The sequence below is a fragment of the Pseudomonas parafulva genome (assembly GCF_002021815.1).
GTDB lineage: Bacteria > Pseudomonadota > Gammaproteobacteria > Pseudomonadales > Pseudomonadaceae > Aquipseudomonas > Aquipseudomonas parafulva_B.
The window spans coordinates 2616162-2673417 of sequence record NZ_CP019952.1 but is presented as its reverse complement, the minus strand read 5'-3'; the positions used below and the strand labels follow the sequence as shown (position 1 = coordinate 2673417).

51 protein-coding genes (2 of these 51 only partly in view) are annotated in these 57256 nt (G+C 62.0%); 32 read left to right on the top strand and 19 right to left on the bottom strand.

What is annotated here, in order from left to right:
* Positions 1 to 242: the final stretch of a hybrid sensor histidine kinase/response regulator gene (locus B2J77_RS11940; protein ID WP_078478729.1), read on the top strand. The gene continues 1792 nt to the left of window position 1, outside the view; the window shows 242 of its 2034 coding nt (coding positions 1793-2034); its start codon lies off the left edge, out of view; it ends in the stop codon at positions 240 to 242.
* Between the two features lie 54 nt (positions 243 to 296).
* Here B2J77_RS11940 and B2J77_RS11935 read toward each other — a convergent pair whose 3' ends face one another.
* From B2J77_RS11935 to B2J77_RS11925, 3 genes are all read right to left on the bottom strand, one after another.
* Positions 297 to 1502, bottom strand: a complete 1206-nt coding sequence (locus tag B2J77_RS11935; RefSeq protein ID WP_058637270.1) for a zinc-dependent alcohol dehydrogenase — start codon at positions 1500 to 1502, stop codon at positions 297 to 299.
* A 102-nt stretch (positions 1503 to 1604) separates the two neighbouring features.
* Positions 1605 to 2777: a PAS domain-containing sensor histidine kinase gene (locus B2J77_RS11930; protein ID WP_058637269.1), complete on the bottom strand. Its 1173-nt coding sequence runs from the start codon at positions 2775 to 2777 to the stop codon at positions 1605 to 1607.
* Positions 2774 to 3583 (bottom strand): alpha/beta fold hydrolase, encoded by an 810-nt coding sequence (locus B2J77_RS11925; protein WP_058637268.1) that lies wholly within the window; start codon positions 3581 to 3583, stop codon positions 2774 to 2776. Before B2J77_RS11925 ends, B2J77_RS11930 begins: the two co-directional genes overlap by 4 nt.
* A 226-nt stretch (positions 3584 to 3809) precedes the next feature.
* Here B2J77_RS11925 and B2J77_RS11920 point away from each other — a divergent pair, with 226 nt between their 5' ends.
* From B2J77_RS11920 to B2J77_RS11910, 4 genes are all read left to right on the top strand, one after another.
* On the top strand, positions 3810 to 5408 hold the full coding sequence (locus tag B2J77_RS11920) for a hybrid sensor histidine kinase/response regulator (protein ID WP_058637267.1): 1599 nt from the start codon (positions 3810 to 3812) through the stop codon (positions 5406 to 5408).
* 84 nt (positions 5409 to 5492) lie between these two features.
* The gene (locus B2J77_RS11915; RefSeq protein WP_058637266.1) at positions 5493 to 5747 is read left to right on the top strand and encodes a hypothetical protein; all 255 of its coding nucleotides are present in this window, start codon (positions 5493 to 5495) and stop codon (positions 5745 to 5747) included.
* 172 nt (positions 5748 to 5919) lie between these two features.
* A complete protein-coding gene (locus B2J77_RS21925; RefSeq protein ID WP_153302509.1) occupies positions 5920 to 6387 on the top strand; it encodes an alginate lyase family protein in 468 nt (155 codons plus the stop codon).
* 74 nt (positions 6388 to 6461) lie between these two features.
* Entirely contained in the window at positions 6462 to 7094 is a 633-nt protein-coding gene (locus tag B2J77_RS11910; protein ID WP_323368211.1) for a hypothetical protein, read from the top strand.
* 438 nt (positions 7095 to 7532) lie between these two features.
* Here the strand turns inward: B2J77_RS11910 and B2J77_RS11905 are convergent, their stop codons facing one another.
* Together B2J77_RS11905 and B2J77_RS11900 are read right to left on the bottom strand one after the other, a co-directional pair.
* Complete coding sequence (locus B2J77_RS11905) at positions 7533 to 7940, bottom strand: response regulator (protein ID WP_058637264.1); 408 nt, start codon at positions 7938 to 7940, stop codon at positions 7533 to 7535.
* Between the two features lie 161 nt (positions 7941 to 8101).
* Positions 8102 to 8797 carry a type 1 glutamine amidotransferase domain-containing protein gene (locus tag B2J77_RS11900; RefSeq protein ID WP_058637263.1) on the bottom strand — a complete coding sequence of 232 codons (696 nt, stop codon included), beginning with the start codon at positions 8795 to 8797 and terminating at the stop codon, positions 8102 to 8104.
* A 229-nt stretch (positions 8798 to 9026) separates the two neighbouring features.
* On the opposite strand from B2J77_RS11900, the gene pstS reads away from it, so the two are divergent.
* From pstS to nahK, 9 genes are all read left to right on the top strand, one after another.
* Positions 9027 to 10058, top strand: a complete 1032-nt coding sequence (gene pstS / locus B2J77_RS11890; protein WP_078478727.1) for a phosphate ABC transporter substrate-binding protein PstS — start codon at positions 9027 to 9029, stop codon at positions 10056 to 10058.
* Between the two features lie 65 nt (positions 10059 to 10123).
* On the top strand, positions 10124 to 11089 hold the full coding sequence (gene pstC / locus B2J77_RS11885; RefSeq protein ID WP_078478726.1) for a phosphate ABC transporter permease subunit PstC: 966 nt from the start codon (positions 10124 to 10126) through the stop codon (positions 11087 to 11089).
* Entirely contained in the window at positions 11089 to 11982 is an 894-nt protein-coding gene (gene pstA, locus B2J77_RS11880) for a phosphate ABC transporter permease PstA (RefSeq protein ID WP_058605232.1), read from the top strand. Before pstC ends, pstA begins: the two co-directional genes overlap by 1 nt.
* 72 nt (positions 11983 to 12054) lie before the next feature.
* Positions 12055 to 12816 carry a phosphate ABC transporter ATP-binding protein PstB gene (gene pstB / locus B2J77_RS11875; protein ID WP_042139286.1) on the top strand — a complete coding sequence of 254 codons (762 nt, stop codon included), beginning with the start codon at positions 12055 to 12057 and terminating at the stop codon, positions 12814 to 12816.
* Between the two features lie 88 nt (positions 12817 to 12904).
* Complete coding sequence (locus tag B2J77_RS11870; protein WP_058637260.1) at positions 12905 to 13597, top strand: hypothetical protein; 693 nt, start codon at positions 12905 to 12907, stop codon at positions 13595 to 13597.
* Entirely contained in the window at positions 13594 to 14193 is a 600-nt protein-coding gene (locus tag B2J77_RS11865) for a hypothetical protein (protein WP_058637259.1), read from the top strand. The genes B2J77_RS11870 and B2J77_RS11865 overlap by 4 nt, the downstream gene beginning before the upstream one ends.
* Positions 14194 to 14452: 259 nt before the next feature.
* Entirely contained in the window at positions 14453 to 15643 is a 1191-nt protein-coding gene (locus tag B2J77_RS11860) for a porin (protein ID WP_078478724.1), read from the top strand.
* A 174-nt stretch (positions 15644 to 15817) separates the two neighbouring features.
* Positions 15818 to 16981, top strand: a complete 1164-nt coding sequence (gene nosP / locus B2J77_RS11855) for a nitric oxide-sensing protein NosP (protein WP_078478723.1) — start codon at positions 15818 to 15820, stop codon at positions 16979 to 16981.
* A complete protein-coding gene (gene nahK / locus B2J77_RS11850) occupies positions 16911 to 19565 on the top strand; it encodes a hybrid sensor histidine kinase/response regulator NahK/ErcS' (protein WP_078478722.1) in 2655 nt (884 codons plus the stop codon). Before nosP ends, nahK begins: the two co-directional genes overlap by 71 nt.
* Here the strand turns inward: nahK and B2J77_RS11845 are convergent.
* The 6 genes from B2J77_RS11845 to B2J77_RS11820 all read right to left on the bottom strand — a co-directional run bounded on the left by B2J77_RS11845 (position 19554) and on the right by B2J77_RS11820 (position 24682).
* Positions 19554 to 20216 carry a response regulator gene (locus tag B2J77_RS11845; RefSeq protein ID WP_078478721.1) on the bottom strand — a complete coding sequence of 221 codons (663 nt, stop codon included), beginning with the start codon at positions 20214 to 20216 and terminating at the stop codon, positions 19554 to 19556. The two genes, nahK and B2J77_RS11845, sit on opposite strands and share 12 nt — an antisense overlap.
* Before the next feature lie 56 nt (positions 20217 to 20272).
* Positions 20273 to 20833, bottom strand: coding sequence for a PQQ-dependent catabolism-associated CXXCW motif protein (locus B2J77_RS11840; protein WP_058637254.1), 561 nt, complete (start codon positions 20831 to 20833; stop codon positions 20273 to 20275).
* Between the two features lie 108 nt (positions 20834 to 20941).
* The gene (locus B2J77_RS11835; RefSeq protein WP_078478720.1) at positions 20942 to 21733 is read right to left on the bottom strand and encodes an ABC transporter permease; all 792 of its coding nucleotides are present in this window, start codon (positions 21731 to 21733) and stop codon (positions 20942 to 20944) included.
* Entirely contained in the window at positions 21733 to 22473 is a 741-nt protein-coding gene (locus tag B2J77_RS11830; protein WP_058637252.1) for an ABC transporter ATP-binding protein, read from the bottom strand. The genes B2J77_RS11835 and B2J77_RS11830 overlap by 1 nt, the downstream gene beginning before the upstream one ends.
* Positions 22470 to 23459 (bottom strand): YVTN family beta-propeller repeat protein, encoded by a 990-nt coding sequence (locus B2J77_RS11825; protein ID WP_058637251.1) that lies wholly within the window; start codon positions 23457 to 23459, stop codon positions 22470 to 22472. The genes B2J77_RS11830 and B2J77_RS11825 overlap by 4 nt, the downstream gene beginning before the upstream one ends.
* A 29-nt stretch (positions 23460 to 23488) precedes the next feature.
* Positions 23489 to 24682, bottom strand: coding sequence for an ABC transporter substrate-binding protein (locus B2J77_RS11820; RefSeq protein WP_058637250.1), 1194 nt, complete (start codon positions 24680 to 24682; stop codon positions 23489 to 23491).
* Positions 24683 to 24829: 147 nt separating this feature from the next.
* On the opposite strand from B2J77_RS11820, the gene B2J77_RS11815 reads away from it, so the two are divergent.
* Positions 24830 to 26113 (top strand): histidine kinase, encoded by a 1284-nt coding sequence (locus B2J77_RS11815; protein ID WP_058637249.1) that lies wholly within the window; start codon positions 24830 to 24832, stop codon positions 26111 to 26113.
* Positions 26110 to 26748 carry a response regulator transcription factor gene (locus B2J77_RS11810; RefSeq protein WP_078478719.1) on the top strand — a complete coding sequence of 213 codons (639 nt, stop codon included), beginning with the start codon at positions 26110 to 26112 and terminating at the stop codon, positions 26746 to 26748. The genes B2J77_RS11815 and B2J77_RS11810 overlap by 4 nt, the downstream gene beginning before the upstream one ends.
* 14 nt (positions 26749 to 26762) lie before the next feature.
* Here B2J77_RS11810 and B2J77_RS11805 read toward each other — a convergent pair whose 3' ends face one another.
* Both B2J77_RS11805 and exaA read right to left on the bottom strand, forming a co-directional pair.
* A complete protein-coding gene (locus B2J77_RS11805; RefSeq protein ID WP_078478718.1) occupies positions 26763 to 27422 on the bottom strand; it encodes a pentapeptide repeat-containing protein in 660 nt (219 codons plus the stop codon).
* A 62-nt stretch (positions 27423 to 27484) separates the two neighbouring features.
* The gene (exaA, locus tag B2J77_RS11800; RefSeq protein ID WP_078478717.1) at positions 27485 to 29380 is read right to left on the bottom strand and encodes a quinoprotein ethanol dehydrogenase; all 1896 of its coding nucleotides are present in this window, start codon (positions 29378 to 29380) and stop codon (positions 27485 to 27487) included.
* Between the two features lie 251 nt (positions 29381 to 29631).
* Between exaA and pedF the strand changes: the two genes are divergently transcribed.
* The 11 genes from pedF (at position 29632) to B2J77_RS21510 (ending at position 40154) form a co-directional block, all read left to right on the top strand.
* Positions 29632 to 30093 carry a cytochrome c-550 PedF gene (gene pedF / locus B2J77_RS11795; protein WP_058605249.1) on the top strand — a complete coding sequence of 154 codons (462 nt, stop codon included), beginning with the start codon at positions 29632 to 29634 and terminating at the stop codon, positions 30091 to 30093.
* Positions 30090 to 30983, top strand: coding sequence for a substrate-binding periplasmic protein (locus B2J77_RS11790; RefSeq protein WP_153302507.1), 894 nt, complete (start codon positions 30090 to 30092; stop codon positions 30981 to 30983). Before pedF ends, B2J77_RS11790 begins: the two co-directional genes overlap by 4 nt.
* A 9-nt stretch (positions 30984 to 30992) precedes the next feature.
* Complete coding sequence (locus B2J77_RS11785) at positions 30993 to 31757, top strand: quinoprotein dehydrogenase-associated SoxYZ-like carrier (protein WP_058637245.1); 765 nt, start codon at positions 30993 to 30995, stop codon at positions 31755 to 31757.
* A 40-nt stretch (positions 31758 to 31797) separates the two neighbouring features.
* Positions 31798 to 32730, top strand: coding sequence for a quinoprotein relay system zinc metallohydrolase 1 (locus B2J77_RS11780; RefSeq protein WP_078478715.1), 933 nt, complete (start codon positions 31798 to 31800; stop codon positions 32728 to 32730).
* Between the two features lie 141 nt (positions 32731 to 32871).
* Positions 32872 to 34662 (top strand): PQQ-dependent alcohol dehydrogenase PedH, encoded by a 1791-nt coding sequence (gene pedH / locus B2J77_RS11775; protein ID WP_078478714.1) that lies wholly within the window; start codon positions 32872 to 32874, stop codon positions 34660 to 34662.
* A 118-nt stretch (positions 34663 to 34780) separates the two neighbouring features.
* A complete protein-coding gene (locus B2J77_RS11770; RefSeq protein ID WP_058637424.1) occupies positions 34781 to 36301 on the top strand; it encodes an aldehyde dehydrogenase family protein in 1521 nt (506 codons plus the stop codon).
* Positions 36302 to 36420: 119 nt separating this feature from the next.
* Positions 36421 to 36492, top strand: a complete 72-nt coding sequence (gene pqqA / locus B2J77_RS11765; protein ID WP_003253598.1) for a pyrroloquinoline quinone precursor peptide PqqA — start codon at positions 36421 to 36423, stop codon at positions 36490 to 36492.
* Between the two features lie 63 nt (positions 36493 to 36555).
* Positions 36556 to 36828 carry a pyrroloquinoline quinone biosynthesis peptide chaperone PqqD gene (pqqD, locus tag B2J77_RS11760; RefSeq protein ID WP_058637242.1) on the top strand — a complete coding sequence of 91 codons (273 nt, stop codon included), beginning with the start codon at positions 36556 to 36558 and terminating at the stop codon, positions 36826 to 36828.
* 88 nt (positions 36829 to 36916) lie between these two features.
* Positions 36917 to 38080, top strand: a complete 1164-nt coding sequence (ercA, locus tag B2J77_RS11755; protein WP_078478712.1) for an alcohol dehydrogenase-like regulatory protein ErcA — start codon at positions 36917 to 36919, stop codon at positions 38078 to 38080.
* Positions 38064 to 39791 (top strand): NahK/ErcS family hybrid sensor histidine kinase/response regulator, encoded by a 1728-nt coding sequence (locus tag B2J77_RS11750; protein WP_078478711.1) that lies wholly within the window; start codon positions 38064 to 38066, stop codon positions 39789 to 39791. Before ercA ends, B2J77_RS11750 begins: the two co-directional genes overlap by 17 nt.
* 222 nt (positions 39792 to 40013) lie before the next feature.
* Positions 40014 to 40154: a hypothetical protein gene (locus tag B2J77_RS21510; RefSeq protein WP_167340226.1), complete on the top strand. Its 141-nt coding sequence runs from the start codon at positions 40014 to 40016 to the stop codon at positions 40152 to 40154.
* A 39-nt stretch (positions 40155 to 40193) separates the two neighbouring features.
* Here the strand turns inward: B2J77_RS21510 and B2J77_RS11740 are convergent, their stop codons facing one another.
* Entirely contained in the window at positions 40194 to 41051 is an 858-nt protein-coding gene (locus B2J77_RS11740) for an SDR family oxidoreductase (protein ID WP_078478710.1), read from the bottom strand.
* 157 nt (positions 41052 to 41208) lie between these two features.
* Entirely contained in the window at positions 41209 to 42543 is a 1335-nt protein-coding gene (gene nhaA / locus B2J77_RS11735; protein WP_058637239.1) for a Na+/H+ antiporter NhaA, read from the bottom strand.
* A gap of 223 nt (positions 42544 to 42766) precedes the next feature.
* On the opposite strand from nhaA, the gene B2J77_RS11730 reads away from it, so the two are divergent.
* On the top strand, positions 42767 to 47101 hold the full coding sequence (locus B2J77_RS11730) for an NEL-type E3 ubiquitin ligase domain-containing protein (RefSeq protein ID WP_178091257.1): 4335 nt from the start codon (positions 42767 to 42769) through the stop codon (positions 47099 to 47101).
* A 51-nt stretch (positions 47102 to 47152) separates the two neighbouring features.
* On the opposite strand, the gene B2J77_RS11720 is transcribed toward B2J77_RS11730, so the two are convergent.
* On the bottom strand, positions 47153 to 49471 hold the full coding sequence (locus B2J77_RS11720; RefSeq protein ID WP_228385142.1) for a TonB-dependent siderophore receptor: 2319 nt from the start codon (positions 49469 to 49471) through the stop codon (positions 47153 to 47155).
* Between the two features lie 890 nt (positions 49472 to 50361).
* Between B2J77_RS11720 and B2J77_RS11715 the strand changes: the two genes are divergently transcribed.
* The 4 genes from B2J77_RS11715 (at position 50362) to B2J77_RS21505 (ending at position 54595) form a co-directional block, all read left to right on the top strand.
* A complete protein-coding gene (locus tag B2J77_RS11715; protein ID WP_078478708.1) occupies positions 50362 to 50544 on the top strand; it encodes a hypothetical protein in 183 nt (60 codons plus the stop codon).
* 314 nt (positions 50545 to 50858) lie between these two features.
* Positions 50859 to 53213 (top strand): FdhF/YdeP family oxidoreductase, encoded by a 2355-nt coding sequence (locus B2J77_RS11710; protein WP_078478707.1) that lies wholly within the window; start codon positions 50859 to 50861, stop codon positions 53211 to 53213.
* 90 nt (positions 53214 to 53303) lie between these two features.
* Positions 53304 to 54419: a catalase family protein gene (locus tag B2J77_RS11705; RefSeq protein ID WP_078478706.1), complete on the top strand. Its 1116-nt coding sequence runs from the start codon at positions 53304 to 53306 to the stop codon at positions 54417 to 54419.
* A 17-nt stretch (positions 54420 to 54436) separates the two neighbouring features.
* Complete coding sequence (locus tag B2J77_RS21505) at positions 54437 to 54595, top strand: hypothetical protein (protein ID WP_165919269.1); 159 nt, start codon at positions 54437 to 54439, stop codon at positions 54593 to 54595.
* A 93-nt stretch (positions 54596 to 54688) separates the two neighbouring features.
* Here B2J77_RS21505 and B2J77_RS11700 read toward each other — a convergent pair whose 3' ends face one another.
* The 3 genes from B2J77_RS11700 to B2J77_RS11690 form a co-directional block, all read right to left on the bottom strand.
* Positions 54689 to 55609 carry an amidohydrolase family protein gene (locus B2J77_RS11700; RefSeq protein ID WP_058639371.1) on the bottom strand — a complete coding sequence of 307 codons (921 nt, stop codon included), beginning with the start codon at positions 55607 to 55609 and terminating at the stop codon, positions 54689 to 54691.
* Between the two features lie 99 nt (positions 55610 to 55708).
* Positions 55709 to 57037, bottom strand: a complete 1329-nt coding sequence (locus B2J77_RS11695) for an MFS transporter (RefSeq protein ID WP_078478705.1) — start codon at positions 57035 to 57037, stop codon at positions 55709 to 55711.
* A 73-nt stretch (positions 57038 to 57110) separates the two neighbouring features.
* On the bottom strand, positions 57111 to 57256 hold the final stretch of the coding sequence (locus B2J77_RS11690; RefSeq protein WP_058639369.1) for a hydroxyacid dehydrogenase. The gene runs 832 nt beyond the window's last position; 146 of the gene's 978 nt are visible here — the last part of the coding sequence; its start codon lies off the right edge, out of view; the stop codon is at positions 57111 to 57113.

Here is a 57256-nt window from a genome sequence, read left to right as displayed (position 1 = left end):
GCTCGGACACTCGAATCGATCTGTTGATCACCGATGTCGGGCTGCCTGGCGGGCTGGACGGCAGGAAGATGGTGGACGTTGCCAGGGGAACACGGCCGCGGCTACCGGTGTTGTTTATCACGGGATACGCACCGCCCGCGCCTGGGCAGCAGAGCTGGCCTGCCCACGGCGGCATGGTGCTGAGCAAGCCATTCGATCAACAGACGCTGGTCAAGGCCCTGATCACCCTGATGCACCCTTGAGGTCTGGCCTGGCCCACTGGCAGTGGGCCAGGCCCTGACAAGGCTCGGTGCCGCTTAGATCGCTACTTCAGGCGCCAATGTACCCGCTGCCGCACCGGGAACCAGAATCACCTTGCGGCAATCATCCTTTTTCTGATCGAACATCTTGTAGCCCATCGCCGCTTCCTCGAGCGCCAACCGATGCGTCACGATCAATTCAGGTTGCAGCCGACCGGCCTCGATGTGCTCGAGCAGTTCTGGCAAGAACTTCTGCACATGGGTCTGGCCCATCTTGAAGGTCAGGCCCTTGTCGAATGCGTCGCCGAAGAGAAAACCATGAATGAACCCGGCATACACACCAGGGACGCTGACCACGCCGCCGCGCCGCACGGCAGCAATGCATTGACGCAACGCCTTGCCACTGCTGCCTTCGATCTTGAGGGCTGTCATGACGGTTTCGGTGGTGCTGCCCTTGGCCTCGAAGCCCACTGCATCAATGACGGCATCAACGCCGCGCATGCCTGGGGTCAGCCGAATGATGCTGTCGGCAGGGTCATCGTCCTGCTCGAAATTGATTGGCACTACCCCATAGGCGTCACGGGCAAACGTCAGGCGGTAGTCGTTGTCATCGACCAGGAAAATTTTTTGAGCGCCCAGCATGCGGGCGCAGGCCGCACTCAACAGGCCCACGGGGCCCGCACCGTAGATGGCTACCGTCGAGCCCTGGCCCACTTGCGCGTTGGTCACCGCCTGCCAGGCGGTGGGCAGAATATCCGACAAGAACAGCACCTTGTCGTCGGACAGCGAGGTCGGCACCTTGAAGGGGCCTACATTGGCCTTGGGTACCCGTACATAGTCCGCCTGGCCACCCGGGATGCCACCATACAAATGGCTGTAGCCGAACAACGCTGCACCGGGTGGAATGACTTTCTTGTTGATGATGGCGCCGCGGCCGGTATTGGTCGTCTCGCAGGCGGCAAACAAGTCGTGCTGGCAGAAGAAGCAGCCGCCACAGGCGATCACGAACGGAATCACCACGCGGTCGCCAACTTGCACATTGGTCACCGCGCGGCCGACGTCCTCGACGACCCCCATGAACTCGTGGCCAAAAATGTCGCCGTGTTCGGTTTGTGGGATCTTGCCGTGATACAGGTGCAGGTCAGACCCGCAGATAGCGGTAGCCGTGACTCTCAGAATGATGTCGTCAGCCTCTTGCAGGATGGGGTCCGGAACCGTGTCGACCCTTACATCCTGTGCACCGTGGTACGTCAATGCTCTCATGGTTCAACTCCTGCGAAGGCGGTTGTGCTATGCAGGTGAAACCACAAGGTAAGCAAAAGTTCAGGTCGAAAGCTTGACCGGTGTATGCCGGAGCGTCCTTGTTCAGGCTGCCAGTAACGGCAGGCGTATCGTGAAGGTGGTACCGAGCGCTGCATCCGTAGCGACGCTGATATCGCCACCATGGGCCAGCGTTATTTCGCTGACGATAAACAACCCCAACCCGACAGAGCGCACCGCGTCGGCACGGTCCGTGCCCCGGGTCATCGGCGCAAACAGGGACGTAAGCAAGGTGTCGGGGATGCAAGGGCCATGGTTGTGCACGCTGACGACGGCGCCATGTTCATGAAGGTCAGTGGTGATGGTGACGGGGTGAGCGAGGTCACCATAGGCCACGCTGTTGGCCACCAGATTGCCAATCATCTGCTGCACGCGATCCGGGTCCAGTGCAAGTTGCCCTTTGCCTTTGCAAAGGTGACGAATGCGCGCCTGGGCGAAGGCGACTCTCAATTCGTTTACGCTCTGATCGACCGTTGAACACAGGTCTATCGGTTGGCGGCGGATGGTAATGCCTTGGCCAATTCTGACCGAGGCAAAGTCGAGCAGGTCAGCGATCATGCGCCTGGCGCGTTCCGAGGAATGGCTGATACTGCCCAGCAGGCGTCTTTCCTTGTCCCTGTGCTCGCCGCGTTCGAGCAACTGCGTAGCCATCTTGATCGCAGTTAGCGGGTTTTTCAGGTCATGGCTGGCGATGGCGACCATCTGCTCGGCAAAAGCTGCACGTCGTTGGGCGCTCTGGTAGGCGTCGGCCAGTTCAGCCTTGGCCTGCTGCAATGCAGCTTCGGCCTCAGTAGTCTGCGCCAGCAATTGCTCGGCTCGGCGCCGGGCGGTAAGTAATTCACGCTCGTAGCGATCACGCTCGATGGTGCCGAACAACGCCAGTTCGTGGAACACGCCGTGGGCATATTGACGGCGCACGCCATTGAGTAACATGGTGATGACGTGACCGGCGCGGTGCCGGACCTCGAGCTTCACCTCGGCCACCGAACCCTGCATTCTCATCAGTGGCGCCCAATGGGTCTGATGGAAGATGCGTCCGCCCATGGTCAACAGCTCCTGAAACCTGCACTGCGCCAGGTCCTCGGGCGCGTAGCCCAACCATTTGCAGAAGGTCTGGTTGACCTTCACGATCATTCCGGTCTCAGTGGTGACTACCAGACCGCAGGGTGCCCCTTCGAACAACACGTCGACAGGCGGTGTCTCGCCTGCCCCCGTCATGGCCCCGGTGCCCAGGGTTGCAGGAAGGCATCCATGGCTTGGGAACAGGCTGTAGGGGCGCTCATGTGCGGGCAGTGGCCGATGTTGTCGATCAGGCACAGCGTGCTGTTGGGTAGCACTGCATTGAGGTACTGGCCTACGGAAACCGGGGCGATAAGATCGTCGATGGATTGGAGAATCAGTACAGGTGTGGGCAAACCTTGCACATCCAGCCGGTTGTCAGACAGGAACGTGACACGCGCGAACTGCCGCGCGATGTCTGGATCGGTGCGGCAGAAGCTGTTGGTCAGCTCCTCGCTCAGCATGGGCTGGCCGGGCGCCCCCATGATCACCGGCGCCATGGTGCTCGACCAGCCCAGGTAATTGCTGTCCAGGGTTTCAAGCAGTTCGTGGATATCCTGATGCTTGAAACCGCCAATGTAATCACCATCGTCGATATAGCACGGGGAAGGACCCACCATCACATGGGCCGCAATGCGACCCGGTTGCTGCCTGTCCGCCAGTGCGCCGATCATGGCGCTGACCGAGTGGCCGACCAGAATCACGGTGCCTTGGCCATATTCGGTGACTATCTCGTTCAGATCCGTCGCATAACCTGCCAGGGAGTCATAGCGAACGCGATCATAGGCAGTCAGGTCCGACTGCCCGGCGCCGACCAGATCGTAGGTCACGGTGCGAAAGCGCGCTTGAAAATGCGGTAAAAGGTACTTCCACATCGATTGATCGCAGCCAAAACCGTGGGAAAAGATCAACGTGACAGGGCCTGCGCCCGCAATGCGCACGTTGTTACGCTTAGATAAGGTCATGGCTTTCCAAGAGGCTGTGCAGCATCCGTGGCAGGGTGGGTAGGGCATGCTTGGCCATCGTCGGCAGTTGACGCTACCGCTTAACAGCAAGTGTAGGCCCAAGATGACGAGTCGACATTGGCTAGCGAATAATAGTTTCGTAACGAGCCCAAGTAGGCGGAGCAATTTGCCGCTTGGCGTTGTCAAGAAGTGACCAGTTGCACCATTGCCCAACCAGGAGAGTCACGTGACGGACAAGAAGGCCCGCGTCAGCAATCAGGCGACCGGAGACATATCCAACCTGCCGCACGACATGTTTTTTGCTGCCGTGCAAACGACGCGCATGCCCATGATCGTGACCGATCCCGGCCGCGACGACAATCCTATCATCTTTGCCAATCGCGCGTTTCTGGAAATGACCGGATATGAAACCGGTGAGATCATCGGGCGAAATTGTCGTTTCCTGCAGGGGCCGGAAACCGAGCGGACGGTGGTCGACGCCATCCGTGAGGCGATCGAGAAGCGCGTGGACATCGCTACCGAAGTGCTTAATTACCGCAAGGACGGTTCCAGTTTCTGGAATGCGCTGTTCATCTCGCCGATTTTCAACGAGCGTGGCGACCTGATCTACTTCTTCGCCTCGCAGCTGGACGTCAGCCGTCGTCGCGATGCCGAGGATGCGCTGCGTCAGGCGCAGAAGATGGAAGCCCTGGGTCAGTTGACGGGCGGCATTGCCCACGACTTCAATAACCTGCTGCAAGTGATGGGCGGTTACATGGGGCTGGTGGCCAGCGAGACCGACAAGGCGCAGCCTGACCTGAGTCGCATTCGCCGAAGCGTCGGGCACGCGCAAACGGCGGTCGATCGTGCCAGCACCCTCACCAAGCAGTTGCTGGCCTTTGCTCGCAAGCAGAAATTGCACGGCCGGGTGCTCAACCTCAATCATCTGCTCGATGACGTGGTCCCTATCATTGAGCGCACCTTCGGTGCCGAGGTGACGGTCGAATACGACTTGGAAGAGCACTTGCGCAACTGTCGCATCGACCCGACCCAGGCCGAAGTGGCGCTGTTGAACATCTTCATGAACGCCCGGGACGCCCTGATCGGCCGCAAACGGCCCCATGTATTCATCGAAACGCGGAACGTGCATGTAAGCGACATCAATCTGTCCTTCGATGGCCTGTTGCCAGGCAGTTACGTGAGCATCTCCATTACCGACAATGGCATCGGCATGCCTGCCAGCATTCGAGACCGTGTCATGGACCCTTTCTTCACCACTAAGGAGGAGGGAAAGGGTTCAGGGCTAGGGCTGTCCATGGTGTACGGGTTCGCGCGTCAGTCCGGTGGTGCTGCCCGGATCTACACCGAAGAGGGCGAAGGCACCACGCTGCGCTTGTATTTCCCGGTGGACGAAGCCAGCCCGATTCAGGAAAAGCCCGTGAAGCTGGTTGAACGCAGTTCCGGCACCGAGAGGATTCTCATTGTCGAAGACCGCCCTGATGTCGCCGAGCTGGCCAAAATGGTGCTGGAAAACTATGGCTATGACGCCGACATGGTGCTCAACGCACGCGAAGCGCTAAAACTCATCGAAGCAGGTGAGCGCTATGACTTGTTGTTCACCGACCTGATCATGCCCGGGGGCATGAATGGGGTGATGCTGGCGCGCGAGGTGCGTCGTTTGCAGCCGCAGATCAAGGTGCTGCTCACGACCGGCTACGCGGAAAACTCGATTGAACGCACCGACATCGGCGGCTCTGAATTCGATGTGATTTCCAAGCCCTGCCAGCCCCATGATCTGGCACGCCGTGTGCGGCAGGTACTCGATGGTCATACGGGCATTGTGTGAGGCTGGCGCGGCTGAACACCAATCGAAGTGAACCATCGGTTATTCCCTGGGCTCGATTGAAAAAGCGAGCGCAGGGAAACTGGCATGACGGCATTCATTGAGCAGCCTACCAATGACCTGATGCACCTGGAGGCAATCAACCGTTGGTTCTCGACCTTCGATGATCACGCGTTACGCAACGCCTGCCCCAGTGCCTACCGCGAGGAATTGCTAAGCCAAGCAGACGAGATGAGACGTCTCCAACTGATCGCTTGGCAGCAGTGGCGGGATCTTCGACAACTGGTTGACAGGTCATTGCAGCGAGCATCAAAAGGCTTCGGTCATTCAACAAATGGATGATTCGGTTCGCATGCAACATTCGCCCACTGCTTAAACAAGTATTTTTCGCACATGCCCTGCTAGAACATTCAGTCGCTCAAGCGCTTTGACCTGATAATTTTGTCAGTCGTGTAATTCAAGGCAACTTGCTAACGTCTAGCTCTGAGTTCTGAATGCAAGGGTTGGGCGCGGAATGCGAATCTACTGTAGTGTCGGGGCATGTTTGCTTTGCGCGTTCAGCGCAGGCGCGCAGGCGGATTTTAACTTTGTTCACCCTGGAATACTGACGTCCGAGGTGCAGTTGCGGTATGTGCGTGACCACAAGCATCTCGAGCCTTGGGCGACATCCATGCACGCTGCTTTGGCGTCACCGTTGGCTGACAGAAATTATCGGGCTAGGCCTTGGAGCATTGTTCACTGCGGTGCGTATTCTGTACCGGATTACGGGTGCTCGGACGAAATCCGGGATGCTCAGGCTGCCTACTTGCAAGCGCTGTTGTGGCGTTATACAGGGGACCCTGCATATGCCGAAAATGTACGGGAAATCTTCAAAGCCTGGACTGAAACGTTAAAGCAGCATACGGGCAATAACAGGCGCCTGCAAGCCTCATGGGCCGCTCAATTGTTTACCCGTGCAGCGGAGATCGTCAAGTATAGCTAGGGGGCTGGCCGCAGGTTGAAAAGGATGCTGTGACGAGAATGTTTAGGGAGCAATACCGACCGTATGCCAGCCAGATGTTTCTGCCTAGTACCGGTAATGACTTCAAAAACAACAGTAACTGGCAGGCCAGTGCTGTAGAAGCCTTGGTTAATATAGCAATCTTCACTAAGGATGAGCAGGGCTTCCATGAAGCACTCAGCAAGTGGAAATCATTGCTGGGCAGTTATATCTATCTGCCGTGGGACGGAGCGCGACCCTTGGACGCAGTGTGGTTTGGACGCTCTTATAACGAAGTCATGCAGAAATGGGGTAACCCCACCCGACTCATTAGCGGCATGCCGATGGAATTTTGTAGAGACTTGCCTCACTCAGGCTATGGTGTCGCAGCACTGATCAATGTTGCGGAGACGGCACGCATTCAAGGGGTTGATCTCTACCAAGAATACGCTACACGGTTGACACAAGGGATGGAAACATTATCCCGCTATAGCCTGGACCTTTACGAGCAGAACAGTGATTATCCACAGATATGCGGTAAACGCGTTGACGGATGGCCTCGGGGCACCCTCTTCATCGGGTACAATCAATACGCCATGCGCCTCGGAATGTCGCTACCCTATACGCTTGAATTTATCGAAAAGCATCCGACGTTTGCTGGCCATGTACATTATCAGTGGGAGCGGTTGACCCATTACGGCGTGCCCTAGTGGGGTGTTTCAAACGTGTCGCTGAAAAGCGTTCGCCTAGCGCCCGCGTTGATGTGCAGAGCAATGGACAGCAAAGTGATTCCATGCCGTTTGGAGTTTTGTGTTCTAGTTGCAGGGTTGTGTAGGACGGGGTGAGCCTGCTGTATGGTGTTCAGGGCTTGAAGCCGGCTCTTCTCATATACGCAACGCATCAACGCACTAGGCGCGTGGGGCGGGGGTAATTTCAGCCTAACGATGGGTGAGGCCTGTCGACAAACAGCGTATCAGTGAAGAGCTAGAAGTCCTTTCCAGGTGGGCTTGATTCCAAACGCTTGCCAGTTAAACATGGCGCAGGCTGGAAGAATCGCGTGTCACGACTCATCCGCCGTGTACACCAGTGGCTGCAGTTGCCGGGTTTACTTTGCAGCATTTGACTGCTGCAAAAGCCTTGGAACTTAATCATGCCGCTGGCTGCGCCCGCAGCGACGTTGAACGCGCAAGCTGATCACTGATCACGCCAATGAAATGATCCAGGGTCCAGGGCTTGGGCAGGAACACGGCGCCAGAGGGTAGGGCGTGGCTTGAAGGGTCGTGATAACCACTCATGACCACGATGCGAGTGTCAGGCTGCGACTGGCCGACCTGATAGGCCAACTCCAGGCCGTTGACCGCGCCAGGGGTGCGGACATCGGTCAGGAGCATCGAAAATGCAGAGCGCGAGGTAATTTCCAGACCTTCTTGTGCTGTTTCCACGCTGGTTACCGCTACGCCCAGATCTTCAAGGGCGATGGCAATCAGCTCACGGATGATAGGTTCGTCCTCAACCAGCAGAACGGTTGGACAGCTGGGGAATTCGCACGTTTTCATGGCAATACTCTGGCTCTGCGCACGCTGAATAAAGGGAACATCCGATGTAGGCTTGCAGCCAGAGGTGCAAGCGATAACTGTGCGCTACCGTTATGACCTCGGGCTGTAGCAAAAAATTCCGTCTCTGAGCAGTTGCCTTTTCACCAGCGCAGAAATAGGGGTCAGGCGCCGGGTTCCTGGGCTACCCGTTTCAGCAATGCCTTGGCAGTTGCCTCTGACGATGCCGGGTTCTGCCCTGTGATCAAATGCCCATCCTCGACCACATGGCTTGCCCAGTCCTCGGCCTTGGCGTAGTTCGCCCCATGGTCACGTAGCATATCTTCCACCAGAAACGGAACGACGTCGGTCAGGCCCACAGCTTGCTCTTCACTGTTAGTAAAGCCCGTGACCTTTTTGCCCTTCACGACAGGGTGACCGTCAGGCGCTTTGACGTTCTTCAGAACACCTGGGGCGTGGCATACCGCTGCGATGGGCTTGTTGGAGGCATAAAAGGCTTGCAACAGCACGATCGAGTCCTGGTTCTCGGCCAGATCCCACAGGGGGCCGTGGCCGCCTGGATAGAACACGGCGTCGAAATCATAGGGGTCGATTTCGCCAAGGGGTACGGTATCGGCCAGGGCAGCCTGGCCCTCGGTGTCTTTGGCGAAGCGTCGGGTGGCCTCGGTCTGGGCATCGTCTTCGTCACTTTTCGGGTCCAGCGGCGGCTGTCCGCCTTTTGGCGAGGCGAGCGTGACGTCGGCTCCGGCATCCACGAATGCGTAATAAGGTGCCGCGAACTCTTCCAGCCAGAAGCCGGTTTTCTTGCCGGTGTCACCCAATTGATCGTGGGACGTCAACACCATCAGGATCTTCTTCATGCAGGTCTGTCCTCCAGCTCGGGATGTGCGGGCTGCTGCCCTGATAAAGGGTGTGAGTGCGGCAAACGGTCAGCGTTCCATGGAGGTGAGCGTCAGGCTTGCCGATGCTACGGTTCAACAGGGCGTAGGACATGGCCTGGCGTGGGTAAGGGCTCGGTGCCATGCGGCGGTCACAAAGCTGTAACACAGCTGATGCAAAGTGTGCCGGCCATCACACGGAGCGCTTTCAATGATACGCCTGATGAAGTCTGCTGCACTCGCCGTCGCGGTCTCCCTTTGCGCCACATCGGCTTCGATCGCCGCAGAAAACATTCGCCTGACCGGTTCCGGGGCCAGCTTCCCCGCACCTATCTACCTGACCTGGTTCAAGGACTTCAGCAAGAAATCCGAGGGTGTGACCGTCGACTACCAGTCCAAGGGCAGCGGCGCCGGGGTGCAGGATTTCCTGAACAGGACCGTTGACTTTGCTGCCAGCGACTCGGCCATGAGTGAGGCCGACATGGCCAAGGTCAGTGAGGGCGTGCAACTGCTGCCCATGACCGCCGGCGAGATCGTGCTGGCCTACAACCTGCCAGGCAATCCCAAAGGGCTCAAGCTGCCGCGCGAGGTGTACTCCAACATCTTCCTTGGCAAGATCACGCGCTGGAACGACCCCCAGATCGCAGCCGCCAACCCCGAGCTCAAGCTGCCCGATACCCCCATCACCGTCGTGGTGCGTGCCGACTCCAGCGGCACGACAGCGGTGTTCACCAAGCACCTGTCGGCCATCAATGCCGACTTCAAGCAAGAACTGGGTGAGGGCAATACCGTCAACTGGCCGGCTACTGACAAGTTCATCAAGTCACCGAAAAACGATGGCGTGACCGCCACCGTACGCCAGACCCCAGGCGCCATCGGCTACATCGAGTACGGTTTTGCCAAGCTGGCCAAGGTGGACTTCGCCCAATTGCAGAACAAGGCTGGGCAGTACGTGGTGCCCAATGCCGAAAGCGGCGCCGAGGCCCTGGCCGCCGTGAACATGCCGGAAAACCTGGTGGCCTGGCTGCCTGATCCGGACGGCGCCAAGTCCTACCCCATCACCTCCTACACCTGGATGATCTTCCGCAAGGACAATGGCAACCCCGCCAAGGCCAAGGCCATGCGCGAGATGGTCGAGTACAGCCTCACCGAAGGGCAGAAAATCGCCGACTCGATGGGCTACATCCCGCTGCCCCCCTCGGTGGTCGAGCAAGTGCGCAATGCCTCCGCCAACATCAAGTGATACCGGCGTCCCCGGCGTGCGCCTGACACGCCGGGGGTGTCAGCACCCTGTCCCGGAACCTGCCAATGAACACACCTTTCGACCTACCGGATAACCCCGACTCCGCCTGCCGGCCGCCGTCTGCCAAGGACGTGCTGGTGGACCGCACCTTCCGTGCGCTGGCCCGCATTGGGGTTGTGCTGGTACTGGCACTGGTCTTCGCACTGGTTTACGAAGTGGGGCGCAAGGCCTTGCCGGGCATCGAGAAGCATGGCTTCGATGTGTTGTTGGGCAGCGTCTGGGACGTCAACCAAGGCAAGTACGGCATTCTTCCGGCCATCTGGGGGACGCTGTACAGCGCATTCATCGCCTTGCTGATCGCCGGTTTCTTCGGCGTCAGCATGGCCATCTTTCTGACCCAGGATTTCCTGCCGGCCAGGCTCGCGGCCGTCTTTCGCACCATTGTCGAGCTGCTGGCCGCTATCCCGAGCGTGGTGTACGGGCTGTGGGGCATCTATGTGGTGATTCCAGCCATACGGCCACTGACCACATGGCTCAACAGCGAGCTGGGCTGGATCCCGTTCTTTGGCACGTCCCTGAGCGGGCCGGGGTTGCTGCCGGCAGCCTTGGTGCTGGCGATCATGATTCTGCCGACCATCGCCGCTGTCTCCCAGGACGCGCTGACCAGTGTGCCGATGAAAACCAAGCAAGCCGCCTACGGCATGGGCACGACGCACTGGGAGGCGATTCTCAAGGTCATGGTGCCCTCGGCCGCGACCGGCATCTTTGGCTCGCTGGTGCTGGGCCTGGGCCGCGCCCTAGGGGAGACCATGGCCCTGGCGATGCTGGTGGGCAACGCCAACACCATCTCCCTGTCACTGTTCGCGCCGGCCAATACCCTGGCAGCGCTGCTGGCATTGAACTTCCCCGAAGCCGGGCCGAATGAGGTGGAAGTGCTGATGTACGCCGCCCTGGTGCTGATGTTCATCACCCTGCTGGTGAACGTATTGGGCTCGATGATCATGCTCTACGCGCAACAAGGTAACCGCTGATGACCGATCTCTCCACCCCAGTGGCCGCGCTGCCAAGCCTGCAGCGCAAGCTCGAAGGACGGGCGCTGCGCAGCGTACTGCTGACCACATTGGCCTGGCTCGCCGCGCTGGTGGCCAGCGTGCCCCTGATTTCGGTGTTGTACATGCTCATCACCCGTGGTGGAGCACGGCTGAATCTGGAAGTGTTCACCGAGCTGCCGCCAACCGGCTTCGAAATGGGGGGCGGCTTCGGCAATGCCATGGCCGGTACCCTGGTCATGGTCGGCATTGCAGCGGCCATCGCTGTGCCGGTGGGCATCCTGGCCGCCGTGTTCCTGGCCGAGCTTGGGCCTGACAGCAAGCTGGCCAACGCCGCACGTTTCGCCGCCAGGATGCTGACCGGCTTGCCGTCCATCCTGGCCGGCGTGTTCGCCTATGCCCTGGTGGTGATGACCACCGGAACCTACTCGGCGCCGGCAGGCGGCGTGGCGTTGGCCGTCCTGATGCTGCCAATCGTGGTCCTGACCGCCGAGGAAGCCATGAAGATGGTGCCCAAGATCATGAAGGACGCCGCCTACGGCATGGGTTGTACCCGGGCCCAGGTGATCTGGAAGATCGTGTTGCCCACCGGCCTGCCAGCCATCCTGACCGGCGTCATGCTGGCCGTGGCCCGGGCGGCCGGCGAAACCGCGCCGCTGCTGTTCACCGCGTTGTTCAGCAACTACTGGATCTACCACGATGGCAGCCTGGCGGTGATGAACCCGACCGCTTCGCTGGCGGTGCTGATCTACAACTTCTCCGGCATGCCGTTCGACAACCAGTTGGAGCTCGCCTGGGCGGCATCGCTGGTTCTGGTAATGATCGTGCTGGTTATCAACATTCTGAGCCGAGTATTCGGCAAGCCCAAGTACTGATAGGGAGCATTCGACGTGAACGTATCCACCGCCCAAAGAGCCGCTCCCCTGGCCAGCGAAACCCCCATCGTCATGGATTGCAAGCTGGACAAGATCTTCTACGGCAACTTCATGGCCGTGCGCGACAGCCACGTGCCGATCCGCAAGAACGAGATCACTGGCTTCATCGGCCCGTCCGGTTGTGGCAAAAGCACCGTGCTGCGCAGCCTCAACCGCATGAACGACCTGGTCAAGGGCTTTCGCTTCGAAGGCCATGTGCACTTTCTGGGGCAGGACGTCTACGGCAAAGGGGTCGATCCAGTCGTGGTGCGTCGCTACATCGGCATGGTGTTCCAGCAGCCCAACCCGTTCTCGATGAGCATTTTCGACAACGTGGCCTTCGGTCTGCGCCTGAACCGCTACAAAGGCGACATCGGCGACCGGGTCAAGCATGCCCTGCAAGGCGCTGCGTTATGGGATGAAGTGAAGGACAAGCTCAAGGTCAGTGGCCTGTCCCTGTCCGGTGGCCAGCAGCAGCGCTTGTGCATTGCCCGGGCCATCGCCACCGAGCCCGAAGTGTTGTTGCTCGATGAACCCTGTTCGGCCCTGGACCCGATCGCGACCCGGCGGGTGGAGGAGCTGATGGTGGAGTTGAAAAAGGATTACACCATTGCGCTGGTGACCCACAACATGCAGCAGGCCATTCGCGTGGCCGACACCACGGCGTTCTTTTCGGTCGACATTTCCCAAGGCACCCGCACGGGCTATCTGGTAGAGATGGGTCCCACTACCCAGATCTTCCAAGACCCTCGTGAACAGCTGACCGCCGACTACATCAGTGGCAAGTTCAGCTGACCCTCGCTTGAGAACGCCCGCGCGCCAGTGCCAGGACGGCCCAGGCCCGCGGCTGCCTTTACTCGAATACCGTACTCAGGGACATCCGATGCCAGCGACACCCCGCCTGGATCTCAATGCCGTCGAGCACGCCCTGCGCCAAGTGCAGGCGCATTTTGCCGAGCTCAGCCGCCACTTCACCGAGCCTCGCGACCCGTTCACGGACGAGGTGCTGTGCAACGTGCTGGAGGGCTACGCGCTGGTCGATCACTATGTGGCGCGCGGCATCGACCTGTTTCACCTGCAGCAGGTGAACCTGATGCTGGAAATCAATGCCACCGTGCTCTGTGGCAGCGACGCCGCCCGTCGCGAGGAGTTCGCCGCGCACCTGGCCGCTACCGAAGCCCATTTTTTCAACAACGTCGAAGGCGGCATCAAGGACTTGTACAACTGGTACTGCGGTTATGGCAGCGATTCGGTATGGAAGCGGGCTGCCGGTGTATACGTGCGCATCCTCAGCAAGCCGCAGCTGTTCATCGAAGGTAATAACCGTACCGGCTCGCTGATCGTCAGCTATCTGCTGATGCGCGCAGGCTTGCCGCCATTCGTGTTGTCGCTCGAGAACGCCGAAGGCTACTTCAATCCTTCGTCAGTCATCCGCAACTCGGCCAAGCATGGCGTCAAGGCGCTGTACGAGCTGCCCAAGATCAAGAAAAAGTACGCCGCGTTCCTGGAAGCCCATGCACCGGCGCCCGACACGTTTTTCCTGCCAACCCCCCTGCGCGAGAGGAGCCTTCGATGAGTCGCGGATCAGCCTGGCAGCGCTGCCGAGCGGTGCTCGACAGCGCTACACGTCAAGCCCAAGTGCGCATCTCGTTCGATATCGACGATACCTTGGCCTGCCTGCCCGAACACGCCGAAGCCGAGCCGAATCGGCTGCCGAGCTTCATCCACCGCTGGCTGGGCGAGCCCCTGCGCAGCGGTACCCGCGAACTGATCAGCGACCTGCGCCGCCAGGGTTGCAGCGTGTGGATCTACACATCGTCCGGCCGCACGCCGGCCTATATCCGCCGCTGGTTGCTGCTGTACGGCATCCGTGTCGATGGCGTGGTCAACAGCGACCGCCACCAGCATATGCTGGGCCAGCGGGGGCTGGTCAATTCCCCGTCCAAGCTGCCTTCGGCGTTCGACATCGACCTGCATGTGGACGACTCCGACGGTGTACGGCTCGAGGGGCTCGAACATGGTTTTCGCGTGGTAGTGGTGTGCCCCCAGGACGACCAATGGACGCAGAAGGTCAAGCAAGCGGCTACCGATGTTCAGGCCATGCTGGCTTGGCAGCAACCTCATCGCTTTAGCACAGCACGTGCGCAGCGCGGATCGATGCTCGCTTCCTGACCCGCCAGAGGCCAGGCAGGCCACAGCTGGTAGGCGTTCCCATTCATACGCTTGGCTACCTGCCTGCCGGTCTTCGGTGTCCATCATTGATGCGTAAGCCCTAGGTCGCACGACCCGGCACAGCCCGTAGTGGTCCCAAACCACCGGGCCTTGCACGCCCTTCGCAAGCAGGCTCAAGACTGCGCCAAAGCACCGTTTCTGAGCGCTACCCACCTTTCGATAATCGCCTCCGACACTCTGTCCCCGTTTGGAGCGCGCCATGCACAACAACAAAAACAAGTCTCTGCCGACTCAGTACCTGGCAGTTGCCATCGCCAGCCTCGCGGCTGTCAGCCTGAGCCCCTTGGCGCAGGCCGAGATCATGCTGTACGACCAGAATCAGACCACCTTTTCCACCGACGGCTATATCAACGCGTTCTACGTCAACAGCAAGGTCGACCGCGAAGGTGAACAATTCGACCGCCGTCAGTCCCGGGTAAAAATGGGTTTTCTGCCTAACTACCTGGGTTTCAATATGGGCAAGCAGGTCAATGACCTGAAGCTCGGTGCCCGTGCCTCGTTCTGGGTCACCATCAACGACAGCGAAAGCAACGGTACCGACACGGCCATCGATGTCCGGCAGTTCTACGGCACCGTAGCCAACCCCGAATGGGGCGAGGTGCTCATCGGCAAGGACTTCGGGCTGTTCGCCCGTTCGAACATCCTGCTGGACGAGTTGCTCGCCGGTTACGGCCAGGTCAGTGACACGTTGGGTCTTGTCGATGGCGGTGGGGTGTCGTTTGGCAACATCGGTAGCGGCTATCCATACCCGTTCCCGACCTCGCAGATCACCTACCGTACCCCGGTCATGGAGGGCCTGCGGATCGCCGTGGGGATCATGGACCCGGTCGACACCAACGACAGCAGCCCCACGGGCAAGGCTTACCAGAAGAACCCCCGCACCGAGTCCGAGATCACCTACCAGTTCGACCTGGCAGGCGCGCAGATCTACAGCTGGCTAAACGGCAGCTACCAGACCTCCGACAACACCGACGACTCGGTGCGGTCAGTCACTTCCAAAGGCCTTGGCTACGGCGTACAAGCCAAGCTGGGCGGGCTGTCCCTGACTGGGTCCGGTTTCCAGGCCAAGGGCATCAACCCGTTCTTCACCAACAATGCGGGCGAGCCGGTGTTGCGCAACGTGGACAGCGAAGGCTACCTGCTGCAAGCCTCTTATAAGGTCGGCAAGAACCGGGTTGCGCTTTCCTACGGCAAGACCAAGGACGACGGCAACGGCGCGGTAGGCAGCGGTGCCGATTATCAAACCCGCGGGGTGGCGCTGTTTCATGACATCAACGACAACCTCAAGCTGGTGGCCGAGTACAACCAGTTTTCCATTGAGGGCCATGACACCCGCGCGCAGAACGAAGACACCGATACCTTCGCCGTGGGTGCGGTGCTGACCTGGTAGCGATCTGGCGCAGGCCCGGTGTTCAACGGGCTTGCGCGGTATTCGAAACCCTCAGGGTCAGGCTCCTGTGCCGACTACGCCCAACGAAGCGTGCACCCGCGACCCAAGTAGCATTCGAACCCCAGCCCACGCTTCGTACACTCAGCGCTCAGCCAGCCCTTGCCGGAGATCCCGATGCAGCAAGCATATAACGAGGGCGTGGTCAGCGCCATGTCCCAGGCCAGCGATGCACGCGTGGCGGCACAGGAGCTTGCGCGGCAACTGCTGCATCCGCATTTGGGCTTCGTGCTGTTCTTCTGCACCGCCGAGTACGACCTGCAGGCCCTGGGCCAGGCCCTTGAACAAAGCTTTGGCGGCATACCGTTGGTAGGGTGCACCAGTGCAGGGGAGATCACACCGCTGGGCTATGGGCGCAGTTGCGTGACGGCCGTGGGCTTTGATCACCGGCACTTTTCCATCGCCACCGAACTGATCGACGAGATGGACCGTTTCAGCCTGATCGACGCCCAGCAGATGGTCGAACGACTGGTCGGCAGCTGTCGTGGGAATGCCCTGGCCCAAATCAAGGGGCACAGCTTTGCATTGACCTTGCTCGATGGCTTGTCCAGCCGTGAAGAAACGGTGCTGGCGGCCCTGAGCGCAGCGTTGGGCGATATCCCGCATTTTGGTGGCTCGGCCGGGGACGACAACTACCTGACCCGGACCCACGTCTTCTACGGCGGGGCGTTTCACCACGGTGCTGCCGTGGTGGTGCTGGTCAATACCTGGCTGGACTTCGAAGTGTTCACCACCCACCACCTTGAGCCACGGCAGGAAAAACTGGTGGTCACCGGCGCCGACAGCGCCCAGCGGCGGGTCTATGAGCTCAATGCCGAGCCTGCTGCCGAAGAATATGCACGCCATATCGGGGTGCCGGTCAGCGCCCTGGACCACAGGCTGTTTGCCGCCCACCCGCTCGCGGTGCGCATGCACGATCGGTACTACGTGCGGGCCATCCAGCAGGTACATGCGGATCTGAGCCTGAGCTTTTACTGTGCGGTAGAGAACGGCATCGTGCTCACGCCCATGACGCCTGGCCCGTTGCTGCCGAACCTGCAGGATTTGTTCGATGGCCTGCAGCAGCGCCTGGGTCCGCTGTTGCTCACCATCGGTTGCGACTGCTTTCTGCGCCGCCTGGAGCTTGAGACCCAGCAAAGTCTTGAAGCGGTGGGCGATTTTCTGCGTGAGCAGCGGGTGATGGGCTTCAACACCTATGGAGAACAGTTCAATGGCATGCATATCAACCAGACCTTCACCGGGGTTGCCATTGCCCGCAACCGAACCCGCCCCGGCCGATGAGGTGCAGGCCGAACTGGCGCAGCTTCGCTACGAAAACCGCAAGCTGCAGCGGATCAACGCCGCGCTGATCGAGCGCATCGAGTCGGGCGTGACGCGCGGCAGCGACCCCTATGCGGCGTTCCAGCATTCGGTGGTGTTGGCCGAGCAGGTGCGCGAACGTACAGACGCGTTGAATCAGGCCATGGCCGAGCTCAAGGCGGGCAACCAGCTGCTCAGCGAGGCGCGTCTGCGCGCCGAAACCGCGCACCAGCACCTGATCGATGCCATCGAAAGCATTTCCGATGCATTCATCCTGTTCGACCGAAACCTGCGCATGGTGCTGTGCAACAGCCGCTTCAAGGCCTTCTGGGAAAACCGCCGCGTGCGCATCATTCCCGGCATGCGCCTGGCCGAAGTGCGCAGGCTGATGACCAGCAGCGGATTGTTCAGCGAGGAGCCGCGCAGCCCGACCGACGAACACCTGTTGTACCGACAGCACAACGGCCGCTGGCTGCAGGTCAATGAGCGGCCCACCTGCGAGGGTGGCCGGGTGATCCTGTTCACCGACATCACCGAGGTCAAACTCAGCGAAACCCTGCGCCGGGAACAGGCTGTGGCGCAGAAATCGCACCTGTTGCAGCGGGCGGTGGACAATTTGTCCCAGGGCGTGGCCATGGTCAACGCGGACGGTGTGCTGGAGTTGTGGAACCGCCGGTTCCTGGAGCTGAGCGGGCTGGCTCCGGTTGCCGCCCACCGTCCCTTCGCCGACGTGATCGCCGACAGCGAGCTGCGCTTGCTCACCCCCGAAAGCCGCGACGACAGCGGGCGTGTCGTGCACGAGTGCGAGCAACGCCTGTTCGACGGGCGCATGCTGGAGATCCGCACGCACCCACTGCCCACTGGCGGATTCGTCAACACCTTTACCGACATCACCGAACGCTACCTGCATGCCAAGGCCCTGAGTGAAAGCGAGCGCTGGATTCGCTTGATCACGGACCATGTGCCGGCGCTGATCGCTTACCTGAACGCCGACCTGGTGTATGAGTTCACCAACAAGGTCTATGAGCAGTGGTACTGCTGGCCCAGTGGGCTGATGCTGGGCCAGAGCCTGCGCCAGGCCCATAGCGAACAGCACTACCAGCGCCTGGAAGCCTACGTGGCGCAGGCGCTGGCAGGGGAGAGCGTTACGTTCGAATTCCCGGAAACCAACATCAGCGGACAGGAGCGCCACATGCTGCGCTCCTATGTGCCAAACCGGCTGGCCTCTGGCGAGGTGGTGGGTATCTTCGTGTTGATCCGTGACATCACCGAACGGCGCAACACCGCCCAGGCGTTGCACCAGGCTTATCAGCACCTGGAGCTGCGGGTCAGGGAACGTACGGCCGAGTTGACCAGCCTCAACGAACAATTGCTGAGGGAAATCGAGGAGCGGCGACGTGCCGAGGCGCGCTTGCGCGAGGCCAAGCATGAGGCTGACCAGGCCAACCTGTCCAAGACCAAGTTCCTCGCCGCGGTCAGCCATGACCTGCTGCAGCCCCTGAACGCGGCGCGCTTGTTCACCAGCGCCTTGCTCGAGCGCCGTGATCCGCAGGCCAGTGCACAGCTGGTGCGTAACGTCAGCAACTCCCTGGAAGACGTAGAGAACCTGCTGGGAACGCTGGTGGACATCTCAAAGCTCGATGCCGGTGTCATCACGGCCGACGTGGCACCCTTCGCCCTGGCGGAGCTGATGGACAACCTGGCAGCAGAATATGCCCAGGTTGCCCGCAGCGAAGGGCTGGCCCTGCACTTCATAGGCTGCTCGGTCGTGGTGCGCAGCGATATCCAACTGCTGGCGCGCATTCTGCGCAACCTGCTCAGCAACGCCATTCGCTACACCCCAAGCGGACGCGTGGTGCTGGGCTGTCGCCGCCAGCCGGGTCGCGTGCGCATCGAGGTGTGGGACACCGGTATCGGCATCGCCGAGGAGCACCTGGAGGAAATGTTCCAGGAATTCAAGCGTGGCGCCGTGCAGCGGCCGGATCAGGACCGCGGCCTGGGCCTGGGGCTTGCCATCGTCGAGAAGATTGCGGGCATCCTCGGCCACCGTATTGCCGTGCGCTCCCGGCCCGGCAAGGGGTCGGTATTCAGTGTGGAAGTGCCATTGAGCACCACCGCCCCGATTGCCAGGGCCCAGCATGCCGTGTGCGAGTCGATGCTCGAGTGCCTGCGCGGGGCCCGGGTGTGGGTGCTGGACAATGACGCTGCCATCTGTGCCGGCATGCGCACGTTGCTAGAAGGCTGGGGCTGTTGCGTGATCACGGCACTGTCGGAGCAGGACCTGGCCCGCCAGGTGGACAACTACCACGCCGATGCCGACCTGCTGATTGCCGACTATCACCTCGACGACGATTGCAATGGGGTCGATGCCGTTGCACGCATCAATGCCCGCCGCGCCAGGGCGCTGCCGGCGCTGATGATCACCGCCAACTACAGCAACGAACTCAAGCAGCAGATCCGCGAGCGAGGCCATACGCTGATGCACAAGCCCATCCGACCCATGAAGCTCAAGACTGCCATGAGCCACTTGCTGGCCACCCGGGCCCTCAAGGGATCAACGTCGTAGGTAGTCAGCGAAGTCGATGTCGCCGGCGCTGAGGATGGCTTGTACTCGGTTGTGCACGTTCAGCTTGCGCAGGATGGCCGAGACGTGGGCCTTGACCGTGGTTTCGGCGATGTCCAAGGCATAGGCGATCTGTTTGTTCGATTCGCCCTTGGTCATGCGCTCGAGCACCAGCAACTGCTTGCGGGTCAGGGCCTGGAGCATTTCCGGCGGGAAACTTGGGGCATCGCTCAAGCGGCGGCTACTGCTTTTCTGCGCGCGGATGATATCCGGCGGCAGGTACACATTGCCGTTGAGGATCTGCTCGATCGCTTCGATCATCTGCGCGCGCGGCGAGGACTTGGTGATGAAGCCCACCGCACCATAGGTGATGGCTTGCAGCACGATCTGCTTTTCCTGCTCGGCAGAGACGATTACCACCGGGGTGGTGGGTGCCTCGTTGCGCAAGGTGATCAGCCCGTTCAGGCCATGCATGCCCGGCATGTTCAGGTCGAGCAGGATCAGGTCCAGGTCGTCATGGTCCTTGGTCAGGGTCAGCGCGCTGTCAAGGTCAGCGGTTTCCATGATTTCACTGCCCTGGAACCCGTCGCTGATGACGTTGTGGATCGCTTCGCGAAACAGCGGGTGATCGTCGGCGATCAAGATTTTGTACATGGCCTATTCACCTTGTTCTTGTTTGAATGATTGAGCGCGCAGGGGCAAGGGCCCGGTCAGGGAAACGGTGCTGGCTGGGCCGCCTGCACGGGCAGGTTGGCCTGTTGCCAGGCGTCGAGCCCGTCGCGGTACCAGTAGAGGTTGGTGTAGCCCAGGTGTGCTGCGCGTTTTACCGCGTTCCAGCTCAACCAGCAATCGGCCCGGCAGTAGAAAACGACGGGGTACTGAGGCTCGCCCCCTGTGGCCAGACGCAGGTGATGCTCGAAGTAACGTTGCCAGTCTGGGCTGAGCACGCCGTCCCCGGTGTTGGGCAGCCACAGGCTACCGGGCAGGTTGGCATGGGGTTCATCTTCGATGAAGCGTTCATGCAGCCACTGACGGCGGTAAACGTCAATCAGGACAGGCGCCGGATGGCCCCGCATCATCGCCTGCAGTGCGGCAGTGTCTATCACCCTGCCACCTTCGACCTGCGGTGGGGTGGGGCTGCGGTACAGCGTGGCGCGGTAGCCATCTGGCGTGAACGTCGGTGGGGTGTCGGCCTGGGCATGGCCCAGCAGAAGGCTCAGCGAGGCGGCGGCCAGCAAACGCAGGGGCAGCCTTTGGAGGGCACGTGGCATGGTCTGTTCCTTCTTGTTATAGGCGCATTACATGCCAGTGCCGTGGCTTTGTGAATGCGACCATAGACACCCTGGGCAGTACCAAAGTAGTAGAGGCGAGGGCCTGGCTCACCGTGGCTTGCGCAGGGCGGCGTGCTGCGGGTTGAAGGTGACGATGGCCAGCAGCGTAAACAGCACGCTCAGCGCCAGGCATACCGCCAGCGCCAGCAGGTTCAGCCGCTCGTAGAGCGCAAAGCGCACCAGCTCGACCGCATGGGTGAACGGGTTGACCGCGCACAGCCAGTACAGCCACTGGCTGGCCTCCTGCATTTTCCACAGCGGATAAAGCGCCGACGACAGAAAGAACAGAGGGAAGATCACGAAATTCATCACCCCGGCAAAATTCTCCAGCTGGCGGATGGCATTGGACAGCAGCAGTCCCAATGCACTGAGCATGAACCCCACCAGCAGCACTGCGGGCAGGGCCAGCCCCAGGCCGCCGACCGGGGGCTCAATGCCGTACAGCCAGGCGATGACGAGGAAGATGTACACCTGCAACACGGAGATCAGCGACGTCGCCATAAGCTTGCTGCACAACAAGAACGTCCTGGGCAGCGGGCTGGTCAGCAGCACCCGCATGCTGCCCATCTCCCGGTCGTAGACCATCGATAGCGAACCCTGCATGCCATTGAACAGCAGGATCATGCAGGCCAGCCCCGGCACGATGTAGACCTCGTAGGGAATGTAGCTGTCGTAAGGCTCGATGATGGCGATGCCCAGTGCCGCACGAAACCCGGCAGCGAATACCACCAGCCACAGCAAAGGGCGCACCAGTGCGCTCAACAGGCGCGTGCGCTGGCGCACGAAGCGCAGGGCTTCACGCATGAGGATGCCGCTGAAGCAGTACCAGTAGGCGTTCATCAGGTGGGTGCTCCGGCCATGTCCCGCGTGTGATGGGCGAATGTCCGGCCCAGGTCGCCGCCGTGGGGCTGCATCATGGCTTCGGCAGGCCCACTTGCCACCACCCGACCCTGGTGCAGGATGACCAAGTCATCGGCCTGCTGCACTTCATCGAGCAGGTGGGTGGTCCACAGCACACTCAAGCGCTGATCGCCACGACACAAATCGCGTACGTGCTGGTTGAGCGCCTGCCGGCTGGCCGGGTCCAGGCCAACGCTGGCTTCGTCGAGCAGCAACAGGCGGGGCCCGTGCAGCAAGGCCCGGGCAATTTCGACGCGGCGCCTGTGCCCGGCATTGAGTTCACGCACAGGGTCACGACGCCGTTCCCCCAGCCCTTGGCGGGCCAGCTCGGCGTCCACGCGGCGCTGGGCTTCCCGTCGGGGCAGGCCATGCAGCGCCGCGTGATAGCGCAGGTTCTGCTCCACGCCAAGGTCCAGGTCCAGCGTGCTCTGCTGAAACACGACGCCCAACTGGCCCAGGGCCGCCCGCGGCTGGTGGCGCAGCGAACTGCCCAATACCTGGATATCGCCGTGCTGCAAGTCATACAGGCAGGTCATCAAGGCAATCAGGGTCGACTTGCCGGCGCCATTGGGCCCCAGCAAGGCGGTAAAGTGGCCCGGCGCCAGGTTGAAGGTCACGTCCCTGAGCGCTGCGCGCTGACCGTAGGCGAAACTGACCCCCGTTACGTGCAGTGCGTTCATGGCGTGACCACCACACCCCATGGGTAGCGGCCGACCTTGATCGACTTGAGCACCTTGAGGCTGGCCACGTCGATCACCGACACGTCGCCGCTCACGCCATTGGTGGCCAGCAGCTGCTGCTGGTCAGGGGTGAAGGCCAGCTGCCAGACACGACGCCCCACCAGCAGGTAGTCCAGCACCTCGAATGTCCTGGCATCGACCACCGCCACATGATTGGCCGGGCCCAGCGCCACGAACGCGTACTTGCCATCGGCGCTGAGCTTGACGCCCACCGGCTGGACTTTGTCAGGGTGCACACCCTTGATGGCGAAGTTCAGGGTCTTGAGCACCTGGCGCGAAGCCACGTCCAGGATGGTGACGGTCCCGCCAATTTCCGCCGACGCCCACAGGTGTTTGCCGTCCTGGCTGAATTCCACGAAACGCGGGCGCTGGTCCACCGGCGTGCTGTCGGCCAGGGTCTGGGTCTGGGTGTCGATCCAGTGCAGCATATTGGTGGTTTCGCTGGTATTGACCGCCCATTTGCCATCCGGGCTCACGGCCATGCCCTCAGGCTCGATGCCCACCTCCACCTGGGCCAGTACCGTGTCGGTCACGGTATCAATGACCGTGACCAGGGCATCGTCTTCGTTGGACACGTACAGCCAACGGTCATTGGGATGCAGGGCGAACTGCTCGGGGTCTTTGCCTGAGGGTAGTTCCTTGACGAGGGTACGGCTGGCCACGTCCATCACCTGCACCCGATCCGAATCGCTGGCGCAGATGTACAGCAGCTTGTTGTCGTGTGACAGCAGCAGGCCGCGCGGGCGTTGGCCGACGGGCAGGGTGTCGGTTACCGTCAAGGTCTGCAGGTCGATCAGGCTCAGGGTGTTGTCCTTCTCGTTGGACACCCAGGCGGTGGCGGCCAGGGTAGGCTCGCAGGCCACGGCTAACACGGCCGGCAGCAAACTGGCGCACAGCAGGCTGCGTGATGAGGGGAGGCGGCGCATGGCAGATTCCTTGTTATTGTTTGGGCGTGTCAGGGGTACGTACAGGTCACGTCGGCCTTGTCGAACCCCAGGCTGTCCATCTCATTGGAAGGGTGCAGGAAGCCTTCCTGCGGTGAGGTGCTGACCAGGGCCCTGGGCTGCACCAGGGGGATGGGTTGGCGCAGCTCGCCATTCCAGGGCCTGTAGCTGAGCTTGCGCCCCTTGAAGCCATCGAGTGGCAATTGTTCGCTGACAAGCAGCTGCTGCAAGGCCTCGGGCCTGGCTTCACCCAGCTTGCTGACCGCCGTAGCGATGCTGCGCACGGCCATCCAGGCTGCGAAGTCACGGTCGTTCATCCAGCGGCCGGCCTGCGCTTGGAAACGTTTTTGCAATTGCGCGGCGCCGAACGTTTCCACGGTCATGTGCCAGCCAGTGGGCGTCAAGCCCTGAGTGCCGGCGACCGGGCGGGGTAACCAGGTCTGGTAGGGCACGTATTCGCCGAAGTCGCCACGTTCATCAGCCACCAGCACCACGTCGTATTCGCGCGCCTGGGTGAACAGCGGCATGTCGGCCTGGGCGCTGCGGCGCTGGTCGTTGTCGAACGTCCAGCGTTTCTCGGCCACCAGGTGCAGGCCAAAGCGCTTCGCCGCGCGGCGCAGTGCGGCGGCGTAGGCTTCATCGTCCGGGGTCTGCCCGACGATCAGCAAGCCGCGCTGCCATTTGCGCAGCACCAGAAACTGCACCAGCGCATCGGCCAGCATCGCCCGCCCAGGCAGGGCGTGCAGCACATTGCCCAGGCACTGCGTGCTGCGTACGGCGTCATCCGGGCTGCCGGCATTGAACAGCAGGCTGTCGGGCAGGGCCACAGACAAGGCCCGCAGGCTGGCGACCGGCGCATTGACGACGAACAACCGAACGCCTTCCCCATGCTGGGCCTGGGCGGCATGCAGCAGTTGCTCGGCAGAGTCGACACGGGCGCTGACCAGCTCGAACTGCTGTTTGAGAAACCGCCCGGTGCTGTTGCTGTCGGCAATGGCCAGTTGCGCCCCTTGCAGGCCGGCATCTTCCGGTTCAGGCAGGATGTTGGACAACAGCGGCCCGCTGTCAGGACGATAGCCCAAGTAGCCGATGCGGATGTGCAACGCGCTCGCAGCCCGGGTGTCAGCCTGCTGGTCTTGCGCCCAAACCGTCGGCGCGAGCAGGGTCAGCAGGCAGGTCAGGACAAGGTGGGCAGGCTGGCGCATATCGCACTCCACGGCAGATGGCGCCAGCATAGAAAGCCTGCCGGGGCCGGGGAATATGCAGAAAGTAGCGCCCAGCCGCTACCAAGGTAGTAGCCGATGCGCCCGCGCCGGGCCCTAGGATGACAGCAGTTACCCTGGAGTCCGGTCATGCTCGCTGCCAATCTGTCTGCCCTATGGCGTATCAACCTGTGGGTCACCGGCTGTTTCGCGGTGTTGACCCTAGCCTGTGCGGGGGTCGTGCTGCATCAGGCATCAGCCGATGTGAAACGGGAGTTGCAGTCGGCCGAAGCGGTGATGGCGTACATGGCCCAAGCCGCCAGCCACAATCCGGCGAGCCTGGAACCTACGCTGACCGAGCACCTGCGCCACGTGCGCGTGCAGTGGCTGGTCCCTGGCGAGGTTGAAAAAGCGTCGGTGCCGTCCGCGGCCGGGCTCGATGGCTGGTTGGGCGCGGTGCTGGCAGGCAAGTACTACGACAGCACGCGCCTGCTGGCCCTCGATGACGGCCGGCGCGTCGCGCTGAGCGTGGACGCCCGCGATGAGGTGGACGAAGTCTGGGATTCGCTGCAACAGTTGCTGGCGGTCTGTGTTGTCGCGTTGACCCTGAGCCTGCTGTCCATCAGTTGGGCCGTGCGGCGCGGGCTGCGGCTGCTGGCCGCGCTGCTGTGTGCATTGCGTCAGGTGTCGGGAGGTCAGCTGGACGTGCGCCTGCAAGAGACCGGTGGCCCGGAAGCGCGCCAGTTGGCCGGGCACTTCAACCAGATGGCTGCGGCGATCGAGCAGGCCCAGGCCGACAACCGGCAACTGACTGGCGCTTTGCTGGCGGTTCAGGAGCAGGAGCGGACCAGACTGGCTCAGGCGTTGCACGACGACCTGGGCCAGTACGTGGCCGGCATCCGCGCCCAGGTGTGCCTGTTGCAATTGTGTGCCCACCAGCCTGAGCAGGTGCGGCAAACCACCCAGACGCTGGAAAGCAATTGCGCAGGCTTGCAGTTCGGTTTCCGCGCCTTGGTACGGGACTTGTATCCGGTTGCGCTGCAGCACCTGCCCATGGCGGAGGCGCTCAACCAGTTGGTGAGCCAATGGCGTGCCAGCCAGGCCATCGAGTGCCAGTTGCTGGTCGGCGCCCAGTTGCCGGCGCTGTCACCCACTCGACGCACGCATCTGTACCGGTTGTTGCAGGAAGCGCTGACCAACGTCGCCCGTCATGCCCGCGCCCGTCAGGTGCGGATACGCCTGCAACGCGGCGCCAACGGGCTGCGCCTGCTGGTTCGCGACGATGGCTGTGGTGCCAGCCAGCCTGGGCGCCCAGGGGTAGGCCTGCATTCGATGGCCGAGCGCGCCCGCAGCCTGGGCGGTGAATTGCGCATACTCAGCCATCCCGGTGCCGGGTGGGCACTGGCCCTGACGATCCCTTTGGAGGTGTCATGAATATCGTGCTGGTCGACGATCACGCCGTGGTCCGCCAGGGCTACGCCAGCCTGTTGCGCGCCGTGTTGCCAGCGATGCAGGTGCGCGAGGCTGCCAGCGGTGAAGAAGCCCTGGCCCGGGTGCAGGAGCAGGTACCGAACCTGGTGATCATGGACTTCGGCCTGCCCGGCATCAGTGGGTTGGAAACCACCCGACGCCTGCGCCAGCGCCTGCCGCAGTTGCGGGTGCTGTTCTTCAGCATGCATGACGAGCTGCCACTGGTACGCCAGGCGCTGGACGCCGGCGCCGCCGGCTACCTGACCAAGAACTCGGTCCCGCAAGTGTTGGTCGAGGCCGTACAGCGCGTGCTTGCCGGGCACGCCTACATCGAGCAGGGGCTGGCCACGCAGCTGGCCTGCAGCACGACGCACGATGCCTGTGATCCCAGGCTGCAACGCCTGACCCAGCGTGAACTGGAAATCTTCGTGATGCTGGTTCGTGGCACACCAGCCCGGTCGATCGCCGAGCAGCTGTGCATCAGCGCAAAGACCGTCTCCAATCACCTGACCACGCTCAAGAGCAAACTGCAGGTCGGCTCCCATGCTGAACTGGTGCACGTGGGTATCGACCTGGGTCTGGTACGTGTAGCGGGGTAGCCAAGTTCTGCAGGTCAATGTTCCCAAGTGGCTGGGCAGCCGGTGCAGCCTTGCATGTTGGCGTCCTGGAAGTTGCCGTAGTGAAGGCGCGCGCCCTCCAGATGGGCTTGTTCGAGGTTGCTCTGGCCGAGCTTGGCTTCCTGAAGGTTGGCATCGTTCAGATGAGCGCCGCGCAAGTCGGTCTTGCTCAGCCAGGCCATTTCCAGATCGGCCGCCTGCAAGTTGGCCTGCTGCATCCTGGCACCGGAGAGCCGGGCGAATTGCAGGTAGGCGGCGCTAAGGTCGGCGTTGGCGAACTGGGCGCCTTGGGCGAACAGCCCCCAGCCCTGGATGGCCATCAGCCGTGCGCTGCTTAGGTTGGCCAAGCGCAGGTTGCTTTGCTGCAGGCTGGCGCGGGTCAGGTTGGCGCCCTGCAATCGGGCCTTTTCGAGGTTGGCCAGGTCCAGCCGGGCGTGGCGCAGGTCGGCATCGCGCAGGTCGGCGCCGGCCAGGTTCATCTTGCGCAGGTCCTGGTTGGCCAGTTTGGCGCCCCGCAGGTCGGCGCCGGGGCATTGGCTGGCTTCGGCAATCACGCAGCCGTTGATGCTCAACGGCGTGTCGCTGTCGTCGATGTCAGTGGCCAGCGCCATCGCGGGTGTGACGGCCAGCAACAAGGCCAGGGGTAGAAAAGTCATGATCGAGCTCTCTGGGCAGACGGAAAAGGGCAGGGCGCAGCCAGACCGCACCCCGCTGTCGGTCAACGTTGAGCGGTCGGGTTGTCCCAGCTCGGTATCTTGAACACCCAGAACGAACCGCCTTGGGCAACTGGCTTGGTCAGTTCGGCCATGTCGCCACCCCACAGCGGTACCGCGCCGCCATAGCCGACGGTGACGCCGATGTACTGCTCTCCGTCCTGCTCCCAGGTAATGGGCGGGGAAACGATGCCGCTGCCGGTCTGGAATTTCCACAGCTCCTTGCCGGTCTTGGCGTCGAACGCCTTGAAGAAACCGTCACCGGTGCCGGTGAACACCAGGTTGCCCTTGGTCGCCAGCACCCCGGCCCACAGCGGCAGGTGCTCCTTGTGTTCCCACACCAGCTTGCCGGTGGTCGGGTCCATGGCACGCAGGGTGCCTACGTGGTCGTCGTACATGCGCTTGATGCGAAAGCCCATGCCCAGGTAAGCGGAGCCTTTCTTGTAGTTCACCTCCTCGGTCCAGTACTCCTCTTTCCACTGGTTGCCCGGGATGTAGAAAAGCCCGGTGTCCTGGCTATAGGCCATGGGGTTCCAGTTCTTGCCGCCCAGGAAGGGTGGCGACACTTCCACCGGCTTGCCCTTGGTTTCGCCCGGCAGCGGCTTGGCGGGCCGTTGCCCTGGATTTTCCACGGGGCGGCCGGTCTTGAGGTCGATGTGGCTGGCCCAGGTGATGTTGTCGACGAAGGGGAAGGCGTTCTGCAGCTTGCCGTCGTTACGATCGACCACGTAGAAGAAGCCGTTGCGGTCGGCATGCCCCGTGGCCTTGATCACCTTGCCGTGTTTGTCCTTGTAGTCGAACAGCACCAGCTCGTTGTTGCCAGAGAAGTCCCAGGCGTCGTTGGGGGTGTGCTGGTAGAACCATTTGACCTCGCCGGTGCTGGGGTCCACGCCCACCTGGCCGGAGGTATAGAGGCTGTCGTAATCGTGCGGGTTGCCGTCCTTGGCGGTGCGTGCCCAGGTGTTCCAGGGGCCGGGGTTGCCGGCACCGACGATGATGGTGTTGGTCTCGGCATCGAAGCTTGCGCTCTGCCAGGGTGCGCCGCCGCCATGGCTCCAGGCCTCCACCTTGCCGGTTTCGGTGGTCGGGTCATCCGGCCAGGACGGTGCCTTGACGTTGCCGGTGGGGGTGCTGTCCTTGCCATTGACGCGGCCCATGTGGCCCTCCACGAAGGGGCGCATCCACACTTCCTCGCCGGTTTCCGGGTCACGGGCGAACAGCTGGCCCACCACACCGAATTCATCGCCCGAGCTGCCGTGGATCAGCAGCACCTTGCCGCTGGTCTTGTCTTTGACCAGCACGGGCGCCCCGGTCATGGTGTAGCCGGCGCTGTGGTCGCCGAACTTCTTGTTCCACACCACCTTGCCTGTGTTCTTGTTCAGCGCGATGACCCGAGCGTCCAGGGTGCCGAAATAGACCTTGTCGCCGTAGATGGCAGCGCCACGGTTGACCACGTCGCAGCACGGACGAATGTTGTCCGGCAGGCGGTGGTTGTAGGTCCACAGGCGTTTGCCGGTCTTGGCATCGAGGGCGAATACCCGCGAGTAGGAACCGGTAACGTACACCACGCCGTCGCTGACGATGGCCTGGGACTCCTGGCCACGCTGCTTTTCGTCACCAAAGGAGTAGGACCAGGCCGGGGTCAGCTTGAACACGTTCTTGTCGTTGACCTGGGCCAGCGGGCTCCAGCGCTGGGCGTTGGTGCCCATGCCGTATTGCAGCACATCGCCGGGCGTGAGGTGGTCGTTGGCGATGTCTTCCCAGGTCACGTTCTTGCTGGCAGGTGCCGGGCTTGTGGTGGCCGCCGTGGCCACTGTCCCGGTGGCCAGGCTTGCGGCCAGCAGCAGGGCCCTCACGCTCAGGACCAGGGGAGACGGGGCGGGTAGCGATCTTGTTGTCATGGTTGCGATTCCCTGTGGAGTTTGGCCCGCACAGCGTGGTCCGCCTGGGCGCTGCGCAACAGGGAGAAAATCCCGCCGTGGCCGGGAAAACTTCCCAGCGCCAACCTCTTTTCGCACTTCGTCGCAAGCCCTACTACCAAGGAACGAACACCCGACCACCAAAGCAGCATACGGCCCCGGCGCTGCGCTTTCTAAGATGGCGGCACGGCCTCTGTGGTTGAGGCCTTGCGTGCAACCGTGAGGGCATAACAATGACAATCAAACGCAACGTCGTGCTTGCTGCAGGCCTGTTGGCCGGTGCCGTGTTGACCGGGTCGGCCTGGGCCCACGGCAACGTGGTGCCTCAGGCGGTGGAAACCCAGGGGCTGACCCCGATCAAGGATGCCGGCGTGAGCCTGGATGCCGATGGCTGGGCGGCGGTCAACCCTTACCGGGAGTCTCCCGAGCACGACAAGGCGGTTGAAATCGGCGCGTCGGCGTACAACCAGAACTGCGCAGCGTGCCATGGTCTGGAAGCCAAGTCCGGCGGCATCGCACCTGACCTGCGCATGCTCGACGTCGGCGAAGCGGGCGATGAGTGGTTTGTCGAACGTGTGCGTCACGGTGCCGTGCGCGATGGCCGCGTGTACATGCCCAAGATGGCGGACTACCTGAGCCAGGAAGCGCTATGGGCGGTGCGCACCTACCTGGACAGCGTACACGTGGACGAATGAACGTCGTGCGCCACTGGGCAGCCAGGCTTTGCGCCATCGCCGGCCTGCTGCTGTGGGGGGCGGCGGTGCAGGGGCAGGTGCGCAATTACGATTCGATCATCGCCGCAGGCGAGCTCAAGGTCGCGGTCTACAAGGACTTTGCCCCCTACAGTTTCCAGGACCATGGCCAGGCCCGCGGGGTGGACGTGGAGCTGGCGCAGGCACTGGCCGACGCGATGGGCGTGCGGCTCCAGCTGATCTGGGCGCCGCCTGGCGAGAAGCTCGACGACGACCTGCGCGATTACATCTGGCGAGCGAGTCCGCTGCGTCACCAGCAGTTGGCCGATGTGATGATGCGCGTGCCTTACGACCAGGCGTATACCCAGAAGCGCAACGAACTGGGCGAGCTGGAAAATGGCCAGGTGGTGATGTTCGGCCCTTACCAGCAGGAGCGCTGGCAGGTGGCGTTCGATCGCAGGCGCCTGCCGTCGGTTGGCAGTATCGCGGCACTCAAGGGCCACCCGGTCGGAGTCGAGGTAGACAGCGTACCTTCGTTCTACCTGACATCGGTGTTCGACGGGCTACTGCGTGCCAGCGCACGCCACTACCCCAGCGTGCAGCGGGCGTTTGCGGACCTGGGCCAAGGCGAGGTGGATGCGGTGATGGCCATGCGCGGTGAAGTGGACTGGCAACTGCACCAGGCCCGCAACCCGCATCTGCAGGTGGCCGAAAACGCCTACCCCAGCCTGGGCAAGCAGGTGTGGGAAATCGGATTGGCAGTGCATGAAAGCAACCGGCAGTTGGCCTACGCCCTGGAAGAAACCCTCGAAGCGATGATCCGCGAGGGTCGCATGCAGGCGCTCTACGCGCACTACGGGCTGCGCTATGAGGTCCCGGAGATGTACCAATAGGAGCGAGCGATGAACTGGCGAGCGGGGTTGGGGCTGCTGTGCATCCTGAGCTGGTCGACTCATGGGCTGGGCGACGCGCCCGCCAGCAATGCCGACCCTGTCCCTTCGGTGATGTGGGCGTTCTACCACAAGCAGATCCTGAACCAGGCGCCGTTCGTCTTCGATGATCGGGTCAAACTGCTGGCGCCGCCTTTTGCCGAGGATGCCCGCCAGGTCCCGCTGGAGATCGATGCCAGGGCTTTGCCTGATGTGGTGCGGATTCTGGCCTGGGCCGAGCTCAATCCATTGCCGCGCATCGTCGACTTCGAACCAGGGGAACAGGTCATGCCTTGGCTGTCGGTGCGCATTCGGGTCGAGCAGGCCACGCCGTTACGAGCAGCTGCGCTGACCCGCGACGGCATCTGGCATGTGGGGTCGGCCCTGGTCGACGCAGCCGGTGGAGGTTGCACCGCACCCAGCGTGGTGCGCACCCAGCCAGGGTGGGAGGAGCATCTGGGTGAAGTGCTCGGCGGGCGCTATCGGCGCCAGGAAGGCAGCCGCTTGCGCCTGCAGATCGCTCACCCCATGGACAATGGCCTGGTCAGCGGGATTCCGGAATTCTTCATAAACCAAGCTGAGCTGCTGGATGAACATGGGCAGCGGTTGGCGGCTTTGGTGCTTTATCCGGCGGTGAGTGAAAACCCAAGCCTTGGGTTCGATGTGCGCGCACCAGGGCCTACCCGCCTGGTGCTGCAGGATAACAGCGGCAATCGGTTCGAAGCCGCCGTGCCCTGAACGTGACTGGCTTGTTTTCATGCTCAACAGGAGGCACCTGATGCGATGGATGATGCTCTTGCTGCTGGGCGTGTGCCTGCCGGCGCTGGCCGACTTCGACTACCGGCTGGCGCCGCGCCAGATCGCCCAGGGCACCTGGGTGCTTGAAGGTAGCACCGAGAATTTCGCCAAGGCCAACGGCGGCAATGTCGTGAACACGGCGTTCATCGTGACCGACACTGGCGTGGTAGTGATCGACAGCGGGCCATCCAAGCGCTATGGGGAGGCCTTGCGCCAGGCCATCGCCGGGGTTACGGACAAGCCTGTCATCGAAGTCCTGTTGACCCACCACCACCCTGATCATGTGTTGGGTAACCAGGCATTCGCCGATGTGCCGATCGCTGCGCTGGCCGGTACGACCGAGCTGTTGCGCCAGCAGGGCGATGCGATGGCCGAGAACATGTACCGTTTGGTCGGCGACTGGATGCGTGGCACCGAAGTGCTCTTGCCGACCGAGGTGATTCAACCCGGCGTGCGTGAAGTGGGCGGGCATCGATTGCGCCTGTTGGGGTTGGCAGGGCATACCGGCGCTGACCTGGCCATTTTCGATGAAACGACCGGCGTGCTGTTCGCTGGCGACCTGGTGTTCTACGAGCGCGCCCTGACCACGCCCAACAGCCCGGGGCTGGACGTGTGGCAGCGTGACCTGGACACGTTGCAGGCCTTGCCCTGGAAGCAACTGGTACCGGGCCATGGCCCTGTCGCAAGCGATACCAGGCCCTTTGTCCAGATGCACGATTACCTGGGCTGGCTGGACGGCCTGATGCGCGAGGGCGCCGAGCGGGGCGCCGACATGGTCGAGCTGATCCGCAGCCCTGTGCCTGAGCGGTTTGCCGCGATCAGCCTGACGCGCTATGAGCTGATTCGAAGTGTCAGCCACCTGTACCCGCGCTATGAAAAGCAGGTAATGCAACGGGTGGATCTCAGGCCCTGATAACGGCCAGGCCTAGTGCTCTTGTACCAAGGAACTAGGGTTTTGCGTATTGCGGTCAATTGCTGGCAGCCAGGGCGGGAACAAGAATTCCCGCCACACCGGGAAAATTTCCCGGCATAACAAAAAGCCAAAGGTACTGCCATGACCCGTACTCCATGCCGTCCCGTGTTTGCCTTGAGCCTTGTGTTCAGCGCCTTGCTGCTCGCCGGCGCAGCCCATGCCGGCGTCACCGATGCCGAAATCCTGCAAGACCCCAAGAACCCCCAGCAGATCGTGACCAACGGGCTGGGCGTGCAGGGCCAGCGCTACAGCCCGTTGGACATGCTTAACACCGGCAACGTCAAGGAGTTGCGGCCGGTTTGGGCATTCTCCTTCGGCGGGGAGAAGCAACGCGGCCAGCAGGCGCAGCCGTTGATCAAGGATGGGGTCATGTACCTCACAGGCTCCTACTCACGGGTATTTGCCGTGGACGCACGCACCGGCAAGAAACTGTGGCAATACGACGCCCGCCTGCCCGACGATATCCGCCCTTGCTGCGATGTCATCAACCGGGGTGTTGCGCTGTACGGCAACCTGGTCTTCTTCGGCACCCTGGATGCCAAGCTGGTGGCCCTGAACAAGGACACTGGCAAGGTGGTGTGGAGCAAGAAGGTGGCTGACCACAAGGAAGGCTACTCCATCAGCGCTGCACCCATGATCGTCAACGGCAAGCTCATTACCGGCGTTGCCGGGGGCGAGTTCGGGGTGGTGGGCAAGATCCAGGCCTACAACCCGCAGAACGGCGAGTTGCTCTGGATGCGGCCCACCGTCGAGGGCCACATGGGCTATGTCTACAAGGACGGCAAGGCCATCGAGAACGGCATCTCGGGCGGTGAAGCCGGCAAGACCTGGCCGGGCGACCTGTGGAAGACCGGCGGTGCTGCTCCCTGGCTGGGCGGCTACTACGACCCGGAAACCAACCTGATTCTGTTCGGCACCGGTAACCCCGCCCCCTGGAACTCGCACCTGCGTCCCGGCGACAACCTGTATTCGTCCTCGCGCCTGGCGCTGAACCCGGACGATGGCACGATCAAGTGGCACTTCCAGAGCACGCCCCACGACGGCTGGGACTTCGACGGTGTCAACGAGTTGATATCGTTCAACTACAAGGACGGGGGCAAGGAGGTGAAGGCCGCCGCCACGGCTGACCGCAACGGCTTTTTCTACGTGCTCGACCGCACCAACGGCAAGTTCATCCGCGGCTTCCCCTTCGTCGACAAGATCACCTGGGCCACGGGCCTGGACAAGGACGGCCGCCCGCTCTACAACGACGCCAGTCGCCCGGGTGCGCCGGGCAGCGAAGCCAAGGGCAGCTCGGTCTTCGTCGCGCCAGCATTCCTGGGCGCCAAGAACTGGATGCCCATGGCCTACAACCGTGACACCGGGCTGTTCTACGTGCCTTCGAACGAGTGGGGCATGGACATCTGGAACGAGGGCATCGCCTACAAGAAAGGCGCAGCGTTCCTGGGCGCAGGCTTCACCATCAAGCCGCTCAACGAGGACTACATCGGCGTGCTGCGTGCCATCGATCCGGTCAGCGGCAAGGAAGTCTGGCGCCACAAGAACTACGCCCCGTTGTGGGGTGGGGTGTTGACCACCAAGGGCAACCTGGTCTTCACCGGCACCCCTGAGGGGTTCCTCCAGGCTTTCGATGCCAAGACCGGCGAAAAGGTGTGGGAGTTCCAGACCGGCTCCGGTGTGCTCGGCTCACCCGTGACCTGGGAAATGGACGGCGAGCAGTACGTCTCGGTGGTCTCCGGCTGGGGGGGCGCAGTGCCGCTGTGGGGCGGGGAGGTGGCCAAGCGGGTCAAGGACTTCAACCAGGGCGGCATGCTCTGGACCTTCAAGCTGCCCAAGCACCTGCAAGGCACCAGCGCGACTGCGCAGCGCTGAACCCTACTACCAAATGACGAGCGCCCCGCTGCCAACGATGCATTCGCCTGGCAGGCGGGGCTTTTTACCATCGTCGTATCGCCTGTCGCAGGCAGGCATCGACCCGCAGAGGCTCAGCATGATCTACGCACAACCCGGAACCCCAGGCGCCGTCGTGTCTTTCAAGCCACGCTATGGCAACTTCATCAACGGCCAGTTCGTACCGCCAGTGGCGGGGCAGTATTTCACCAACAGCTCCCCGGTCAACGGCCAGCCGATCGCCGAGTTTCCTCGGTCCACGGCCCAAGACGTGGACAAGGCCCTGGACGCCGCCCACGCCGCCGCCGATGCCTGGGGCAGGACGTCGGTGCAGGACCGCGCGCTGATGCTGCTGCGCATCGCCGATCGCATCGAGCAGAACCTGGAGGTACTGGCGGTCACCGAAACCTGGGACAACGGCAAGGCCGTGCGTGAAACGCTCAATGCCGACGTGCCGCTGGCAGCGGATCATTTCCGCTATTTCGCCGGCTGCATCCGGGCTCAGGAGGGCGGCGCCGCCGAGATCAACGAGGGCACCGTCGCCTACCACTTCCATGAACCGCTGGGTGTGGTGGGGCAGATCATCCCCTGGAACTTCCCCTTGCTGATGGCCGCCTGGAAGCTGGCCCCGGCACTGGCCGCCGGCAACTGCGTGGTGCTCAAGCCCGCCGAGCAGACGCCGCTGTCGATTACCGTCTTCGCCGAGCTCATCGCCGACCTGCTGCCAGCTGGCGTGCTCAACATCGTCCAGGGGTTTGGCCGTGAAGCCGGGGAGGCCCTGGCCACCAGCAAGCGCATCGCCAAAATCGCTTTCACAGGCTCTACGCCGGTGGGCTCGCACATCATGAAGTGCGCCGCGGACAACATCATTCCCTCGACGGTAGAGCTGGGCGGCAAATCGCCGAACGTATTCTTCGAGGACATCATGCAGGCCGAACCGGCCTTCATCGAGAAGGCGGCCGAAGGGTTGGTGCTGGCCTTCTTCAACCAGGGCGAGGTGTGCACCTGCCCGTCGCGGGCGCTGATTCAGGAATCGATCTACGAGCCGTTCATGGCTGAGGTGATGAAGAAGATCGCCAAGATCAGCCGTGGCAACCCGCTCGATACCGAGACCATGGTCGGTGCGCAAGCCTCCGAACAGCAGTACGACAAGATCCTGTCCTACCTGCAGATTGCCCAGGACGAAGGCGCTCAGTTGCTGACCGGCGGCGCTGCCGAGCGCCTGCAGGGCGACCTGGCCAGCGGCTATTACATCCAGCCCACGCTGCTCAAGGGCGACAACAAGATGCGCGTGTTCCAGGAGGAGATCTTCGGGCCCGTGGTGGGCGTGACCACCTTCAGGGACGAAGCCGAGGCGCTGGCCATCGCCAACGACAGTGAATTCGGGCTGGGTGCCGGCGTGTGGACCCGCGATATCAACCGTGCCTACCGCATGGGCCGCGGGATCAAGGCCGGGCGTGTCTGGACCAACTGCTACCACTTGTACCCGGCGCACGCTGCATTCGGGGGCTACAAGAAGTCGGGCGTGGGCCGTGAAACCCACAAGATGATGCTCGACCACTACCAGCAGACCAAGAACCTGCTGGTGAGCTATGACATCAATCCACTGGGCTTCTTCTAAGGCCCAGACACTCTCGTCCATGGGCGCCGTGAGTTCGTTCCAAAGTAGCATTTGGCCCTGCGGCTGCCCGTGCATTAATGGCTGTACCGGAATCGTCCGGCACAAGAAGAGGACACGCCATGTGGACCAAACCCGCCTTCACCGACTTGCGCATTGGCTTTGAAGTGACGATGTACTTCGCCAACCGTTGATCCGCCCTCCGGCCACCCACGCGGTGGCCGGTGTCTTTCTAACCGCCAGGAACAATCTGGGCCGTGGAGCCGATCACCCGTCAGCAAGCCTTGCAAGTGCACCGTCGGGCCCGCTTGCGCTGGGAACCGAGCACAGGCATGCATGTGCTGCAGTGCCCGGGCGTGGTCATCGAACTGAACGGCAGTGCTGGCTGGGTGCTGGAGCTGCTGGACGGTCAGCTCAGCGTGGCGGGTGTCATCGAGTGCTTGCGTCAGCGCTTTGCCGATGTGCAAGGTCTTGAGGAGGACGTGCTGGGCTTTCTCGAGCTCGCCAGGGCCAGGGCCTGGGTCGAGTGAACACGATGCCACCTAGGTCTGGTTGCTTTCGTCGATGGATGCATTACGCTGGCACTCACCTTCCAGAACAATAAGAACAGGCTTGCCCATGAGCCAGAGTTTCAGCCCGCTTCGCAAATTCGTTTCGCCTGAAATCATCTTCGGTGCCGGCTGCCGGCATAACGTGGCCAACTATGCCAAGACCTTCGGGGCCCGCAAGGTGCTGGTGGTCAGCGACCCTGGGGTGATCGCTGCCGGGTGGGTGGCCGACGTCGAGGCCAGCCTGCAAGCCCAGGGCATCGACTATTGCCTCTACAGCGCGGTGTCGCCCAACCCCCGGGTCGAGGAGGTGATGCTCGGCGCCGAGATCTACCGGCAAAACCATTGCGATGTCATCGTCGCTGTCGGCGGGGGCAGCCCGATGGACTGCGGCAAGGCCATCGGCATCGTGGTGGCGCACGGGCGCAGCATCCTTGAGTTCGAGGGCGTGGACATGATCCGCGTGCCCAGCCCCCCGCTGATCCTGATCCCGACCACGGCCGGCACCTCGGCGGATGTGTCGCAGTTCGTGATCATCTCCAACCAGCAAGAACGCATGAAGTTCTCCATCGTCAGCAAGGCGGTGGTGCCCGACGTATCGTTGATCGATCCACAGACCACCCTGAGCATGGACCCGTTCTTGTCGGCCTGTACCGGGATCGATGCCCTGGTGCACGCCATCGAGGCGTTCGTCTCCACTGGCCACGGCCCCTTGACCGACCCGCATGCCCTTGAGGCCATGCGCCTGATCAACGGTAACCTGGTGCAGATGATCGCCAATCCGACCGACATCAGCCTGCGCGAAAAAGTCATGCTGGGCAGCATGCAGGCGGGGCTTGCCTTTTCCAATGCCATTCTCGGTGCCGTGCACGCGATGTCGCACAGCCTCGGCGGCTTCCTGGATCTACCCCACGGCCTGTGCAACGCCGTGCTGGTCGAGCATGTGGTGGCTTTCAACTACAGTTCGGCGCCCGAGCGCTTCAAGGTGATTGCCGAAGTGATGGGCATCGATTGCCGGGGCCTGAACCACCGGCAGATCTGCGCGCGCCTGGTCGAGCACCTGACCGCCCTGAAATACGCCATGGGTTTTCATGAAACCCTTGGGCTGCACGGTGTGCGCACCAGCGATATTCCATTCCTGTCGCAGCACGCGATGGACGATCCGTGCATCCTGACCAACCCACGCGCCTCCAGCCAGCGCGACGTCGAGGTTGTTTATGGCGAAGCCCTCTGAAGCGCAGCAGCGAGCCCTGGCCGGGCTGCTGGGGCTGGGCGACCAGTCCGCGCGCAAGAGTCATTACCCGGAACTGGCTGCGCGGCTGGAAGAACTAGAAGCTGAGCGCAACCGCTACAAGTGGTTGTTCGAAAATGCCGTTCACGGAATCTTTCAGGCCAGCCTGCAGGACGGCATGCGCGCCGCCAACCCGGCCCTGGCGCGGATGCTGGGCTATGACGACCCCCAAGCCGTACTGTTTTCGCTGACCGACCTTGCCGGCAACCTTTTCGTCGGGGGCGCTCAGGAACTGCACGCCATCACCACGACCTTGGCCCGCGAGCATAGCCTGCACGGTTACGAAACCCGCCTGCGCCGCCGCGATGGCAGCCACATCGACGTGCTCATGAACCTGCTGCGCAAACCTGGGCATGAAGGCTTGGTGGAAGGGTTCGTGGCCGATATCACCGAGCGCAAGCTGGCGCAGCAGCACTTGCAGCAACTCAACGATGAGCTTGAGCAGCGGGTGGCCGACCGCACCGATCAACTGCTCGAAGCCAACCGCAACCTGCATCAGCAGATCACCGAGCGCAAGCAGATTGCCCGGGCCCTGCGCGAGGCCCGGGACGCCGCACAGCTGGCCAACCGCAGCAAAGACAAATACCTGGCGGCGGCCAGCCATGACCTGCTGCAACCGCTCAATGCCGCCCGCTTGCTGATTTCGACCCTGCGCGAGCGGCCGCTGGCGCAGGCCGAACAACTGCTGGTGGAACGCACTCATCAGGCCTTGGAAGGGGCCGAAGACCTGCTGACCGACCTGCTGGACATCTCGCGACTTGATCAGGCCGCCGTGAAGCCGGACATCGGCGTGTACCACCTGAGCACCGTGTTCGCGCCACTGGTGTCCGAGTTCGAATCGGTGGCCGAAGCCGCAGGCCTCAAGCTCAGATCACGTATTCCCGACGTTGCCATGGGCACCGATGTGCGGCTGATGACCCGCATCCTGCGTAACTTTCTCAGCAATGCTTGCCGCTACACGTCAAAGGGCGGCGTGCTGTTGGCGGCGCGGCGGCGTGGCCCTAACCTCGAACTGCAGGTGTGGGATACCGGGCGCGGTATCCCGGACGATCGCCTGGAGTCGATCTTCCTCGAGTTCAACCAGTTGGATGTGGGCCGGGCAGCCGAGCGCAAGGGGGTTGGGCTGGGCCTGGCGATCGTCGAGCGCATCGCCAAGATACTCGAGCATCCGGTACGGGTGCGCTCACGACCAGGGCGAGGGTCGGTGTTCACGATTCAGGTACCGATGGCAAGCTGTCTGCCAGCGGCCACGGCAGTGGCGCTACCGCAGCCGAGCATGGGCGATCCCCTGCCGGGGCGGCGGCTACTGGTGCTGGACAACGAGGCGAGTATCTTGCACAGCATGGGCGCCCTGTTGGGGCAGTGGGGCTGCAAGGTCGTCACGGCCATCGATCAGCATGCAGCCTTGGACGCGCTGCAAGGGCAGCCGCCGGAATTGATCCTGGCAGATTACCACTTGGACCACGGCATTCTGGGGTGCGACGTGGTGGAGCGGTTGCGTGAGCAGTTCGGGTGCACGATCCCCGCCGTCATCATCACCGCCGACCGCAGCGACGAAGGCAGGCAGGCGTTGCAGGCGCTGGGCATGCCGGTGCTGAACAAACCGGTCAAACTCGGGAAACTGCGCGCGGTGCTGAGTCAACTGCTGACCTAACCGACAATCGGGCAGCGCATTTCACTGAATTTAAGCATTGGCACGGATATCTCATGAAAGTTGGCCATGTCCGGGTTGGGCAGGTCATGGGACCACGCTCTGGTGAACAAGAACAAGAAGGGGGCTTATATGAGCTGTCTGATATGCGCAGGACAAGCAGAGTCCATCGAATGTGCCGGCGGGTGGGAGCAGCGCCAGTGCGCCCAGTGTGGGTGTTACCGAATGTCCCAGGCATTGATTCTGACGATGATGGAAGAAGGCCAGATATTCGACACTGCTCGCATGCGTCAGTGGCTCATGGTGAGCAGAGACAGTATGCCAGTGCCTTCCATCGACCGCGCCCAGGCGATCCTGATGCCGTGAGGTGGCGCAGGGGCTCTGTCGTGCAGAGCCCCGCGTCAGTCAGAGAATGGGCTTGCCGCCTGTGACCGCATAGCGCGAGCCACTGATGTAGCTGGCTTCGTCCGAACCCAGCAGTACGTAGATCGGCGCCACTTCCACCGGTTGGCCAGGGCGGCCCATGGGGTAGCTGGAGCCGAAATTCTTGACGGCTTCGTCGGGCATGGTCGCGGGGATCAACGGCGTCCAGATCGGGCCTGGCGCGACGCTGTTGACGCGCACGCCTTTTTTGGCCAGCAGTTGCGCAAGCCCTGCAGAGAAGTTGGCAATGGCGCCTTTGGTCGCCGCGTAGGCCAGCAGCGATGAAGACGGATCATCGGAGTTGACCGAGCTGGTGTTGATGATCGAGCTGCCTTTGGGCATGGACGGCAGGGCGGCCTTGCAGATGCGGAAGATGGCCGTGATGTTGGTGTCGAAGGTCTTTACCCATTCCTCGTCCTCGATTTCCTCGAACGTTTCGTGGGCCATCTGGAAGGCGGCATTGTTCACCAGAATGTCGATGCGGCCGAACTCGGCAACGGTCTGCTCCACGATCGCGTGGCATTGCTGCTTCTGCGCCAGATCGCCTGGCAGCAGTAAGCACTTGCGCCCGGCTGCCTCCACCCAGCGCTTGGTCTCTTCGGCGTCTTCGTGTTCATCCAGGTAGGAGATGGCGACATCGGCGCCTTCACGGGCATAGGCGATGGCCACCGCGCGGCCGATGCCGCTGTCGCCGCCGGTGATCAGCGCCTTCTTGCCTTCGAGCCGGCCATGGCCGACGTAGGTCTGCTCGCCGCAGTCCGGTACCGGGTCCATTTTCGGCTGGGAGCCGGGTACGGTCTGGGGCTGAGAGGGGAAGGGTGGGGTAGGGTAGTCGCGCATGGTAGAAGCTCCTGCAGTTGAGAATGCTCGTACCTGTTCGAAAGGTCCCGTTGCCCTGGGTTGACTTGGATCGACGATTGGGACGACGAGCGGCCGTGGGCAACCCCTCAGCGTGTTTCCCCATGCGCTTGAGCATGGGGAAACAGCTTGGACGCTATCAGTGTTTACCGCGCACGCGCCATGCGCCCCATGCCAGGCCCAGCGAGGCCGCAACCACCGAACCTGCCAGCACGCCCAACTTGGCCGCACCCAGCGCCGCAGGGCTGGCGAACGCCAGGTTGGCAATGAAGATGGACATGGTGAAGCCGATACCTGCCAGCAGCCCGATCAAGGTGATGCCGCTCCAGTTGACCCCTGGCGGCAACGAGCAGAGCCCCAAGCGCACCATCAGCCAGCTGATGCCGACGATGCCTACCGGTTTGCCGATGACCAACGCCGCCATCACCGACTCCATCACCCAGCGCGGTGTTTCGCTGTCCAGGTTGACGCCCGACAGGCTCACCCCGGCATTGGCCAAGGCGAACAGCGGCATGATGCCGAATGCCACCCAAGGGTGCAGCGCACTCTGCACACGCAACACCGGCGGCAGCACTTCACGTTGCGCCACCCGCAGGTGCTTGAGTGGCGTAAGCAATTGGCTGGCGTCCTGGGTCGCGGCTTTGGCCCGGCCGACCACTTCTTCGCTCAGGCGCGATACGGCCTCTACAGGACGTTCCCACATAGGGCGGCTGGTGACGGGGGTCATCAGCCCCAGGACGACGCCTGCCAGGGTAGGGTGGGCACCGGTCATCAGCACACCCACCCATGTGATCGCGCCTGGGATGACATAGGCAAAGGCCGAGCCCACGCCGATGCGCTGCATGATCAGGACCAGCAGCAGGCCCGCTGCCGCGACGGCAAAGCCCAGGTAGTCCAGGCCACCGGAGTAGAACACGGCGATGATCAGCACCGCGATGATGTCGTCGATGATCGCCAGTGCCAGCAGAAAGACGCGAATGTTCGACGGGATCGACTTGCCCAGCAGCGCCAAGACGCCGACCGCGAACGCGATATCGGTGGCTGTCGGCACCGCCCAGCCTTGCTGCTCGCTAGGCGCATGGCCGAAGCCCAGGTAGACCATGGCAGGCACGGCTACCCCACCCATGGCTGCCAGCATGGGCAAGGACGCCTGGCGCAGGCTGGAAAGGGCACCTTCATGGATCTCGCGGCGGATCTCCATCCCGACCACCAGGAAGAAGATCGTCATCAGGCCATCATTGATCCAGAAATGCAGGGACTGGGAATAGACCAGCGAGCCGATACCCAGCGTGATTGGTGTGTGCCAGAGGGCGTCGTAGCTGGCGGCGGCCGGGGAATTGGCCCAGATCAGGGCGGCGATGGCGGCGATCAGCAGTACCACACCACTGACGGCTTCGATGTGCAGGAAACGTTCGAGGCTGGCCAGCGCACGCTCGGCCAGTTGCTGTGCTTTGGGGACCTTGGTGTTTTGCATAGGCGCAATGACTCCCGCATGGCGGCCCGACCTGCGTAGCTTTTTTAACCTGCGTCACTGCCCCAAGCAGCTAGCACCCGGGCGCGATTGTAGCGCAAATGACCGTTTCAGGGGACGTGCAGTTGCGTGGAACACCGCTGCTGTTTCGATGGCTCTAGATAATTACCTCGGGGCTGGCTGCCGGAGCTGGCTCACTTTCGGTTTTACTACGTGCAGGTGCTACATGACCAACCAGCCCTTCCCCGATGACTCCGTTGATACATTCATCGCCAATCGATTACCGCCTTGGATGACGAGCGCTACGGTTGAGCAGATCAAGATCCTGCACCAGGCACTAAGCGCCCAGCAGCGCGCCCGCGAGCAGGTTCAAGCCGTATTCGCCGGCATAAAGCCGCTCGATACGTTCGCCAGCACGCTGCTGGAGGCCGCATTGGAGAAACTTCTGCATCGTCCGGTAGACGTTCGTACCGCCAAGCTGCGCCGCGCGGTGCATGTGCGTTACCCATCCGGTCTCGGCACCGTGCCTGATCACGTGGTCCCGACGACCTTGGTGCAACCGTTGCTAGTCTGTGCGTTGCATAATTTCGATAGACGTGAGACTGCTGAAGTAGCCTGGTTGCCGAAATCGGACCTGGTGGACGCCGATGGGAATATGATTGCCTTGCGTCCCCGTGCATTCGCGGGGGTCTGTCGATCCCTGGATCTGGGCGCTACTTATCAGCAACACCTCAAGCACGTGCTGTTCGCCGACGATAGCCGCCGACGTCACGTTAACGCCGTGCTCGAAGAAGGTTGGCGCACTAGCCTGCTGGCTGCAACTGAGCTGGCGCGTGTGCAAGGTGTCGTTGCCGGGCAACTCCTGGACTACCTGAGCGGCGCCGTTGAAGGGAAAGGCGAAAAGTCGCTGGGTACGTTCAGCGAGCTTCGGCTGCTGGGTCGGGTCATCACTGGCATCACGGTATTCGAACCGCAGACTGATCACGGCTCCTCCACGGCGCAGGGCCTGCTTCTGTGGGTACCGGACGATCCGCATGGTGCCATCGCTACCTTTGCTTCGTGGTCGGACTTGTTCCGCAGCTTGGGTATGCGTTTGCGTGAACCTGCCTACCGGCAGTTCTTCCAACGCTTTGTCAAAGAGCGCGACCGACTGCACTTTGTAAAGGGTTTCAAGCACTTGCTGGCCAGCACGGCTGCCCAAGAGCCAATCGCACTGGACGGGCGACACCAAGCCATTCAGGGCGACTTGATCCGGTATCTGCGTGAAGTGCAAGTAGATACCGTACTTGATAATGCTCAGGTGCTGGCCGTGCCCAATGGCTCCGTAGATAGCAGTGCGCGCGACCGACGCACACATTTCCTCCACGGACTGGGCATTGACTTGCTGGGGCTGGCGAGTTTTTTCGTACCGGAACTCGGGCTGCCATTACTTGCGCTGGCAGCACGTCAGATCACCGATGAGGTAATCGAGGGTTATCATGATTGGACGCTGGGCGATCGGGAGGCAGCGCTCAGTCACCTGGTGTCTGTGGCGCAGAATGTGGTCATGATCGGGGTGAGCGCAGCGGCTGGGGCGGCCGGGAATGCAGTGGCGCGGGAGCGTGTGATAGATGAACTCGTCCCCGTACTGTCGCGCGCCGGCGAACACCGCTTGGCCCGCGTCGATCTGCCGGGTTATGCGGTACCGGACATGCACCTGGCACAGGGGCAGCGTGGCCTGTTGCATGACCGCCTCCATGTAGGTATCGACAGCAGTGCTTACCGACTCGAGGCAAGTGGTCAGCGACTCGCCATCGAGCATCCCGAGCGTGACCACGCACCCACTATCGGCCTGGAGGACAATGGTACAGGCGGTATGCGACATGCGCTTGAGCGCCCTCAGGAGTGGCATGAAGCGCATGTGCTAATGAGACGTCTAGGTTCGAATCTTGCTCTGGTCGGGCAATCGGCTGCGCGAGCAGTACTGCGTAGCGTAGGCATGAACGAAGCCTCCCTGCGACGCCTGCACCTGGAAAATGCACCCGCACCAGCGCGGTTGTGTGATGCCGTGCAGCGCTATGAGTTGCATGACGCGTTTGCGCGGCTACGTGGGCAAGCATTCGAAGCTCACTGGCGGGCTGTACAGACGGTCCCTGAGCGGGCAGCAGGCCCGCTGCACCGGGACTTTCCTACGCTTTCCACCCGGGCAGGCCGAGAGTTGCTCGCCACTGCCGGCGATGGTGAACGCAAACAACTGCTGGAACAGCACAAAGTCCCGCTTGCGCTGGCCGAGCGAGCCCGATGGGCTTTGCATGACGCTCGCCTGGACCGCGCGTGCGCCGGTTTCGAGCAGACGAACGCCGTGAACAGAGACACCGAGCAGTTGGCTTTGGGTTTGCTGGACGCCAGCTGGCCTTGGGATTCGTCAATCAGGGTGGAAGTGCGCGAGACGAAGCTAGACGGCGACGTACGGGCCAGCGTGGGCGCTACAGCGGCGTCTGAGACGCGTTTTCTTATCCTTACGAAACAGGGCTATCTGGCAGCCGATCACACAGGACGCGCTCTGCCCGGTGCCGTCGTTGATGACGGTTTTTTTCACGCACTTCTGCGCACCCTTGATCCATCACAACGCGCAGATATGGGGGCAGTCTCGGCCACGCCAGCCAAGCTTGCCAATGCGCTTGCAGACCATGCTTTTGCTGACCGAGTGCAGGCTGCGCAGCTCTTGGGCATGGCGCCGCCCGGTAAATCCAGGCCCCCGATGCGTCTTGGCGATGGTCGCATTGGCTATGCGCTCAGTGGTCGTCCGGAAGGGTCGCGGCGAGCCATGCTTCAGGGCTACCAGCAGATCTTTCCGACACTCAGCGAGATGGACATCGAAGTGTATCTTGAGCGGGTACGTTTGCAGGGTCAGCAACCATGGGATCACCTGCGTACCTTGCAGCAATGCCTTGTGGATCTGGGTGACAATCTGACTGCCTGGCGCCGGGAAGCGACTACGGCACCGCTGCCCGAGCGCCGTCGACAGATTGCCCGTCGCATCCGCCAGTGCTGGCGGCGCAAGCGACCTGACGTCGACGGCGAGTACCGCCTGGTCATCGACAGCGAACGCATTGACAGCCTGCCAGTGCTGCCTGCGCACGCTATATTCGATCACGTTACGCACTTGACGCTGCGCCGCGCCCATTTGTCGAACATCACCGAGGGGTTTCTCGAGCGATTCCCTAATGTGCGCACCCTGGATCTGAGCCACAACTTGCTGAGCAGTGTTCCAGAGGGCGTCCAGGCACTGACCCAGCTCACCGAGCTGCGCCTGACGCGCAACCAGATCGTTATCGACGACGCAGGCCTGGCAAGGCTCAGTGCATTGACCCGGTTGCGCACCCTTGACCTGTCGCACAACCCGATCGGCCAACTGCCACCTTTGGGACGGCTGCTGGATCTACAGCGGCTACACCTGCGTGACACGGGCCTGGCTGAGCTGCCGGTCGAGGTTTACATGCATCCTGCCTTGGAAGAAATCGATCTTCGCGATAACCGCATTGCGGACATGAGCCCAACCCTTGCTCACTCCCACCGGCGGCTGGCCGGGCTCAGCCTGCATGACAACCCTGTTCCCGAACCAACCCAGACCGAGCTGCGCGGCACCTTGGGCGATGCGGGTGCAACGGCCTTGCCCCTGCGCCGTCATGGCCCTGGCGGGCAGGAATCCCTCGAACGGTGGTTGGCTGACTCCAGCCCTGAGGAGCGTGTGCTCCGCTCCGAGCACTGGAAGGCGCTGGCCGACGAACCTGGCAGCGATGACCTGATGCGGTTCTTCAACGACCTCGGGCGCTCGAACGATTATCACTTTCAAGGCATCGATCTGCGCAGGCGCATCTGGGCGTTGATCGAGGTTTGCGTTGAAAACTCGCAAGTCCGTGAAGCTGTCTTCCAGCAGGCAGCAGGGCCGCGCACCTGTGCTGATCAGATGCTGCTGATGCTTAGCCTGTTCGAGGTACGTGCACTGGTCACGACTCGCACCGCAGGGCTTGCCGCCACAGACACGGCGCCTGCGCTGGTGCGCATTGGTCGCGAGCTCTATCGCCTGGACGAGGTGGACCGCGTTGCAGCCCAGCACATTGCCAGGGAAAGGGCCACCAACCCCTACGGCCTGATCGATGAAGTGGAGATACACCTAGCGTACCGGGCCGGATTGGTCCGGCCGTTGGGGCTGCCGGCTCAGTCGCGCTACATGTATCACCGGGTATTTTCCGACGTCAACGATGTGCATCTGCGTGACGCCGCGCGCAGCATTCTGCTGGCAGAAAGCAATGCGCGGATTGCAGACTCGCTGCTGCAGCGCACGTTCTGGATCGATTTTCTGCGAACTTCGTATTCAGGCGAATACGAGACGCTGAACCAGCCCTATCACGTCCGGCTCGAGGGGCTTTTGCAGGGCCAGGAAGGTATGACCGAGCAGCAGATCCTCGAGGCCGTGGGTAACCTGGCCGATGAGCGCAGCGCGTCCGAGCGTCAGCTGACACTGTCGCTGACCTTGCGGCTGCTGTCGGAGCATCCCTGGGAGGGAGAGTTGGCATAACTACGCGGCCCGTCATTGACGGGCCCGCTCATCCGCCGACGGGCATGGGCCTCAGAAGTTGTAGCGCAGCGTCGTCATGACGTTGCGTGGGGCGCCGTAGATCCCGCCTGCCGTGGTCGTCAAGTAGTGTCTGTCGAACAGGTTGCTGACGTTCACGCTGGCTGATAGCTGCGGCGTCACCTGGTAGCGCGTCATCAGGTTGACCAGCGCATAACTGCTCTGGGTGGTGGCGTAGCTCAGGGCATAGCCCGTTTCGCTTTGCCAGTTGATCCCGCCGCCGACAGTCCATTTGTCCAGCTCGCCCGGCAGGCGGTACGTGGTGAACAGCTTCACGCTATTGCGCGGAATCTCGGTTACGATGCGCTGGTCGTTGGTATCGAAGCTGACGTTGTAGGAATAGCCTGCCATGACCTGCCAGCCATCGGCCAGCTCACCATTGAGCTCAAGCTCTACACCTTCGCTGGTGGTGCCGCTCTCGGCGCGATACGCCTGAAACCCGTTGGGCTGCAGCAAGCGCCCATCGGCGATTGCCAGGTTGTCCTGCTCCACCCGGAACAGGGCCAGGCTTGCGGTCAGGCGTTTGTCGAGCAGATCGGCTTTCAACCCCACTTCGTAGCCTGTGCCTTCTTGCGGGTCGAGGGGCGAGCCCTTGACATCGCGAATCTGGTTACCTTGCGGGTTGAAGATTTGCGTGTAGCTGGCGTAGGCAGCCCAGGTATCGTTCAGGTCATAGACCAGCCCAGCATAGGGGATCACTACACCGTTTTCGGTTCGCTCGGTACGTTGACGCGAGCCGGTATAGAGCGCGCTCTTGTTCACCCTGTTCCAGTCGACCACGCGTGCCCCGAGGATCAGCCTGGCGGCATCGCTCAGGTGCAGCCGCGAGGTCAGGTAGCCTGCGTACTGGGTTTCGGTCATGTCGGTAGTGCCGATTTGGGTGAACACCGGCTTGGGGGACGATCCGTTCCAGTTGAAAATGTTGTCGATGGTGTCGTCGTAGCCCGTTCGAGCACTCTGCCAGCCGCCGAAGTTGGATGTGCCTCTTTCCTCGGTCCGTGACAGGGTCACGCCGCCGATCACTTCGTGCTCGCGCCCCAGGGCATCGAAGGTGCCGGTGAGGTAGGCGTCCAGGCTGTGCTGGGTGGGCGCGGCCTTCCAGCGGGTCGGGTTGATCGTAGCCCCGGCACCGGTTGCTGGGTCGATTTCGCCATCGACGTAGGCGATCACGGTGTCGTAGTCGTTGCGCGCATGGCTGTACTCCACCTTGCCGCTCCAGCCGTTGGCGAACTGATGTTCTAGCGAGGTGAAGAGGGTACTTTGCTGCCGGTCGTAATAGCTCCAGTCTGGCGCGGTATTGAACGAGCGGGAGAAATGCGTGCGCGCCCCGTCCGTGGTGAACAGCGGGAAGCCAGTGCGAATGGGGGCGGTACTGTGGGTGACCTGATGGCTGAGGCCCACCGTCAGCAGGGTCTCGTCGCCCAGGTCCAGTTCGGTGATGCCATACAGGGTCGAGAGCTGTTGGTCAAAGCGGTCGATCCAGGCGTGCTGGTCCTTGTGATCGGCCACCAGGCGGCCACGCAGCCTGCCGCTTTCATCGAGCGCGCCGCTCACGTCAACGCCCAGGCCGTAGCGGTCCCAGCTTCCGGCCTCTGCGCTCAACTGCACTTGAGGATCAACGGTGGGGCGTTTGCGGATCAGGTTGATGGTGGCCGATGGGTTGCCCATGCCGCTGATCAAGCCTGTGGCGCCGCGCACGATTTCCACCCGGTCGTACATGGCTGTGTTCTGGGTGTAGTTGTCCATGTTCGCCGACGTGGGGACGCCGTCGATCTCGAAGTTGCGGATGGCAAAGCCCCGGGACAAGTACGCCGTGCTGTCGGCCCCAAGGCTTTCGCGAATGACGGTGATGCCGGTGGTAGCGTCCAGTGCGTCGGTGAGGGTATCGAGCTTCTGGTCGTCCAGGCGCTGGCGCGTCAGGACCGTGATCGATTGTGGGGTTTCCTTGAGTGACAGGTTCAGGCGCGTAGAGCTGCTGGACGATTCGGTGGTGTACGCGCCCGAACCTTCGGTGAGGGCACCGGGGGCCTTGCCGGAAATGCTCAGGGCGGTCAGTTCCATTGCCCCGCTGGTGCCCGGGGCAGGGGCAAGCACAAGGTAGCCACCGTTAGCGTCGCGACCAAGGCGCAGGCCAGTGCCTTGCAGCAGATGATCGAGCCCTTCCCATGCGCCATAGTTTCCTTGCAGGCCGCTTGAGCGAAGTTCGGCGAGGGCTGTACGGGCGAATGACACCGAAATGGCGGCGCGCTGGGCGTATTCCTCCAGTACGCTGCCGAGCGGGCCGGGGGCGATATCGAAGGAGATCGTCTGCACTTGATCAGCTGCCAGGGCGGGCTGGTGAGCAAGGGGCGAGAGAGCAATGCCTAGCAAGGTTAGGCGTAACATCTGGGCAAGGGGAATTGACGGGTTGCGAAGTGTCATGGCGTGTCCGTTCGTCCTAGGCGTGATCGCGGCTTATCCGCCGCTTTTTTACATGAACGAACGAGCACGACGATTCACCAGGGCTGGCAGAGGATGAGCCATGGCCAGGGCGATACTAAAATCGTCCCATACAACTAGCCGTTGCCGTTGCCGTTGCCGTTGCCGTTGCTGTTGCTGTTGCTTTGGCTTCTAAGCGCGCGGTAGCTCAGGCGCCGCAGATCGCGACTTCAGGAGGCCGAGCGCAGGGCTTGCGGAGGGAGGTGACAGGCATGGATGCCTGTCAAGCGCTGGGCCCCAGGATGGGGCCTGCAGCGCGGTCCTCCCGGGAGCAAGCCCGGAGCGAGGGAACCCCGGAGCGTAGCGTAGGGGCCGGATGATAGGAGCAGGCGGTTTTTGCTCACTTTTTGACAAGACAAAAAGTGAGCCGCCGTAAGGGCGGAAAGGTGACTGTGCGCCACCCGCGGCAATGAATACCAACTTGCTGTGCGCGCCCACGCTTTCAAGTTTCAAGTTTGAAGTTTTAAGTTTTAAGTTTTAAGTTTGGTTGCGTTGGCGTGGGTGTTGAAAGAGAGCATAGTCCATTTGCGATGGCGACGCTTAGTCACCTTTTCGCCATTACGGCGAGTCACTTTTTGTCAAACGCGACAAAAAGTAACCAAAAAACGCTGTGCTCCATTCATACGGCCCCTACGCTACGCTTCGGGGTTCCCTCACTCCGGCCTTGCTCCCGGGAGGACCGCGCTGTAGGCCCCATCCTGGGGCCCAGCGCTTGACAGGCATCCATGCCTGTCACCTCCCTCCGCAAGACCTGCGTTCGGCCTTCTGAAGTCGCGAAGATCAAAAGCAAGATCAAGATCAAGATCAAGATCAAGATCAAGATCAAGATCAAGATCAACAGCAACAGCAACAGCAACAGCAACGGCAACGGCAATAATCTGAGAAGAATAGATTCTAAGCGTGTCTAAGTTGCATAACGCTACATTGCGCATTGCTTGCAGATAGCCTCACTCCTAATGTAGGAGCGGTCTTGCCGGGGCGCCGGACCGGCCGCGATGGGCCGCACAGCGGCCCCCGGCATTTATTGGGTAGATATCATAAAAAGGGCCAACCTGCGGCGGACCCCTGTAATAAGCTCCCATCCGCCTCCCGCCTCCCGCCTCCCGCCTCCCGCCTCCCGCCTCCCGCCTCCCGCCGCTTAGCCAGCAGACACCATGCACGCTTGAACTTCCATCTCCCACTCCGCCTCGAAATATGCAGACATAACTACAGCGAGGCGGCCATGTCGCTTATCCACCCTCAAGCGCGATACAAGCCCTACCAAGATGCAGCAGGCGGTTGGGGGTCGGCGCGTTCTGTCATGAGCATACTCTGGCGTGAACAAGCCTTCACCACGGCACCCATGGCACTGGTCAGACAGAACAAACCCAACGGCTTCGCCTGCGTCAGCTGTGCTTGGGCCAAGCCTGGCAACCCACACGCGCTGGAATTTTGCGAGAACGGCGCCAAGGCCACTGCCTGGGAACTCACCCGCCACCGCACCGGCCCGGAATTCTTCGCCACCCATACCCTGTCAGCGCTGCGCACATGGACCGATTACGCCTTGGAGCAGCAAGGCCGGTTGACCCATCCCATGCGCTACGACCCGACCAGCGATCGCTACCAAGTCACCACCTGGGCAGAGGCATATCAGCAAATTGGCCAACAGCTGCAAGCCCTGACGCCTGACGAAGCGGTGTTCTACGCCTCGGGCAGGGCGTCGTTGGAAGCCTCGTTCATGTACCAGCTGTTCGCCCGTGCCTATGGCACCAACAACCTCCCGGACAGCTCGAACATGTGCCATGAGAGTACATCGGTCGGGCTGCAGGAGAGTATCGGCGTACCTGTCGGCACCGTCACGCTGGAAGACTTCGAACACACCGACTGCATTTTCTTCTTCGGCCAGAACGTGGGCAGCAACAGCCCGCGAATGCTTCACCCGCTGCAGGAAGCGCGCAAGCGCGATGTGCCCATCATCACCTTCAACCCACTGCGTGAGAGGGGGCTCGAGCGCTTCGTCAATCCACAATCTCCCAGTGAGATGCTGGGGCCTGACTCGACCGTGATCAGCACTCAATATCACCAGGTCAGGGTCGGGGGTGATCTGGCTGCAGTGATGGGGATTATCAAGGCCCTGCTCGCGATGGAGCAGCACGCAAATGAGCAGGGCAAGCCGGCCGTTCTGGACCATGCGTTCATCCAGGCGCACACCGACGGGTTGGATGCGCTGCGAGAGGACGTTCAGGGCCATCAGTGGGCGACCCTGGAGCGTCAGTCCGGTCTCGGGCGCGCTGCCATGGAAGCTGCAGCCACCGTCTATGCCCGCAGCAGCAAGGTCATGATCGTCTACGGCATGGGCATGACCCAGCACCGACGCGGTGTCGACAACGTGCAGATGCTGGTCAACCTGTTGCTGTTGCGCGGCAACATTGGCAAGCCTGGCGCAGGCATCTGTCCAGTGCGCGGACACTCGAATGTGCAGGGCCAGCGCACGGTCGGTATCACTGAAGACCCGGGCAAGGTTCCGGCTGAAAAACTGCAAGCGCTGTTTGGCGTGCAGGTCCCGCCGAACAAGGGCATGGCCACGGTGGACTGCTGCCAGGCGCTGGTCGAGGGCAAGGTCAAGGCCTTCATCGGCCTGGGTGGTAATTTCCTGCGGGCGATCCCCGACACCCAGCGCATGGAGGCGGCCTGGCAGACGCTGACGCTGAACGTCCAGGTGGCTACCAAGCTCAATCGCACGCATCTATTCCCAGGTCGACATGGCTGGTTATTGCCCTGCCTGGGGCACATCGAAGCGGATCGTCAGGAGGGGGTGGAGCAGGTCTATACCACCGAGGACAGTACCGGCTGCATCCGCGCCTGGCAGGGCCGCAACGAGCCGGCCAGCGAGCAACTGCGCTCCGAAGTGGCGATCATTGCCGGGTTGGCTGAAGCGACCTTGGGTCAGCGAACTACCATCGATTGGGATGCTTGGCGACACGACTATGCATTGATTCGCAAAGCGATTAGCCAGGTCTACCCCGAGATATTTCACGACATGGAGACCCGCATGTGGGAGCACGGCGGCTTCCATAGGCCCTTGCCCGCGGCCAAGCGGGAGTGGCAGACCGCGTCTGGCAAAGCCCAGTTCGTGGCGCCCCAGCGCCTTGATGAGGACGACGACTTGCAGCCCACTGTTTCGGCGCATGATGTGCTGCAATTGATGACGCTGCGCAGCAATGATCAGTTCAACACCACCGTCTATGGCTATGACGACCGTTTCCGCGGCGTACAAGGTACCCGCAGCGTCGTGTTCCTCAATCGCAGCGATGTGGTTCGGTTGGGCTTGGCTGCAGGCGATTGGGTGCTGCTACGCACCGCTGTCGAGCCAAAGGTGGTGCGAGAAGTGGGTCCTTTGCAGATCATCGCCTATGACATTCCGGAGGGCTGCGCCGGCGCTTACTACCCCGAGTGCAATCCCCTGATCCCGCTGTGGCATCACGCTGAACGAAGCAAGGTGCCCGCCGCCAAATGCGTGCCGGTTACGCTGCGCAAGGTGGAGCCGTCCGCTGATGACCTGAGCAAGGCAGTGCCGGCACACGATCAGATCAATTGAGCGCTTTGAAGGTTGGGCCATGCAGGGCCTTGCAGGCTATACGTTGATAATCCATTCCATTGTTCGTCCCTAGACGACAGGAGCGCCGTAATGAACAAGCTGCCTGATGACTCCGCGATGGTAGTGCCATTGCCTTTCGAGCCCGGTTTTGAGCAGATTCCCGAGGATGAGGCACAGACCAGCCAGGCGTTGCAGGATACGCTGCGTCAGATCATGGAGATCACCTTCAATGACAATGGTCACGCCAATCGGGGCGTTCATGCCAAAGCACATGGATTATTGCGCGGCACACTGAAGGTGGCGCCGGGGCTGCCTGCGCAGCTCGCTCAGGGAGCCTTCGCCACACCCGGTGAGTTCGATGCCTATCTGCGGTTTTCCACCAACCCAGGTGACATCCTCGACGACAAGGTTTCCACCCCACGGGGGCTGGCGCTCAAAATCGTAGGCGTGCAAGGCCCGCGGTTGCCAGGCAGTGAAGGGCAAGTCACCCAGGACTTTGTCATGCAGAATGCCAAAGCCTTTACCGCGCCAGACCCCAAGGCGTTTCTCAAGACGTTGAAGTTGCTCGCCAAGACCACTGACAAAGCTCCGGGTACCAAAAAGGCATTGTCCGCGGTGCTGCGCGGTGCAGAAAAGGTGGTCGAAGCGTTTGGCGGCGAGAGCGGCACCCTCAAAAGCCTTGGCGGGCATCCTCAAACCCACATTCTTGGCGAAAGCTTCAGCACCGTCGTACCTGTGCTCTATGGCCCTTACTACGCAAAACTTGCGGTAGTGCCCGTGTCGACGGCCTTGACTGCGCTGACCGATCAGGTCGTGGACCTCAAAGATGACACAGACGGGCTGCGCCACGCGGTGGAGGCGTTTTTTGCAAGCCAAGGTGGCGTCTGGGAACTCCGGGTGCAGTTGGCCACCGATCTAGATCAGATGCCGATCGAAGATGCATCCAAGCAGTGGCCCGAAGCGCTTAGCCCTTATGTGAGCGTGGCCACCTTGGAGGTCAAGCCTCAAGCCGCGTGGAGCGAAGAGAATGTGCGCCGTATCGACGACGGCATGGCGTTCAGCCCTTGGCACGGCTTGGCGGCGCACAGGCCGTTGGGCGGCGTGATGCGGGTGCGCAAGCCGGCCTATGAAATGTCGGCAAATTTTCGTGGGCAGCACAATGGTTGCCCAATCCATGAGCCCGGTTTCAAAGGGCCGAGCCTGTAAGTCGAGGAGAGTACGCCATGCAACCAGAAACCGCGGGCACTGAAGAGAAAGGCCCAAGCGATGTGCCGTATATCAACGATCCGTTGAAACCCACTTCCCCTGCGCTCAACGACGCGGATGCCACGGAGGCAGCTGAGGCTGAGATGGATATCGAGGACGACGGCGAATCGCTCTGAGTTCACTGGCGCCGTCGCTTGAGCAGCGGCGGCGCCAGTGTGTAGAGCATCGATGTGTAGGCGATCCGGGTCGTGCGAGGCTAAGCGCGAGCGCTAGGCGAAGCCGTACAGGTCCACGGGGTTATCCCGCAGGATCAGCTGCCGAACCTGGTCATCCGGTGCCCAGTCAAGCAAGGTATCCAGTAATGCGGCATCATCAGGCTTGTTCTGCAGGGACTGGGTGGGGTGCGGCCAATCACTGCCCCATAGCAGGCGTTGAGGGTAGTGTGAGATCAACCTGCGTGCCACCAGGCCCACGTCCTCAAAATGGGGAGCGCCCGTTTTGGAACGCAGGTAGGGACCAGAAAGTTTGACCCAGGTGCGACCTTGTTGCATGAGCCCATCCAGCGCCTTGAAGGCAGGCGACAGAACACCCTCGGGTTGTGGTACGTGCCCCATGTGATCAATGACTACCTTGCCAGGCAGCGCAGCCAGCCGTGGAGCGATATCGGCCAGTAGCGGGCCTGTGGCCAGTTGTACGTGCCAGCCCAACTCATTCACCCGCGCCGCGAGCAGCTCGATGCCGTCGAGCGCTTGCCCACCGGTGCTGAGGTTGAAGCGAATGCCCCGCACGCCTGCCCCGTGCAAGCGAGCAAGCTCCTCATCGCTGACGGTGCTGGCGACGACGGCTATGCCCCGTGCATCTGTACCGCTGCGGGCCAGTCCCTCGAGCATCACACGGTTGTCCGTACCGTAGGTCGAAGGCGTGACGATGACCATGCGGCGCAGGCCCAGTCGGCGTTGCAATTGGCGGTAGTCGTCCAAAGACGCGTCCGGCGGCAACAAGGTAGCACCCGGTGCCGCTGGGACGCGGCTGTCGTAAAGGTGCATGTGGCAGTCCACGCTGCCGGAAGGCGGGACCAGACGCGGACGGTCTTCACCCTGACTGTACGGGACGCTGGCCGCAGCGCCCATTGCACCCAGGACACTCAGGCTACCGGTCGCCTGAAGAAATCTTCGACGTGATAAAGCCATTACAGCCTCTATTTTGTTGTGTTTTGACTTGGCACCGGTTTCACCGGCTCCACGGCACGTCGTGCGTGCCATGGACGCCAATCGAACGCCAGGCGGCTTCTACTTGGTAGCCAACGTTCCTGCGGCCTGCGCCTGTTCCACCTGACGCTTGCGGCCAATGACCAACACCATGACCCCGGCCAGCGTGCACAGCGCCGCCAGTGGCATCAGCGCCAGGGCATAGCTGCCCGTGGCGTCATGGATGGCGCCGTACACGTTGACCATCAAGCCACCTCCGATCAGGTTGGCCATGGCGCCGACCGCAGCCAGCCCAGCCGCTGCAGTGGAGGAGGACAACCAGCCCGACACCAGTGCCCAGAACGGGCCTTTCATGGAGTAGGCCCCCACCAGCACTATGGTCAGCATCACCACCGTGGCCGGCAGCGACGAGGTGAACAGGGTCATCAGCAGGCCGGCCGCAATCAGCAACATGGTCATCGCGGTGTGCCAGCGACGTTCACCGGTGCGGTCGGAGCTGCGACCCCAAATGACCATCAGGATCGAGGCAACGCCGTACGGAATAGCGTTCACCAGCCCGATCTCCATGGAACTCAGGCCGAACGTCTTGAGCAGTTGTGGCGCCCAGACGCTCATGGTGCTGCCGGCCGCCGAGGCGCCCGAGTAGATCAGCGCAAGCACCCAGATGTCCTTGTGGCGCAGCAGCTTCCACAGCGAGATATGACCGATGGTGGTCTTCCGCGCTCGTTCCTCGGCCAGCCGCACGGTGAGCCAGCCGCGTTGCTCGTCGTTCAGCCATTTGGCCTGTTCAGGCCGATCGGTGAGTACGAACAGACAGGCGATACCCAGCAGCACCGCCGGGATGCCCTCGAGGATGAACAGCCAATGCCAGCCGCGCATGCCCAACCAGCCGTCCAGGCTCAAGAGCAGCCCCGAAATTGGCGAGCCGATGAAGTTGGCGGCGGGAATGGCGACCATGAACAGCGCCACCATGCGCGCGCGATACGCCGACGGCAGCCAGTAGGTGAGGTAGAGCAACACCCCAGGGAAGAACCCGGCCTCGGCTGCGCCCAGCAGAAAGCGCATCACATACAGCGAGTTGGCGCCTTGCACGAAGGCGGTACCGGCGGAGATGAGCCCCCAGGTGATCATGATGCGCGCGATCCAGATGCGCGCACCGTAGCGCTGCATGGCCAGGTTGCTGGGTACTTCCACCAGAAAGTAGGCGAAGAAGAACAAGCTGCTGGCGAAACCGAAGACCTTGGCTGACAACTCCAGGTCCTGGTTCATTTGCAACGATGCCATGCCGATGTTGCCGCGATCGATGATCGCGATCAGGTAGCAGATGATCAGAAAGGGCAGTAGGCGCCAGGCAACACGGCGCATGGTGGCGCGTTCGAGCTCGCTGGGCGGGGTTGAGGCTGGTTTCATGGTGCTCTCCAATTGTTTTTTTTCTGGAGTTACGCAGTGGTCCGTGCCGCCGGACCAGCCGGCGCAGGTGCAATCAGTTATCGATCAGGTGACGGTTCACCACACAGCGCGGGTCCAGCGCCTTGCCGTCCCAGGCATCGAGGACTTGCTGCAGGGCAACCAGGCCTACGCGGTCCCGGGCTTCGCTGGTGTTGGCCCCGATGTGAGGTGTGGCGACCA

Excerpts from the sequence above, each read along its gene's own strand:
- B2J77_RS11700 (WP_058639371.1), bottom strand. The coding sequence starts at position 55,609 with ATGGCTTTATCACGTCGAAGATTTCTTCAGGCGACCGGTAGCCTGAGT.
- B2J77_RS21505 (WP_165919269.1), top strand. The coding sequence starts at position 54,437 with ATGCAACCAGAAACCGCGGGCACTGAAGAGAAAGGCCCAAGCGATGTG.
- B2J77_RS11910 (WP_323368211.1), top strand. The coding sequence starts at position 6,462 with ATGTTTCTGCCTAGTACCGGTAATGACTTCAAAAACAACAGTAACTGG.
- nahK (WP_078478722.1), top strand. The coding sequence starts at position 16,911 with ATGGCATGCATATCAACCAGACCTTCACCGGGGTTGCCATTGCCCGCA.
- B2J77_RS11935 (WP_058637270.1), bottom strand. The coding sequence starts at position 1,502 with ATGAGAGCATTGACGTACCACGGTGCACAGGATGTAAGGGTCGACACG.
- B2J77_RS11905 (WP_058637264.1), bottom strand. The coding sequence starts at position 7,940 with ATGAAAACGTGCGAATTCCCCAGCTGTCCAACCGTTCTGCTGGTTGAG.
- B2J77_RS11870 (WP_058637260.1), top strand. The coding sequence starts at position 12,905 with ATGCCAGCGACACCCCGCCTGGATCTCAATGCCGTCGAGCACGCCCTG.
- B2J77_RS11915 (WP_058637266.1), top strand. The coding sequence starts at position 5,493 with ATGACGGCATTCATTGAGCAGCCTACCAATGACCTGATGCACCTGGAG.
- B2J77_RS11815 (WP_058637249.1), top strand. The coding sequence starts at position 24,830 with ATGCTCGCTGCCAATCTGTCTGCCCTATGGCGTATCAACCTGTGGGTC.
- pedH (WP_078478714.1), top strand. The coding sequence starts at position 32,872 with ATGACCCGTACTCCATGCCGTCCCGTGTTTGCCTTGAGCCTTGTGTTC.
- B2J77_RS11810 (WP_078478719.1), top strand. The coding sequence starts at position 26,110 with ATGAATATCGTGCTGGTCGACGATCACGCCGTGGTCCGCCAGGGCTAC.
- nhaA (WP_058637239.1), bottom strand. The coding sequence starts at position 42,543 with ATGCAAAACACCAAGGTCCCCAAAGCACAGCAACTGGCCGAGCGTGCG.
- pstC (WP_078478726.1), top strand. The coding sequence starts at position 10,124 with ATGAACACACCTTTCGACCTACCGGATAACCCCGACTCCGCCTGCCGG.
- B2J77_RS11860 (WP_078478724.1), top strand. The coding sequence starts at position 14,453 with ATGCACAACAACAAAAACAAGTCTCTGCCGACTCAGTACCTGGCAGTT.
- B2J77_RS11715 (WP_078478708.1), top strand. The coding sequence starts at position 50,362 with ATGCCTGTCACCTCCCTCCGCAAGACCTGCGTTCGGCCTTCTGAAGTC.
- B2J77_RS11785 (WP_058637245.1), top strand. The coding sequence starts at position 30,993 with ATGAACTGGCGAGCGGGGTTGGGGCTGCTGTGCATCCTGAGCTGGTCG.
- B2J77_RS11835 (WP_078478720.1), bottom strand. The coding sequence starts at position 21,733 with ATGAACGCCTACTGGTACTGCTTCAGCGGCATCCTCATGCGTGAAGCC.
- B2J77_RS11730 (WP_178091257.1), top strand. The coding sequence starts at position 42,767 with ATGACCAACCAGCCCTTCCCCGATGACTCCGTTGATACATTCATCGCC.
- B2J77_RS11695 (WP_078478705.1), bottom strand. The coding sequence starts at position 57,037 with ATGAAACCAGCCTCAACCCCGCCCAGCGAGCTCGAACGCGCCACCATG.
- B2J77_RS11845 (WP_078478721.1), bottom strand. The coding sequence starts at position 20,216 with ATGTACAAAATCTTGATCGCCGACGATCACCCGCTGTTTCGCGAAGCG.
- B2J77_RS11780 (WP_078478715.1), top strand. The coding sequence starts at position 31,798 with ATGCGATGGATGATGCTCTTGCTGCTGGGCGTGTGCCTGCCGGCGCTG.
- B2J77_RS21510 (WP_167340226.1), top strand. The coding sequence starts at position 40,014 with ATGTCCCAGGCATTGATTCTGACGATGATGGAAGAAGGCCAGATATTC.
- exaA (WP_078478717.1), bottom strand. The coding sequence starts at position 29,380 with ATGACAACAAGATCGCTACCCGCCCCGTCTCCCCTGGTCCTGAGCGTG.
- B2J77_RS11925 (WP_058637268.1), bottom strand. The coding sequence starts at position 3,583 with ATGACCTTATCTAAGCGTAACAACGTGCGCATTGCGGGCGCAGGCCCT.
- B2J77_RS11830 (WP_058637252.1), bottom strand. The coding sequence starts at position 22,473 with ATGAACGCACTGCACGTAACGGGGGTCAGTTTCGCCTACGGTCAGCGC.
- B2J77_RS11705 (WP_078478706.1), top strand. The coding sequence starts at position 53,304 with ATGAACAAGCTGCCTGATGACTCCGCGATGGTAGTGCCATTGCCTTTC.
- pstS (WP_078478727.1), top strand. The coding sequence starts at position 9,027 with ATGATACGCCTGATGAAGTCTGCTGCACTCGCCGTCGCGGTCTCCCTT.
- B2J77_RS11740 (WP_078478710.1), bottom strand. The coding sequence starts at position 41,051 with ATGCGCGACTACCCTACCCCACCCTTCCCCTCTCAGCCCCAGACCGTA.
- B2J77_RS11865 (WP_058637259.1), top strand. The coding sequence starts at position 13,594 with ATGAGTCGCGGATCAGCCTGGCAGCGCTGCCGAGCGGTGCTCGACAGC.
- B2J77_RS11840 (WP_058637254.1), bottom strand. The coding sequence starts at position 20,833 with ATGCCACGTGCCCTCCAAAGGCTGCCCCTGCGTTTGCTGGCCGCCGCC.
- B2J77_RS21925 (WP_153302509.1), top strand. The coding sequence starts at position 5,920 with ATGCGAATCTACTGTAGTGTCGGGGCATGTTTGCTTTGCGCGTTCAGC.
- B2J77_RS11825 (WP_058637251.1), bottom strand. The coding sequence starts at position 23,459 with ATGCGCCGCCTCCCCTCATCACGCAGCCTGCTGTGCGCCAGTTTGCTG.
- B2J77_RS11750 (WP_078478711.1), top strand. The coding sequence starts at position 38,064 with ATGGCGAAGCCCTCTGAAGCGCAGCAGCGAGCCCTGGCCGGGCTGCTG.
- B2J77_RS11820 (WP_058637250.1), bottom strand. The coding sequence starts at position 24,682 with ATGCGCCAGCCTGCCCACCTTGTCCTGACCTGCCTGCTGACCCTGCTC.
- B2J77_RS11900 (WP_058637263.1), bottom strand. The coding sequence starts at position 8,797 with ATGAAGAAGATCCTGATGGTGTTGACGTCCCACGATCAATTGGGTGAC.
- pstA (WP_058605232.1), top strand. The coding sequence starts at position 11,089 with ATGACCGATCTCTCCACCCCAGTGGCCGCGCTGCCAAGCCTGCAGCGC.
- B2J77_RS11770 (WP_058637424.1), top strand. The coding sequence starts at position 34,781 with ATGATCTACGCACAACCCGGAACCCCAGGCGCCGTCGTGTCTTTCAAG.
- B2J77_RS11790 (WP_153302507.1), top strand. The coding sequence starts at position 30,090 with ATGAACGTCGTGCGCCACTGGGCAGCCAGGCTTTGCGCCATCGCCGGC.
- pstB (WP_042139286.1), top strand. The coding sequence starts at position 12,055 with ATGGATTGCAAGCTGGACAAGATCTTCTACGGCAACTTCATGGCCGTG.
- pedF (WP_058605249.1), top strand. The coding sequence starts at position 29,632 with ATGACAATCAAACGCAACGTCGTGCTTGCTGCAGGCCTGTTGGCCGGT.
- B2J77_RS11805 (WP_078478718.1), bottom strand. The coding sequence starts at position 27,422 with ATGACTTTTCTACCCCTGGCCTTGTTGCTGGCCGTCACACCCGCGATG.
- nosP (WP_078478723.1), top strand. The coding sequence starts at position 15,818 with ATGCAGCAAGCATATAACGAGGGCGTGGTCAGCGCCATGTCCCAGGCC.
- ercA (WP_078478712.1), top strand. The coding sequence starts at position 36,917 with ATGAGCCAGAGTTTCAGCCCGCTTCGCAAATTCGTTTCGCCTGAAATC.
- B2J77_RS11930 (WP_058637269.1), bottom strand. The coding sequence starts at position 2,777 with ATGACGGGGGCAGGCGAGACACCGCCTGTCGACGTGTTGTTCGAAGGG.
- B2J77_RS11710 (WP_078478707.1), top strand. The coding sequence starts at position 50,859 with ATGTCGCTTATCCACCCTCAAGCGCGATACAAGCCCTACCAAGATGCA.